Source organism: Vicinamibacterales bacterium (assembly GCA_041659285.1).
Classification (GTDB): domain Bacteria; phylum Acidobacteriota; class Vicinamibacteria; order Vicinamibacterales; family UBA2999; genus 12-FULL-67-14b.
The window spans coordinates 115344-173014 of sequence record JBAZYO010000011.1 but is presented as its reverse complement, the minus strand read 5'-3'; the positions used below and the strand labels follow the sequence as shown (position 1 = coordinate 173014).

44 protein-coding genes, 1 tRNA gene and 1 pseudogene (2 of these 46 cut by a window edge) are annotated in these 57671 nt (G+C 64.0%); 28 read left to right on the top strand and 18 right to left on the bottom strand.

All coding sequences use genetic code 11. The features are described 5' to 3' along the window. The 7 genes from WC815_17695 to WC815_17665 all read left to right on the top strand — a co-directional run. Window positions 1-2941: the 3' portion of an Ig-like domain-containing protein gene (locus tag WC815_17695; GenBank protein ID MFA5910617.1), read on the top strand. The gene continues 1877 nt to the left of window position 1, outside the view; the window shows 2941 of its 4818 coding nt (coding positions 1878-4818); its start codon lies beyond the left edge, outside the window; the stop codon is at window positions 2939-2941. Then, complete coding sequence (locus WC815_17690; protein ID MFA5910616.1) at window positions 2938-5616, top strand: hypothetical protein; 2679 nt, start codon at window positions 2938-2940, stop codon at window positions 5614-5616. Before WC815_17695 ends, WC815_17690 begins: the two co-directional genes overlap by 4 nt. Before the next feature lie 102 nt (window positions 5617-5718). Continuing rightward, window positions 5719-6276, top strand: a complete 558-nt coding sequence (locus tag WC815_17685) for a hypothetical protein (GenBank protein ID MFA5910615.1) — start codon at window positions 5719-5721, stop codon at window positions 6274-6276. Next, window positions 6273-6875, top strand: a complete 603-nt coding sequence (locus tag WC815_17680) for an SCO family protein (protein ID MFA5910614.1) — start codon at window positions 6273-6275, stop codon at window positions 6873-6875. Before WC815_17685 ends, WC815_17680 begins: the two co-directional genes overlap by 4 nt. A 45-nt stretch (window positions 6876-6920) precedes the next feature. Continuing rightward, window positions 6921-8570 carry a hypothetical protein gene (locus WC815_17675; protein ID MFA5910613.1) on the top strand — a complete coding sequence of 550 codons (1650 nt, stop codon included), beginning with the start codon at window positions 6921-6923 and terminating at the stop codon, window positions 8568-8570. After that, window positions 8549-9526, top strand: coding sequence for a hypothetical protein (locus tag WC815_17670; GenBank protein MFA5910612.1), 978 nt, complete (start codon window positions 8549-8551; stop codon window positions 9524-9526). Before WC815_17675 ends, WC815_17670 begins: the two co-directional genes overlap by 22 nt. A 277-nt stretch (window positions 9527-9803) precedes the next feature. Beyond that, window positions 9804-15002, top strand: coding sequence for an HYR domain-containing protein (locus tag WC815_17665; GenBank protein MFA5910611.1), 5199 nt, complete (start codon window positions 9804-9806; stop codon window positions 15000-15002). 79 nt (window positions 15003-15081) lie between these two features. Here WC815_17665 and WC815_17660 read toward each other — a convergent pair whose 3' ends face one another. The 4 genes from WC815_17660 to WC815_17645 form a co-directional block, all read right to left on the bottom strand. After that, the gene (locus WC815_17660) at window positions 15082-15762 is read right to left on the bottom strand and encodes a sigma-70 family RNA polymerase sigma factor (GenBank protein MFA5910610.1); all 681 of its coding nucleotides are present in this window, start codon (window positions 15760-15762) and stop codon (window positions 15082-15084) included. A 161-nt stretch (window positions 15763-15923) separates the two neighbouring features. Continuing rightward, a complete protein-coding gene (locus WC815_17655; protein MFA5910609.1) occupies window positions 15924-18479 on the bottom strand; it encodes an ATP-binding protein in 2556 nt (851 codons plus the stop codon). 11 nt (window positions 18480-18490) lie between these two features. After that, window positions 18491-19021: a hypothetical protein gene (locus tag WC815_17650; protein MFA5910608.1), complete on the bottom strand. Its 531-nt coding sequence runs from the start codon at window positions 19019-19021 to the stop codon at window positions 18491-18493. A gap of 12 nt (window positions 19022-19033) precedes the next feature. Then, the gene (locus WC815_17645) at window positions 19034-20191 is read right to left on the bottom strand and encodes a hypothetical protein (GenBank protein MFA5910607.1); all 1158 of its coding nucleotides are present in this window, start codon (window positions 20189-20191) and stop codon (window positions 19034-19036) included. Between the two features lie 201 nt (window positions 20192-20392). Here WC815_17645 and WC815_17640 point away from each other — a divergent pair, with 201 nt between their 5' ends. The 5 genes from WC815_17640 (at window position 20393) to WC815_17620 (ending at window position 24030) form a co-directional block, all read left to right on the top strand. Continuing rightward, window positions 20393-20923 (top strand): hypothetical protein, encoded by a 531-nt coding sequence (locus WC815_17640; GenBank protein MFA5910606.1) that lies wholly within the window; start codon window positions 20393-20395, stop codon window positions 20921-20923. A 91-nt stretch (window positions 20924-21014) separates the two neighbouring features. Further along, on the top strand, window positions 21015-21476 hold the full coding sequence (gene tadA, locus WC815_17635) for a tRNA adenosine(34) deaminase TadA (GenBank protein MFA5910605.1): 462 nt from the start codon (window positions 21015-21017) through the stop codon (window positions 21474-21476). Further along, the gene (locus WC815_17630; protein ID MFA5910604.1) at window positions 21473-22384 is read left to right on the top strand and encodes a hypothetical protein; all 912 of its coding nucleotides are present in this window, start codon (window positions 21473-21475) and stop codon (window positions 22382-22384) included. The genes tadA and WC815_17630 overlap by 4 nt, the downstream gene beginning before the upstream one ends. A 149-nt stretch (window positions 22385-22533) precedes the next feature. Beyond that, window positions 22534-23100: a hypothetical protein gene (locus WC815_17625; GenBank protein MFA5910603.1), complete on the top strand. Its 567-nt coding sequence runs from the start codon at window positions 22534-22536 to the stop codon at window positions 23098-23100. Window positions 23101-23130: 30 nt separating this feature from the next. Further along, window positions 23131-24030 (top strand): metallophosphoesterase, encoded by a 900-nt coding sequence (locus WC815_17620; protein MFA5910602.1) that lies wholly within the window; start codon window positions 23131-23133, stop codon window positions 24028-24030. Here the strand turns inward: WC815_17620 and WC815_17615 are convergent. After that, window positions 24027-25817 carry an AI-2E family transporter gene (locus WC815_17615; protein ID MFA5910601.1) on the bottom strand — a complete coding sequence of 597 codons (1791 nt, stop codon included), beginning with the start codon at window positions 25815-25817 and terminating at the stop codon, window positions 24027-24029. The two genes, WC815_17620 and WC815_17615, sit on opposite strands and share 4 nt — an antisense overlap. Window positions 25818-25915: 98 nt before the next feature. Between WC815_17615 and WC815_17610 the strand changes: the two genes are divergently transcribed. The 11 genes from WC815_17610 (at window position 25916) to WC815_17560 (ending at window position 39894) form a co-directional block, all read left to right on the top strand. Then, window positions 25916-26815 carry a YihY/virulence factor BrkB family protein gene (locus WC815_17610; protein MFA5910600.1) on the top strand — a complete coding sequence of 300 codons (900 nt, stop codon included), beginning with the start codon at window positions 25916-25918 and terminating at the stop codon, window positions 26813-26815. 4 nt (window positions 26816-26819) lie between these two features. Further along, on the top strand, window positions 26820-27533 hold the full coding sequence (locus tag WC815_17605) for a polysaccharide deacetylase family protein (protein ID MFA5910599.1): 714 nt from the start codon (window positions 26820-26822) through the stop codon (window positions 27531-27533). A 202-nt stretch (window positions 27534-27735) separates the two neighbouring features. Next, window positions 27736-27824, top strand: a tRNA-Ser gene (locus tag WC815_17600). 305 nt (window positions 27825-28129) lie between these two features. Beyond that, window positions 28130-29992, top strand: coding sequence for a hypothetical protein (locus WC815_17595; GenBank protein ID MFA5910598.1), 1863 nt, complete (start codon window positions 28130-28132; stop codon window positions 29990-29992). After that, window positions 29989-31104, top strand: coding sequence for a hypothetical protein (locus WC815_17590; protein MFA5910597.1), 1116 nt, complete (start codon window positions 29989-29991; stop codon window positions 31102-31104). The genes WC815_17595 and WC815_17590 overlap by 4 nt, the downstream gene beginning before the upstream one ends. Then, window positions 31101-33032, top strand: a complete 1932-nt coding sequence (locus WC815_17585) for a hypothetical protein (protein ID MFA5910596.1) — start codon at window positions 31101-31103, stop codon at window positions 33030-33032. The genes WC815_17590 and WC815_17585 overlap by 4 nt, the downstream gene beginning before the upstream one ends. A gap of 380 nt (window positions 33033-33412) precedes the next feature. Further along, complete coding sequence (locus WC815_17580; protein MFA5910595.1) at window positions 33413-34147, top strand: hypothetical protein; 735 nt, start codon at window positions 33413-33415, stop codon at window positions 34145-34147. Then, the gene (locus tag WC815_17575) at window positions 34137-35258 is read left to right on the top strand and encodes a carbohydrate kinase family protein (GenBank protein ID MFA5910594.1); all 1122 of its coding nucleotides are present in this window, start codon (window positions 34137-34139) and stop codon (window positions 35256-35258) included. Before WC815_17580 ends, WC815_17575 begins: the two co-directional genes overlap by 11 nt. Before the next feature lie 574 nt (window positions 35259-35832). Beyond that, the gene (locus WC815_17570; protein MFA5910593.1) at window positions 35833-36465 is read left to right on the top strand and encodes a multiubiquitin domain-containing protein; all 633 of its coding nucleotides are present in this window, start codon (window positions 35833-35835) and stop codon (window positions 36463-36465) included. Window positions 36466-36474: 9 nt separating this feature from the next. Continuing rightward, a complete protein-coding gene (locus WC815_17565) occupies window positions 36475-37794 on the top strand; it encodes a ThiF family adenylyltransferase (protein MFA5910592.1) in 1320 nt (439 codons plus the stop codon). Between the two features lie 18 nt (window positions 37795-37812). Continuing rightward, the gene (locus WC815_17560; protein MFA5910591.1) at window positions 37813-39894 is read left to right on the top strand and encodes a hypothetical protein; all 2082 of its coding nucleotides are present in this window, start codon (window positions 37813-37815) and stop codon (window positions 39892-39894) included. Between the two features lie 127 nt (window positions 39895-40021). On the opposite strand, the gene WC815_17555 is transcribed toward WC815_17560, so the two are convergent. From WC815_17555 to WC815_17535, 5 genes are all read right to left on the bottom strand, one after another. Next, the gene (locus WC815_17555) at window positions 40022-40498 is read right to left on the bottom strand and encodes a sigma-70 family RNA polymerase sigma factor (GenBank protein MFA5910590.1); all 477 of its coding nucleotides are present in this window, start codon (window positions 40496-40498) and stop codon (window positions 40022-40024) included. Window positions 40499-41107: 609 nt separating this feature from the next. Further along, the gene (locus WC815_17550) at window positions 41108-41488 is read right to left on the bottom strand and encodes a hypothetical protein (protein ID MFA5910589.1); all 381 of its coding nucleotides are present in this window, start codon (window positions 41486-41488) and stop codon (window positions 41108-41110) included. Between the two features lie 238 nt (window positions 41489-41726). Continuing rightward, window positions 41727-42833: a DUF932 domain-containing protein gene (locus WC815_17545; protein MFA5910588.1), complete on the bottom strand. Its 1107-nt coding sequence runs from the start codon at window positions 42831-42833 to the stop codon at window positions 41727-41729. Between the two features lie 125 nt (window positions 42834-42958). Further along, window positions 42959-43999 carry a hypothetical protein gene (locus tag WC815_17540; protein ID MFA5910587.1) on the bottom strand — a complete coding sequence of 347 codons (1041 nt, stop codon included), beginning with the start codon at window positions 43997-43999 and terminating at the stop codon, window positions 42959-42961. A 161-nt stretch (window positions 44000-44160) separates the two neighbouring features. Then, window positions 44161-44481: a hypothetical protein gene (locus WC815_17535; GenBank protein MFA5910586.1), complete on the bottom strand. Its 321-nt coding sequence runs from the start codon at window positions 44479-44481 to the stop codon at window positions 44161-44163. A 510-nt stretch (window positions 44482-44991) separates the two neighbouring features. Between WC815_17535 and WC815_17530 the strand changes: the two genes are divergently transcribed. Together WC815_17530 and WC815_17525 are read left to right on the top strand one after the other, a co-directional pair. Continuing rightward, complete coding sequence (locus tag WC815_17530) at window positions 44992-45762, top strand: class I SAM-dependent methyltransferase (GenBank protein ID MFA5910585.1); 771 nt, start codon at window positions 44992-44994, stop codon at window positions 45760-45762. Window positions 45763-45910: 148 nt separating this feature from the next. Beyond that, window positions 45911-46672, top strand: a complete 762-nt coding sequence (locus WC815_17525; GenBank protein ID MFA5910584.1) for a hypothetical protein — start codon at window positions 45911-45913, stop codon at window positions 46670-46672. 296 nt (window positions 46673-46968) lie between these two features. Here the strand turns inward: WC815_17525 and WC815_17520 are convergent. Then, window positions 46969-47094: pseudogene (locus WC815_17520) on the bottom strand (IS1595 family transposase). Window positions 47095-47632: 538 nt separating this feature from the next. On the opposite strand from WC815_17520, the gene WC815_17515 reads away from it, so the two are divergent. The 3 genes from WC815_17515 to WC815_17505 all read left to right on the top strand — a co-directional run bounded on the left by WC815_17515 (window position 47633) and on the right by WC815_17505 (window position 51722). Next, window positions 47633-47893, top strand: a complete 261-nt coding sequence (locus WC815_17515) for a hypothetical protein (protein MFA5910583.1) — start codon at window positions 47633-47635, stop codon at window positions 47891-47893. Further along, window positions 47890-48108 (top strand): hypothetical protein, encoded by a 219-nt coding sequence (locus tag WC815_17510; protein ID MFA5910582.1) that lies wholly within the window; start codon window positions 47890-47892, stop codon window positions 48106-48108. Before WC815_17515 ends, WC815_17510 begins: the two co-directional genes overlap by 4 nt. A gap of 1049 nt (window positions 48109-49157) precedes the next feature. After that, window positions 49158-51722 carry an ADOP family duplicated permease gene (locus WC815_17505; protein ID MFA5910581.1) on the top strand — a complete coding sequence of 855 codons (2565 nt, stop codon included), beginning with the start codon at window positions 49158-49160 and terminating at the stop codon, window positions 51720-51722. Window positions 51723-51741: 19 nt separating this feature from the next. On the opposite strand, the gene WC815_17500 is transcribed toward WC815_17505, so the two are convergent. From WC815_17500 to WC815_17470, 7 genes are all read right to left on the bottom strand, one after another. Continuing rightward, window positions 51742-52719: an ATPase, T2SS/T4P/T4SS family gene (locus tag WC815_17500; GenBank protein ID MFA5910580.1), complete on the bottom strand. Its 978-nt coding sequence runs from the start codon at window positions 52717-52719 to the stop codon at window positions 51742-51744. Beyond that, a complete protein-coding gene (locus WC815_17495) occupies window positions 52716-53171 on the bottom strand; it encodes a TraM recognition domain-containing protein (GenBank protein ID MFA5910579.1) in 456 nt (151 codons plus the stop codon). Before WC815_17495 ends, WC815_17500 begins: the two co-directional genes overlap by 4 nt. After that, the gene (locus WC815_17490) at window positions 53168-54718 is read right to left on the bottom strand and encodes a hypothetical protein (GenBank protein MFA5910578.1); all 1551 of its coding nucleotides are present in this window, start codon (window positions 54716-54718) and stop codon (window positions 53168-53170) included. Before WC815_17490 ends, WC815_17495 begins: the two co-directional genes overlap by 4 nt. Window positions 54719-54729: 11 nt before the next feature. Continuing rightward, entirely contained in the window at window positions 54730-55014 is a 285-nt protein-coding gene (locus WC815_17485) for a hypothetical protein (GenBank protein MFA5910577.1), read from the bottom strand. A gap of 456 nt (window positions 55015-55470) precedes the next feature. Continuing rightward, window positions 55471-56463: a hypothetical protein gene (locus WC815_17480; GenBank protein MFA5910576.1), complete on the bottom strand. Its 993-nt coding sequence runs from the start codon at window positions 56461-56463 to the stop codon at window positions 55471-55473. Between the two features lie 909 nt (window positions 56464-57372). After that, entirely contained in the window at window positions 57373-57660 is a 288-nt protein-coding gene (locus WC815_17475; protein MFA5910575.1) for a hypothetical protein, read from the bottom strand. Next, window positions 57657-57671: the end of a VirB8/TrbF family protein gene (locus tag WC815_17470; GenBank protein MFA5910574.1), read on the bottom strand. Its footprint extends 687 nt past the window's final position; only the last 15 of its 702 coding nucleotides appear in the window; its start codon lies off the right edge, out of view; its stop codon occupies window positions 57657-57659. Before WC815_17470 ends, WC815_17475 begins: the two co-directional genes overlap by 4 nt.

Here is a 57671-nt window from a genome sequence, read left to right as displayed (position 1 = left end):
GTCGAAGCGCTACTTCGTGTCGGTGTTGCCGAAGGTCGGCTCGTACAACAATGGCGGCGCCTCGGTGGCGGTTGGGCAGTCGGCGGTGACGGTCAGGGTCAACAGCGGGCCGACGCCGACCGCGCAGATTCGCGTCCGCGTGTTCCGGGACAACGCTCCGCTCAACGGCATGTGGGACACCAATGAAGAGCCCCTCGAGGGCTTCTCCGTCACGATCGAGGACGCGGGCGGGCGGTACGGCATGTCGGCGGCGCAGCAGTTGATGGACGCGTTCGGCAACCAGATTGGAACGACCTATCAACCCTGCCCGGTTGCCGGCACGTGCACGGCCCCCGAGGTCCTCTCTTACGGGCGCGGCTACCTGCTGTCCGACGCCGAGGGCTGGGCGCTGATCCAGAACCTCGCGCCCGGCAAGTACGGGGTGAAGGTGGTGTCGCCGGGGGGCACATCGTGGCAGCAGACGGCCACCATCGAGGGCACGCGCGTCATCGACGCGTGGGTGAAGGCCAACGAGCCGACCTACTTCGCCGAATTCGGGCCGCCCGGACCGCACGCCGACATCGGTTTCACGGAGCGGGTCAACACGCTTGGCGCCGGCGGCAACACCATCAGCGGCCAGGTGACCAACCTGCACCACTCCCGGCCGCCGAACTTCCAGATGTTCAGCGGCGCGACCTTCAACTTCACCCAGCCGTGGGTCGCGCTCAACACCGGTGCGACCGGCGGGACGCTTCTCTACGCGCAGCCGACCGACCCCGAAGGCATCTTCACGATTTCGGGCGTCGCGCCTGGCACCTATCAGCTCGTGATCTTCGACAGCGCGCTCAATTTGATCATTGCCACCAAGGTGATCAACGTGACGACCAGCCTCGCGCTTGGCGAAGTGCCCGTTCAGCAGTGGTACACGCGGCTCTATCACTACGTGTTCACCGACTCGAACGGGAACGGTTTCCGCGACGACGGTGAAGCCGGCATCCCCGAGCAGGCCATCAACCTCCGGTTCCGCGACGGCACGATGTATCAGTCGATGCCGACGGACGGAACCGGCTTCGTGCCGTTCGAGCAGGTGTTCCCGTTCTTCAGCTGGCTGGTCGCCGAGGTGGATTTCACGCGGTTCAAGGCGACCGGCGTGACCGCCGTGGTGGACGCAGGCGGCGATCCGATCAACGGCGCGTGGCCCGGTCAGATCGGGGCTGATCTCGATCCGCAAGTGCTGGTGCCCCAGCCGCAGACGGAAAACGGCGGCGCCTCGTACCGGACCGAGACCGGTCCAGTGCTCCTCGAGGCCTTCCAGGGCTTCATTGGCCAGAGCAGCGTGTTGATGTGGGGCAAGGCCCCGTACGCGTCCCCGGACGAGGTCGCTCCCGACGTGAACGTCTTCCCGTTTGACGACTTCCCGGGCCTGGGCGACACGGACCACGGCAAGCTCGGTGCGTTCGATGGCGACCAGTTCAACGGCGGCATCAGCGGCATCGTGCACTACTCCGTCACGCGGGCGGAGAACGACCCGCGCTGGGGCGGGGCCGAGGTGTGGGAGCCCGGCATTGCCGACGTCACGGTGCAGCTCTGGGACGCGACGCGGACGAAGCTGCTCAACGAGGTGACCACCGACAGCTGGGACGCGAGCCAGCCCACCGGTTGCCAGGGCGCGGTCTACAACTTCCTCGGCACCGACAAGGATTGCTTCGACGGCCTGCGTAACTTCAATCAGGTGCGGCCCGGCGTCTTCGACGGCGGCTACGCGTTCATGTCGCAGTTCGAGCCGATCAACCCGGCCTCGTTGACGGCGAACTGGCTGACTCCGGTTGCCGAGCGCGGCTTGGGGTTCCGCGAAGTGCCAATCCCCGCCGGCAAGTACGTCGTGCGGGTGGTGCCGCCTCGCGGCTACAAGATCGTGAAGGAAGAAGACAAGAACGTCGACTTCGGCGACGAGTACATCCCGCAGGAGTTCTACCTGGGTGGCTATCCGCTGGGCGCCGGTGGCGCCGGCTCGGCACCGCCCAAGGCAGGGGTTGACTACGAGCCGCTGGCCGTGCCGTTCTGCGTCGGCTCGCTGCATGAAGTGCCCGCGGAGCTCGCGCTGTATCCCGATGTTCCCGGGGCGTATGCCGGCGACCAGCGGCCGCTGTGCGATCAGAAGCTCGTGACGCTGCGCAACGGGCACAACCCGGGGGCGAACTTCTTCCTCTTCACCGAGGCGCCGATCGCCGGGCACATCATCGGCTTCGTCCTGGACGACACGGCGAATGAGTTCGACCCGAACGCGCCGACGTTCGGCGAGAAGTACGCGCCGCCGTTCCTGCCGATCTCGATCCGCGACTGGACCGGGCGTGAGATCACGTCCACCTACACGGACGCGTATGGTGTGTATAACGTGCTCGTGCCGAGCACGTTCACGGCCAACCAGCCGATCCCGAGCGGCATGTCGCCGAGCATGCTGACGGCGTGCATCAATTCGTCAACCACGGTGAACGCGGCCGGCGAGACGGTGCCGAACCCGGATCACATGAAGCAGTACACGCAGTTCTGCTACACGTTCAACTACATGCCGGGCGCGACCACCTATCTGGACACGCCGGTGCTGCCGACCGGCGCCTTCACCGGCGTCGGCCAGTTCCCGGTGGACGCGGAGCTGCCGTCGGGGACGCCGGTCATCGCGAAGGTCACCAACGTCGCCGACCTGGCGACCGGTGCGACGAGCTCGGCCGCGCAGATCGGCCCGTACATCGTCGACCGGACGACGGCCGGCTCGCCAAACCTCCTGCCCGGGACGCGAACGATTGAGGTCACATCCGGAGGGATGCACTCGGTGCCGAACCCGGCCTACGACGGTTTCGAGGGCGCCGAGCCGGTGACGATCCTGCGTGACTACACGTTTGGCGCGGCGTTGAACCGCATTACCGTGGGCTTGGCGCGACTACGATCCCGACGGCGAATGTGACGGTCGCGCCTGGTGGAAGCTCAGGCGGGTTGATCACCGCCCTGCGAGTGGTGATTCCCGGTGGGGCAGTGACGGACCAGTTGATCGTCGAGCGCTGCGCGACTGGCGTCTTGCCGTGCACCGATGTGCGCAGGTCCGTGCTGGGCATCACGCTGACGGTGGCGACGCCCGCGCTGCACAGCTCCCGGCCGCCGATTGTGAAGCCGGCGAATCAGAGCATCCAGGCCACGATCGACGCGGCGACGGCCGGAGACCTGGTGCTGGTGCCGCCGGGTAGCTACGAAGAGTCGATCGTCATGAAGAAGCCGGTCCGGCTCCAGGGTTGGGGCGCCATGTCCACGGTGGTCAACACGGTCGTCGCTCCAGCCGAGAAGCTCCAGGCGTGGCGGCAATACGTGGTCGGCCTGTTCAATGGTCCGGGTGGCACCGACTACCTCCTCCCCGGGCAGACCACGATTCTCGGCGCACCACCGCTCAGCACCGAAGGCCTTGCGGCCGCGATCGGTGGCGAGGCGGCGGGCGTGATGGTGTTCGGCCGGCCATTGCCAATCACCACCAACGGCAGCGGCGCGTGCCTGCAGCCGACGCCGTCCACGCTGGCGAACGAAGCGTATTGCCTGCAGAACGAAGGCGCGGTCCTGCGCGCGAACGCGCGCATCGACGGCCTGACGCTCACCGGGGCGATGAACGCCGCGGGCATCATGGTCAACGGCAACGCGCGCTCGATGGACATCGGCAACAACCGCATCGTCAACAACTCGGGTGACCTCGGTGGCGGCATCCGGGTGGGGCAGCCCGGGGCGGTGACGCCGCTGGCCGACGATAACGCCCTCAACACGAACATCACGATTCACAACAACGTGGTCGGCCAGAACGCCGGCCTGGCGGCCGCCGGCGGCGGCGGCATCGTGATTGGCACCGGCGCGAACGGCTACCAGGTGACGAACAACTTCATCGCCGGGAACTTCACGACTGGGCAGGGTGCCGGCGTCTCGCACATCGGGCGCAGCCCCGGCGGCGTGATCGACAGCAACTCGATCGTCTTCAACGAAGGGTTCAACCAGGGGCTGGGCCGTTCGGGCGGCGGCATCTTCATCGGCGGCCGCGCGCCGGGGTTGAACGAGTTGACGCCGGGCTCGGGCAACGTTCGCATCAGCAACAACCTGATCCAGGGCAACCTGATCGCCAGCGGTGACGGTGGCGGCGTGGCGCTGGACGGTGTCAACGGCGGCGGACCAGATGTGGGCGCCGTGTCGCGATCGCGCGTGGCGCTGTATAACAACATCATCGCCAACAACGTCGCCGGGCTCGCCGGCGGTGGCGTGTCGCTGCACGACGCATCGTTCGTGGAGATGATCCACAACACGATCGTCCGCAACGACAGCTTCGCCACGGCCGGGGGTGCGTTCGTCCTGGGCGGCGGCGACACCTCCGAGCCGCAGCCGGCGGGTATCGTCTCGCGCGGCAACTCGTACGGGACCCTCAACGGATCGACGTTCTCGAACCCGACGATCCTCAACTCGATCGTCCGGCAGAACCGGTCCTTCTACTTCGGCCCGGTGTCGGGTGGCGTGCAGGTTCCTGGCGATCCGGCTCCGGCCCCGATCACCTATGGACTGATTGTCAGCTCGACAGGCACCGGCAGGGCCGCGTGCACCATCGACACCTTCGGGTTCATGTGCTGGGACTTCGGCGTGCTTGGCGCGGCCGGAACACTGACGTCGCGGGCCACCGTTGTGACGAGCACGGCCGCGTCCCCCGGCACGGGCAACACGCAAGCGGCGCCGGCCTTCGTGTCGTCTTACGTGAACGGGGGGCGGAACCCGTCCATCGTCAGCCCGGAGCAGACGTCGATCCTGGTGCCCCTGGCGTTCGACGAGGGCGGCACCTTCGTCCGGCCGATGTTCGGTCCGCTGACGCTGCAGAATCCGGCGTCGGGTCTGACGCTCTTCGGCAACTACCACGTGACGGCTGGCGTGAACGGCGCCAACGTGCCGCTCACCGGACTTGGCGTCAACGTCAATCGGTCGACGCTGCTGTTCGATCTCGACCATCAGTCGCGGCCGAGCCTCGGCGCGCCGGCCACGCAGCTCACCACGCCGCATCGCGGCGCGGATCAGAAGACGGCCCTCGCGGCGCAGAGGAACCCACTGCCCCTTGGGAACGGGTTTACGATGGCCGGCGGCGCGGCGGTCGCGAGTGGATCGACATTGGGCCTGACCTCGCAAGGGTCGGCGTTCGATCAGGCGAACTTCCACTACATGAACGGGTCGCAGGTCACGACGACCAATGCCACGACGGTGACGGCGATGGCGGTATATGTCGGGCCGGTTGGCGGCGCCGGCACCTACCAGGTCGCGGTCTATACCGATGCGGCAGGCCAGCCGGGCACTCTCGTGGCGTCATCGGCGACGGGCACCCTGATCGGAGACGCCTGGAACACGATTTCAATCAGTGCTTCCCTGGCTGCGAACACGACCTACTGGCTGATGTACAACACGGATGCCGCCAGTAGTACGCAGAACAACATGGCGTATGACCCGGCGCCGGCCGGGACCAGCGCCTACGCCGCCCAGCTCTTTGGGACCTGGCCGGCCACGTTCCCGACGATAGGGGCCCCGAATACAGGCCTGCAACCCATGCGGTTCTCCCTGTTCGCGGCGGTTACGCCGTAGCTGACGATACGTTCGGGTAGGCCGGTCCTCCGGGCCGGCCTACCCGCGATCCCACCGCCTCGGGTGTATCAACCGGCTGCCGCAGATACCCCTCTTATTCACATGTCTCGCACGGCACTGCCGTTCCTCTCGAAAGTCGCGGTTGTTTCCGGCCTGGTTGCGGCGCTCATGTGCGCCTCGGTTTGGGCCGGTTCCGCCCAGGAGCATCAGGGCGGAAGGCGGCCCGCCAGGCGATCGGGCCATACGGCCCCACCGGCCGAACGGGCGGGCCCGCTCCTGGTGGCCGACGGCGATGCCATCGCGCGCCGGTGGGGGATTCGGATCGATACCATGCGGGTGACCGCGGCGGGCTACATGCTTGACTTCCGTTACACGGTCGTCGACGCCCGCAAGGCGAAGCCGCTCTTCGAGCGCAAGACCAAGCCGGTGCTGCGCGACGAAGCGACGGGCGCGGAGATGGCCGTGCCGGTGCCGCCCAAAACGGGCGCGCTGCGCAACTCGAACACTCCGCACGCCGGTCGCAGCTACTTCATGTTCTTTGCGAATCCGGGGCGGTTCATCAAGCCGGGGCGCCTGGTGACGGTTACGATTGGCGCGTTCAGCGTCGGCGGCATCCGCGTGGAAAGCGGCTCGGTTCCAGGCGGCGGAGCGACGCCGTGAGGCCCGCCGCATTCGTCCTGGCGAGCGTCATCTTCGGGTGCGGCGCGATTCGGGCACAACAACCCGCCAGCCGCACCGGGCACGAGGGCCATTCGGCCCCGCCGGCCGCCGCCATGGCGCGGTTGATGACCCCCGCGCCGGTCATTGGCGACATCCCGTTGATCGATCGCGCCAATCGCGCGACCTCCTTGCGCGCGGCTGTTGACACCGACGACCCGGTCTTCCTCAACTTCATCTTCACGACCTGCACGACGGTCTGTCCGGTCATGAGCGCAGGCTTCGCGCAGTTGCATGACCAGCTCGGTGCGGACCGCGGCCGGGTGCGACTGGTGTCGATCTCGATCGATCCCGAGGTCGACACCGTGGTCACGCTGCGCGCCTATGCCGAGCGGTATCACGCCGGCGAGTCGTGGCGGTTCTTCACGGGCTCGCCGGACAGCATCACCGCCGCGCAGCGGGTATTCAGCGCCTATCGGGGCGACAAGACCAATCACGCGCCGGCGACATATTTCCGGCGCGGGCGGGCCGCGCCCTGGCAAGTGGTCAGCGGCCTGTCGAGTGCCGAGACGCTGCTGACGCTGGTCCGCGGCCCCTCCTGATCCATCCAGGTCCGGCAAGAGGGATCGAAGGTGATTGGAGTGTCCATGCGTGGCCCGGCATTCGACTGGCGGCGAGGTGGCGCGGTCGCGATCGGAGTGGCCTGGGCGATGCTGGCCCTGCCTGCCGCGCGGCAGTTGCCATCGACCGACGCCGGCGAGCGCTTCTATCGTGCCGGCCTGGACGCGGGAGGCGCCGCGGTGACAGCCGTGGTGCAGGGGGACATTCGCGTGCGCAGCAGCGAGATGCCCTGTGTCAATTGCCACCGCCGCAGCGGCTTTGGCACGTCGGAAGGACCCGTGACGACACCACCGGTGGTTGGGTCGGCGCTCTTCGCCCCCCTCACGCGGGGGAGCGCGCAAATGGGGACCGTGACCACTACAGGCCCGGGGACCAGGCCTGCTTACACCGCACAGAGCCTGCTGCGCGCGGTGCGCGACGGCGTGGATCCGGCGGGCCGCACCCTGTCGGCGACCATGCCCCGATACGCACTGAGTGGCGAGACCGGCGCGGCGCTGACGGCATACCTGGGATCGCTGGCGGCCGACCCGCCTGCGGGCGTCACCGCGGACACGGTGCACCTGGCCACCATCACGACCCCTGGAGTGAGTGCTGCCCGGCGCGCGTCGATGCTCGAAGTTCTCGAGACCTACGTTCGGCACAAGAATGCGAATACGCGCAACGAGACGGGCCGGCGCGAACGCGGCCCTTGGGACATGGCGCGCCATGTCGGCAAGTACCGCAACTGGGTGCTGCACGCGTGGACGTTGCAAGGGCCACCGGGCGCGTGGCCGGCGCAATTGTCCGATCTGTACCGAGAGCAGCCCGTGTTCGCCGTGGTCAGCGGCCTTGGGGACGAAGACTGGACGCCGGTGCATGAGTTTGCGGAACGGGTCAGGTTGCCGGTGATTCTGCCGCAGCTGACGTTGCCGCCGGCGGAGGCGTCGGGCGAGGGGTTCTACTCGCTGTACTTCTCGAAGGGGCTACGGCTCGAGGCGGAGCTTCTCGCGCACCAACTGCAGGGGAAGACGCCGGCGGCGCGCGTGCTGCAGGTGTCGCGCTGTGGAACCACCGGGCATTCCGCGGCGTTGGCCCTGCAGAAGCGTTCACCGTCCGTTGATTCCGCATGCGTCGATGCTGGCACGGCGTTCACGGGCGACTGGTGGGCGGGAACGCTCGCGGGCCGGCCTGACGTGGTCGTGCTGTGGCTCGGCCCCAAGGATCTGGGCGCGGTGGCCGATGGCGCGCTTCCAGGGGCCGTCGGCACGGTGTTCGTGTCGTCGACGCTGCTGGGTGAGGTCACCGGTGTGGTGCCCCCGTCGATCGCGGCGCGGACCCTCGTGCTTCACCCATTCGTGCTACCCGGCGAGTTCGATCGACATGCGTTCCGCGCGCTGGCTTGGATGAAAGCGAACGGCCTGGCGCCGGCGGACCGCGGGGTGGCGACCAACGCGCTGTTTGCGGCGTCCCTGGTCAACGACGCGCTGTCACATCCGCGCGCGACGGAGTCGCGCGAGTACTTTATCGAGCGCATCGAGCACATGGCGGCGCGGTCGCCGCATCGTTCGACGTATCCCACGATTGCGTTTGGTCCTCAGCGCCGGTTCGCCTCCGCCGGCGGCTACGTGCTCAAGGCACCGCCGGCATCCGGCGGGCACTTTGGAAAGGTCACAGAATGGTTCGTCCCCTCGCCCTAACCGGCCGCCGGCGGCGCGTCGCCCTGGCGGCAGTGCTGACCGGAATCCTGCTTGGCGGACCACGATCCACCGCTCAGGCGCCAGCGGCAGATCCGGCCCGCCTGCTCAACATGTTGCTCGACCGCGCGGCGACGACCGCGTCGGGAACGTACGCGGTAACCACGTCCGCGGTCACGCTCGAGAGTTCCGCGCTGCCGATTGTCGTGCAGGCCGATGTGATGCGCGGCGCCGAGCAGACGATCCGCACCGCAATCGTCCTGGGCGGCACGATGGCGCAGCCGTACGTGGCGGGCGTGCGCGTGCTGGCGCCGGCCACGGCGCCGGGGACGCCGCCCAGGGTCGCAGGTGATGCCATTGGTACGGGGCCGGCCGGGGCGATGCGGCTGGTCCGTGAGTTCACCTTGCCGCCGGGACAGTACGAGGTCCATGCGGCGGTGGGGCAGGCGGGGGGTGGCGGCGCCATTGTCACCCTGCACAAGTTCCAGCTGAGTGTTCCCGACATCTGGCGGGGACCGCTGGCGGTGACGCCCGTCGTGCTGGGCGATGCCGTCGCCGCGGTGCCGCGGGCATCCGGCACGCGGCCGTTCGAGTTCGAGCCGACGGCGCTGACGCCGGCGGCGAGCGATCGATTCGCGCAAAGCGGGAGCGTGCACGCGGCATTCAGAATCTACAACTGGACGCCGGACGACAGTGTCAAGCCCGACGTCGCGGTGGAATACGTGTTCTACCAGCGGAGCGAACGAGGCCCGCGATTCTTCAACAAGATGAAGCCGCAGCGGTTGCATGCCGACACGGTGGGGGCCGCGTTCGCTCCGGCGGACGGGGCGGTCACGGCCGGCATGACCGTGCCGCTCATGTCGTTTCCGTTTGGTGAGTTCGAGTTGATTGTGCGTGTCACCGACAACCGCAACAAGCAGTCGGCCGAGCGGCGAGTCGAATTCTCAGTAGTGCCGTAATCGTCCGGAGGGCCGGCTCGGCCAAATGCCTAGGGGACCTGCAAATGTGTGCGCGCACCTGTACCGCCTTGCCGGCCGCTCCACCCTAGTCTGCTGAGAGGACACTCCCGCGCACGGCTGGCTCACCCCTCGGGCCGGTGGGCGGGGGGCGTCGCGCCGACGTCGCGTGCCGTCGGTTGGGTTTGTTGTGTGTTCCGCAAAATCGGCGGTCTTCCCAATGATAAAAATCGCGCGTCAACGAGCGTCAATTAGGGCCAAGCAGCTGTCGCGGGGCGCGGTGGCCGCGCTGTGTGTCTACGCGCTCTCGGCGGCCATTGGTCTTGGCGGCCAGGTCGTGGGTCCTCCGGCCCCGGTGCTGTTCGAGCCAGCTCTCCCCAACGATATGGGCCAACCGGATCCGAAAGACATCGAGCGCGCGGACTTCAACCGCGACGGCTGGCCAGACGTTGCGGTCCTCACGGGCGGCGAAGGGCGACAGCTCCAGTTCCTCGACAGTACCGCCGCGGGGGCGTTGCTCAAGGATGCCCCCACAATGGGCGTGCCGTTCGGGTCCGGGTTCGCCAGCGGCCACTTCAACAACGATGGTCTGCTCGATCTGGCGGTAACACAGATCGCCATGACAACCGCGGACTCCAACCCGCTTTGCGCCGGCCCCGGCCCCATTCCCGGCACCTTGATCTATCTCGGGACCACGGCGGCGTCGCGATTTACGTTCCACAGCTGCTTGCCTGGTGTCGGGCGGACGACGGCGCTCCGGGATGTCGTGACGGGTGACTTCAACGGCGACACGTTCGTGGACCTGGCGGTCGTCGGCGACCCTGGTTACCGCGCCTTGAAGTTCTACCCGGGCTTTGGCGACGGCACCTTCGGGCCTCCCGTGCAGGCGGTCAACGGCACTGGCGTCGCCTATAGCGCGAGCAATCCGGCGCCTGATGTGTTCGGCCCCATGACAGTGCGCGACGTCGATCGCGACGGCGACCTGGACGTCGTCGTGCGCGCCGCCACCGGTGTCGGCACGTTTCTCAATTTCAACGGGTTGGGCCAGTTCCGGTACTTCAGCACGCACGTGCCGACCGGTGGCGGGGCAATCCTCGCGTTTGCCGTGGGTGACATGAACGGCGACGGGGTCACCGACATTGCCGGCGCCACGGGCACCAGTGTCTTCGCGGCAACCGGGGCAGGCGCGGTGGGCGTCAACCCGACCTATACCCTCAGCGGCACCGCGGCGATGCCGGCGGGCGCGGTCTACAGCCAGCTCGCCGATTTCAACAAGGACGGCGCCCTGGACTTCGCCGTGGTCCGTGACGGCTTGACCGCTCCGGACGATGTCTACGTGTTCGCCGGTACTGGCAACGGCACGTTCGCCGCGACGCCCACCATCGCGTCGATCGGCCTGGTCAGCCCTGCGGCCAACCCGCGGCAGGCCGTCGCCGGCGACTGGAATCGTGACAACTGGCTGGACCTGGCGGTCACGAACAGCGTCCCGGATGACCCGCAGGTATGGGCACTGCTGCAAGTGCCGGGCGTGGCCGACGAGATCCCGCCAACCGTGGCCATCACGTCGCCAACTGCCGGGGGGCCACCTTTGACGGGTGTGGCGCCATTGACGGCCGACGCCAGCGACGGCGCCGGGGCCGTGGCCCGGGTCGAGTTTCACTACACGACCGTTGGTCCGTCTCCGGTCACGAGATTGATTGGGGAAGATGCGGACGCGCCGTATCAAGTGGCGTGGAACACCGTGCCGGTTCCGAACGACGGCTACACCCTGACGGCGAAGGCATTCGATACAGCGGGCAATTCCGCCACTTCGCCCGGTGTGGCCGTGACCATCGCCAATCCGGATACGACGCCGCCGGTGGTGAGCCTCACCGCGTCCACCGACCAGAGCTGGCTGGCCATACCGACGCCCGGGCAAGTGGGCCTGAGCGCGACGGCGACCGATCTCAACGTTGTGACCAACGTCGACTTCTACGCGCAGCCGCAGGGCGGCGCGTGGACGCTGATTGGCAGCGATTCGACGCCGCCGTTCAGCGGCACCTGGAATACCGGTGAAGACGCCAATGGGAACGGCGTCCAGGATCCCGGTGAGGACGTCAACGGCAACGGACAGCTGGACGTCGTCATCGCGCCGGCCGGCACTTACCAACTCGTGGCCCACGCGTACGATGCGGCGAACAACGTCGGCGTGTCGCCGCCCGTGATGGTTAACGTCAACCGGCGGCCCCGGGCGGATGCGGGCCCCGATCGAACGTTGCTGCCTGTCGAAGGCAATGTGACGTTGACGGGCACGGGCACCGACCCGGATGTTGACGACCCGCTGTCGTACCAGTGGTTCGAGGGTGGCGTGGCGTTTGGTCCGCCTGCCCCGACGGCCACGTTGTCGGTAATCCTGCCTGAGGGCGCGTGGGGGCTGTTGCTGCGTGTCACCGACAGCTACGGCGCGGTGGGCGAGGATCTCGTGCTCATCACGATCGACCCGCCGCCTGATACCACGCCACCGGTCATCGCCATCGTCCAGCCCGGGACGCCGACCAGTCAGCGAAGCGGTTCGGCCGCGTTCACCACGGATGATGCGACGACGGTGACGTGCGCGCTTGACGGCGGCCCGGCTGGCGCGTGCACGAGCCCGTATTTTTGGACGAATCTCGTTGATGGCTCCCACCTGCTGACGGTGACCGGGGTCGATGCGGTCGGCAACAGCGGCAACGCGTCGGTGTCGTGGGTCGTTGACGGCACTGCGCCGGTGGTCACGGTGCCGGCAAGCTTGAGCCTGGCGGCGACCAGTGCGGCGGGCGCGGTGGCGGCCTTCAGCGCGTCGGCGCTCGACGCGATTGACGGCGCGATCGCGCTCGTCAGCTGCACGCCGCTGTCGGGCAGTACGTTTGTGATTGGCACGACCGCTGTGACCTGCACGGCAGCCGATGCCGCGGGCAATACCGGCAGCGCCAGCTTCACGGTGACGGTGAGTGACACGGTGGCCCCGGTGGTCACGGTGCCGGCGAACCTCAATGTGGCGGCGACCAGCCCCGCGGGCGCAGTGGCCGACTTCAGCGCCACGGCGACGGACGCCATTGACGGTGCCCTCGCACTGGTCAGCTGCGCGCCGGCGTCCGGCAGCACGTTTGCGATCGGCACGACGACGGTGACGTGCTCGGCGACGGATGCGCACGGCAACATCGGTAGCGCCAGCTTCACGGTGACGGTGAGCGACACCGTGGCGCCGGTGGTCACGGTGCCGGCGAACCTCAATGTGGCGGCGACCAGCCCCGCGGGCGCGGTGGCGGACTTCACCGCCACGGCGGTGGATGCGATCGACGGTGCCCTTGCGCTCGTGAGCTGCGCGCCGGCGTCCGGCAGCACGTTTGCGATCGGCACGACCTCGGTGACGTGCTCCGCGACGGATGCCCACGGCAACATCGGCAGCGCCAGCTTCACGGTGACGGTGAGCGATACCGTGGCGCCGGTGGTCACGGTGCCGGCGAACCTGACCCTGGCGGCGACGAGCGGCGCGGGCGCGGTGGCGGACTTCATCGCCACGGCGGCGGACGCCATTGACGGTCCGATCGCGCTGGTGAGCTGCGCGCCGGCCTCCGGCAGCACCTTTGCGATCGGGACGACCTCGGTGACGTGCTCCGCGACGGATGCCCACGGCAACATCGGCAGCGCCAGCTTCACGGTGACGGTGAGCGACACCGTGGCCCCGGTCGTCACGGTGCCGGCCAACCTCAACGTGGCGGCGACCAGCCCCGCGGGCGCGGTCGTGGACTTCACCGCCACGGCGGTGGACGCGATTGACGGTCCGATCGCGCTGGTGAGCTGCGCGCCGGCGTCCGGCAGCACCTTTGCGGTCGGCACGACGACGGTGACGTGCTCGGCGACGGATGCGCACAGCAACACCGGCAGCGCCAGCTTCACGGTGACGGTGAGCGACACCGTGGCCCCGGTCGTCACGGTGCCGGCCAACCTCAACGTGGCGGCGACCAGCCCCGCGGGCGCGGTGGCGGACTTCACCGCCACGGCGGTGGATGCGATCGATGGTCCGATCGCGCTGGTGAGCTGCACCCCCGCCTCCGGCAGCACCTTTGCGATCGGGACGACGACGGTGACGTGCTCGGCGACGGATGCCCACGGCAACATCGGCAGCGCGAGTTTCACGGTGACGGTGAGCGACACGGTGGCCCCGGTCGTCACGGTGCCGGCAAACCTGACCCTGGCGGCGACCAGCCCCGCGGGCGCGGTGGCGGACTTCACCGCCACGGCGGCGGACGCCATTGACGGTCCGATCGCGCTGGTGAGCTGCGCGCCGGCGTCCGGCAGCACCTTTGCGATCGGGACGACGACGGTGACGTGCTCGGCGACCGACGCCCACGGCAACATCGGCAGCGCGAGTTTCACGGTGACGGTCAGTGATACGGCCGCCCCGGTGCTGACGCTCCCGGCCAACATGTCGATCACGGCGACGAGCGCGGCTGGCGCCATCGCCACCTTCAGCGCGACCGCGTTGGATGCCATCGACGGCTTGGTGCTGGTGGTCTGCACACCCGCCTCTGGTTCGACCTTCTCGTTCGGCACGACGCCGGTGTCGTGCGCCGCAAGCGACGCGGCGGGCAACGATGCCACGGACACCTTCACCGTGACGGTGAGGGACACCGCTCCACCGGTCCTGACGCTGCCGGCGAACTTGTCCGTCCTCGCCGCCGGTCCCGACGGCGCCATCGTCGCCTTCACCGCAACCGCGCTGGACGCGGTTGACGGTGCGGTGCCGGTCACCTGCGCCCCGGCCTCGGGCTCGACCTTCTCGATCGGCACGACGCCGGTGTCGTGCACGGCAAGTGACGCCGCGGGCAACACTGCGACGGACGGCTTCACCGTGACGGTCACCACCACGATGGTGCGCCCGACCATCCTGGATCCGCAGCCGCCGGAGGAGATTCCGGTCCAGGAACTCTTCCTGTATCAATCCGCCGCCGGCGGGTCATTGCCAATGGTGTGGTCGCTCGAAAGCGCGCCGGAAGGCATGACCATCGATCCGGGCACGGGACTCGTATCGTGGACGCCGGACGTGGCGCAACTTGGCCGGCACAACTTCGCCGTGCGGGTCACCAACGCCGCAGGGACCGACCGGCACGCCTATTCGGTCCGGGTCCTGGATCAACAGGCGCCCACGGCACCGCTGGTCACGGCGACGTTCGAGGATGATTCCGGGCGCGGCAAGAAGGACCGGGACCGGGTGACGCTGGCGTGGACGCCCGCCACGGACAACGTCCGCGTGGCGTACTACCGGGTCTACGAGTATGAGACTTACGGCAACGGCAAGAAGGCCCGGTGGCACGAGGTTGACGACAAGGTGCGCGGCCTCACCAAGACGATGCGCGACCTGAAGGCGGGGACTCACGGGTTCGCGGTGACGGCCGTGGATCAATCAGGCAACGAGTCGCCCAGGAGCCAGACCGTGGTCGTGACGATCCCGCGATGAGGGAGTGAGACACATGGCGCATCCCGAATGACGGGATGCGCCACTTGCCGGTCGTGACCGGTTCTATTGTGGGAAGGGCTTAACGGGCGTCGGCTTCGTTCAGGATCCGTTCGAGCTTCCGCAATCCCCGCGCCCTGAGGAACGACACCGACCCGGGGGCGACGCCCAGGCGTTGCGCCACCTTCTGATACGGCAGCGGCGGCTCCTCGAAGAACAGCAGTTCGATGACGGCGCGGTACCGCTGGGGAAGCTGCGCCACGGCGTGCCGGACAAGCCGGCCGCGCTCCGCGTCCTGGAACTCCGTGGACGGCTGTGTCACGACGACCACCTCCGGGTCGGCCCCGTCGTCTTCCCGCGTGGCACGGATGATGTGGCGGCGTTTCCAGTGGTAAGCCCTCCGGGTCGCCACGGTCGAGATCCAGGCACGCAGGCTCTCGTGATTACGCAAGCGGGGCAGCTCCAGGAACAGGTCGATGCAGACCATCTGGAACACGTCGGCGGCCTCGTGCGCGGGCGCCCCATACTTGCGCGGAAACGACCAGATCAGGTTCTTGTACCGTGCAATGAGCAGGTCCCAGGCGCGCTGGTTGCCGTCGAGGCAGGCCTGGACGAGCCGCGCGTCGCTCCACTCGGCCGACGGCGGGGTCAGGGCGACCAGCGGCAGGGGAGGGACGGCCCGCGGTAGCTCAGGTGGCGGGACGAAGCAAACGGGACTAATGACTGCGAGGCCTGCGAAGGGGGCAGACGCGACGCGTGGCATTGAGGACCTCCAGGAAAAGCGAAAAGCAAATGCGTTGCTCGCGAATGCTGGAGGTTAGAGCTGTCGAGGTGGGCTATCAACCGCAGAAAGAGGCTGCCGGGTTCTCGAATCAACAACTTACGGGCTTTTGTCGGGCCCAGGCGCCGTCTCTTATTTCAGGCTTAAGTCCGGGTCGTCGTCGCTACCAGGGGCCGAAAAATCGAGGCGAGCGTTTCCAGGCGGATCGGCTTGGACAGGTAGCGATCCATGCCGGCGCGGAGGCACCGTGCTTCCTCCCCGAGCGTCACATTCGCGGTCAGCGCGATGATCAGCGGACGCTTGCCCGATGACTGAGCCCGGATGCGCCTGGCCGCTTCGAGACCATCGAGGCCGGGCATTTGCACATCCATCAGGATGACGTCGTACGGGTGTGCGAGTGCGCGTTCAACCGCTTCGCCGCCTCCGGCGACTTCGTCCGCGGTCAGGCCGAGTTCGTTGAGCATGAGCTGCATCACCCGCCGGTTAGGTTCATTGTCTTCGGCCAGCAGGATGGCGAGCGAGGCTGCGGGGAAGGGTGTAATCCCGGTCGGCGGCCGCACGGGCATGGCCCCGCCGCGAATGTCGTGGATCGCCGAGACGAGCGCCTCGTGCAGCCGGCTCGCGCTGATGGGCTTGCGCACCCGGTAGTCATGCGCGGTTCCCGCGTCTACCTCGGCTCGCGGACGCGCGACGACGACACACGGCACCCTCTCCATGCTCCACGCCGACAGGCACTGCCGCGCCAGTGCACAGCACTGCTCGCCATCGGCATCCACGATCACGGCGTCGATCCCGTGCGGCGGTTTGGTTGCGGGCGAATGAGGACCCAGGACGCCGGCGACCTCGACTCCCCAGCTCGCCAACAGCGCCCGCACCTGCTGCCCGATGATGCCGGGGCCGGTTGCCAGCAGGACCCTTGTTCCTGGCAATGATCCCTGGAAGGCGTCGGGCGAGGTGCCGGGCGCCGGAGCGGCCCGGAAGTCGAACTGGAAGGTGGTGCCTTTACCCTCGAGGCTCGTGACGTTCAGGGATCCGCCGAGCAGTTCGCTCAGCCGCTTCGAGATGGCCAGGCCGAGCCCGGTCCCGCCGTGCTGGCGCGTAATCTGGCTGAAGCGCTGGAAGAGCTTCGCGTGCAGGTGCTCCGGAATGCCAGGGCCGGTGTCTCGCACGCTGATGCTGATCGCCCGCGACCCTTTGGCCAATTGTCTCGCGCTCGCCTGCACCACCACTTCGCCGGCCTCGGTGAACTTCACCGCGTTCGACAGGAGGTTGAGCAGCACCTGCCGGACGCGGTCTTCGTCGGCCCTCACCGCCGCCGTCGCGCTCTCGTCGATCAGGTATCCGATCTCCAGGCCCTTCCGGGCCGCCGCCTGGGCGACCGGGTCGATTGCATCCTCGATGCAATCGCGAATACGGAAGTCCACCGGCGACAGATCCATGAGCCCGCGCTCGATCCGCGAGTAGTCCAGCACATCGCTGACCAGCCCCAGCAGCGCGGTCGCGCTGCTGCGCAGCATGTGCACGAGGTCGCGCTGCGAGGCGGGCGAGGGCGAGTTCTGGAGCAGGTGGGCAATTCCGGTCACGCCGGTCAGGGGCGTGCGAAGCTCGTGGCTCATGGTCGTCAGGAAGTCGCTTTCCGCGCGCGCGGAGACCTCGGCCACTTCCTTGGCGGCGCGCAGTTCCTGTTCGGATCGGTAGCGCGCGGTAAGGTCCGAAATGTGGATGGTCCAGATGCGCGCGTTGTCCGCGGTGTGCGACACCGCGGCGATCTCGACCGGGAACTCGGTGCCGCCGGCGCGCACGCCGTAGGTCTCGAACCGCGCCACCGTGCGCCGGCTCACGAACGGCCGCGCCAGGACCGCCGCCAGTTCGCCGCGCCGGCTCGGCGGGAGCACCACCGTCTCCAGATGGAGGCCCAGGGCGTCGTGGCGGCTGAAGCCGAACACGCGCTCGGCGGCGTCGTTGACCTCCATGATGCGGCCGGCGGCGTCGGTGCTGATGATGGGATCGGGGACGGCCTGCAGGATGCTGCCCTTGTGAGCCTCGCTGTGCAGCCGCGACTCGAGGGCGGCGCGGCGGTTGACGAGATAGAGGCCGACCGCGGCCCCAAGCAGCGCGCTCGACACCAGGATGATCACGCGGATCACCGACGCCCGCGCCCGCGCCTTGGCGGCCAGCACCTGCGCCTCGGCATCGGATGCGAAGCTGGCCTTCAGCCCGCCGATGGCCTGGCGCACGTCGTTGAAGCGCGCCAGCCCTTCCTGCTCGTCGAGCGCCACGCCCTCGCCGTAACTCCCTTCCAGGATCAGGCCGATCACCTCGTCGCGGACCACCAGGTAGCGCATCCAGGCGCTGTCGACGGTGGCGACGACCTGCAGGACAGGCGGCTGGTCACCGAGCCTGGCGCGGTCGTTCAGCAACGCGCGGACGCGGGCATCGGCGGCCCGCGACTGCTCGGCGTAGTCCAACTGGCGGTTGGCGTCGGAGGTATGAAGGGCGTAGAGCAGGATGCGGCGGACCTCCTGCATCTGGAACTGGAGGTCGTTGATCAGGTTGAGGCCACTCGACAGCCGGTCGTGCAGGTGGCTGGCATCATCGGCGGACTGGCGGAGATCGCGCGCGACGATGACGCCGAAGGCGAGCACCGTGATGGCGACCCCGGCCAGCAGGCCGAGCTCCTGGTGCCGAATGCGCGACATCAGGTTGCGCATTATTCGACCGGCGGCGGGCGGCTGGCGCCCGCGCCGCGCAGGCGTAACGGATACCGGAGATCGGAGGGCGCCAGGCCCTCGATCCGGAGGACCTTGGTCGAGTTGTTGTTCACCTGGTCGGACGGGGCGTAGCCGATCGAGCCGGGCGCGTTGAAGATGAACCGCAGCATCGCCGCGGTGTCGCGGATGGTCCGCGGTCCCAGGCCGATGGCTCCACGAAATGTCTGGAGCAGGATGTGCCGATCGTACTCCGCCTCGGAAATGCCGCAGATCCGCCGGATGACTTCAGCCCGCCCCGGCTGACCCTTTTCGCCGAGCACCACCGTGATCTTGCGGCCGTGTGGCCAGTTCTGGGTTTCCATCATGAAAATGCGCCGCAGGTCGGAGATCGACAGGTTGTTCACGGGATTGGACAGGTGCACGACCAGCGCGATGGCGCCGGTGGGAGGCTCCGGCCGCTGGGCCGGCGGCGGTCCCGCCTGTGGGATCACCGCCAGCAAGACGAGGGCGGCGAGGAGGGGTTTGATCACCACAATGGTCCGCTAGAAGACGAACACCAGTTGGACGCCGAGGCCATTGACGTCGTGCCGGGCGCCGCGCCTGGCGCGTTCGTACTGCGCTTTCAGGCCCACCCATTCCGACGGATCGACGCGCAGCCCGACGACGTGCGCGGCAGACGATTCGGTGGCGCCAATCACCGGCGTCGCCGCGTCCACGTCGAGGCGATCGTACCGGTAATAAGGCCGCCAATTCCCCCACGCCTTCGAGGCCTGCACGTAGCCGCCGTCGTTGCGATGCCCGGTGCCGCCGGCGCGGTGGTGCAACACCAGCCATTCCGCGAGCACCTCGACCGAAGCCGTCCGGTAGGTGGCGTAGGTCGCGAAGATGCGGTGCGCGACCTCCTGGAGGGAGGCGTCGGTAATGGTGTCCCGGTAAAAGGAGGCGCCGGCCTCCAGCCCGCGCCAGCGGTCCGGCCGGTACGACAGCGCGACGTTGGTGGACTTCTCGGGGTTGGGGTCGTGCTGCGCCGCGGGGTCGGCCCCATAGTCCTCGTCCCACCGGCGGCCGTTCCCGACCTCGACCAGGTAATTCAGTGAGGATTTCGACTTGGGCACGAGGCCGCGAACGGTGACGCCGACTTCGTGGACCGGGAGCACGCCGCCCTCGTCCTCAAAGGCGAAGACCCGCGGCCGGCCGATCGGGGTCTCGAAGAACGAGCCGTGATGGAAGGCGGTGTTATAGAAGCCGATGCCGGTGTGATACCGGCCGGCCGACACGATCAGGTAATCGTTGTGGCGATAGGTGAGCTGGAGCCGTTCGAGGTCGGTGATGACCTGCGTGTTGATACTGCCCTCCAGCACGATCTCGGTGAGCACGCTGAAGCGATCGCTGAGCGTGGAGGTCACGAAGAAATCGAGCTGGCCGAGCGAGAACGCATTCGCCTTGGCCGGCTCGTCGGTGCGGCCCCAATGCACGGAACCGAAGGCGCGTACGACGAGGCTGCTGAGCGCGGCGGGCGCCGGGTCCTGGTCCTGATCCTGATCCTGATCCTGATCCTGTTGGGGGGGCGCCTCAAACGTCTGGGCCGAGAGGCGAGCCGGCGCGGCCAGGGCGAGTGCAAGGGTCAGCCACACCGCCACGCGGCAGGCCCGCGGTGGGGGGGGGACGAACGACGCCGTGGCAGCCGCGGCGATGTGCATAGGGTATTGGGATCGCAATGGTGAAGGGGCCGGCCGCGCCCGTCAAGAGTCCATCGCCCTGCGGGTTTTTCCCGCGGGCCCCGGGATTCTTCCCCCACGCTCGCGGGCGGATCCGCGGAAATCGGCCTGTTTTCTTGCGTCCGGTCGCGGCACGCGTCTCGCTTATGAGTCCCCCAAAGCGGAGGGCTTATGCACTCAAGATTGCTCGCATTCATCGGACTCGCCGGGTTGTTGATGGCATCGCCGGTCGTTCTGGCCGCCGACGCCGGTTGTTGCGGAGAGAAGGCAGCGTGTTGCGAGAAGGCGGCAGACCACGCCGGTTGCGACATGCCGTGTTGCGCGAACCAGTTGGCCAAGACCGAGGCCAATGCCGTGGACATCTTCTTTGCCATGCAGCAACCGGCAGCGGCGCCAGTGGCGGCCACGCCGGCCCGGCAGGCGACCGTCGTATGGTTCATGCAGGCGACCAAGGTGGGAGACCAGATCCTGCAGGGGCGGTATGTGATCGAGCACGACAACGACCGCATGGCGCGCGGCGAACCCTGCACGCACATCTACGCCTACAACGACCTGAAGAACCCGGTGGTGGCGTTCCACTGCACGCACCTCGAGCGCGAGGCGAGCACGGACAACACCGTGTTGCTCCACAGCACGGGTGATGGCTACAAGAAGTTCGTGGAGTTCCAGTTCGCCGGCGAGACCGCCGCGCACGGCTTCCCGACGGTGCGGTAGTTCTTCCGCTGTCGCAAGAGGCAGGGAGATTAGGAGAATGGTTTTCGAATAGTTTTCTCCTGATCTCCTGATCTCTTGTTTAATTGAGCGCATGGACCATGCTGGCTTCATGCGCCTCGCGCTCGACCAGGCTGCGGTCGCGCGAGACCTCAACGAAGTCCCGATCGGCGCCGTCGTCGTTCTTGACGGCGCGGTGGCCGGCGCCGGCTACAACCAACCCATTACCTCCACCGACCCCACGGCCCATGCCGAGGTCGTCGCGCTGCGCGCGGCGGCGGCCCGCGTCGGCAACTATCGCCTGACGGGCGCCACCCTTTACGTGACGGTCGAGCCGTGCCTGATGTGCGTGGGCGCCATGGTCCACGCGCGCGTCGGCACCGTGGTCTACGGGGCCACCGAGCCCAAGTCCGGTGCCATCGTATCGATGATCAGCGCCCACCAACTGGCGGGCCTCAATCACCGGCTCGAGGCGGTCGGCGGCGTGCTCGAGGTTGAGTGCCGCGAGATGATCCAGGAATTCTTCAAGGCGCGACGGGGTCAGACACCCGCTTGATCGCGCGCCTGCGTGTTGCCCTGCTTCTGATCGCCTCCGCCGCGGCGAACGCCGCCGCGCAGGCGCCGCCGGCGTTGGTGATCCTGGCGCCGCCGGACCTCGCCGCCGCCCGCAGCCGGCTGGAGTCGTTCGATCGGCTCCCGCTGGCCGGCATCGTTCGCACGGTCGGCCTTGATGACGCGGGCCCGCCCATCCAGGTGGTGCTCGCCGGCGAAGACAGCGAGGCGGCGCGCGAGGCCACCGCGTGGACGGCCGGCTACGCCCTCAGCAACGCCGGGCTCATCGTCTTGTTTCCGTCGCGGTCGCCGGTGTATCCGCACGACACGCTCGAGGATGTGCTGCGCCACGAAGTTGCGCACGTCCTGATCGGCCGCGCCGCCGGCGGGCGGCCGGTGCCGCGCTGGTTCCACGAAGGGCTGGCGGTCGCGGTCGAGCGCCCGTGGGGACTCGAGGATCGATCGCGACTCGCGTGGGAGTTGCTCGCGGGCCCGCGACTCACCGTGCGCGAGATCGACGGCCTGTTCAACGGCGGCCAGACCGCGCAGTCGCGCGCCTACTCGCTGTCTGCCGCCGTGGTCCGCGACATCATTCGCGAGCACGGCGGCGCCGCGCCCGCGGGCATCCTCCGCCTGGTCGGCGACGACGTGCCGTTCAACGACGCCGTGGTGAGCATCGCCGGGCGGCCGCTTGGGGCGATTGAGGATGGGTTCTGGGATCGCCAGCGCGTGTGGACGGTGTGGGTGCCGCTCTTCACGTCGGGCGATGCGTTCTGGCTGCTGATGATCGGCGTGGCGGCCCTGGCGGTGTGGCGCCGCCGCCGGCACGGCGCGGCGATCAGGCGGCGGTGGGAACAGGAAGAGCGCGAAGCGGCTGAGCGGGACAGCGTGCCTCCGGACGGGTCCGCCTGAACCCTTCATCGTAATTGTCCACCTCGAGCTCGTCCGTAGAGGGCTCAACGGCGCGAGTTCTGCATTGAGAACTCCCGGTCAAAGGCTCACGCATGAGTTCCGCGGCCAAGGGGGTTCATATGTCGCACACGTGGCGGCGTCCAGTGAGTGTGATCGCGATGACGCTGGTCATGGGCGGGCTGGCGGTCCTGCCGGTGGCCGCGGGGCGTCAAGCACAGCAACCATCGAATGCCGACGCCCAGGCAATCGCGGACTTCATGACGCGCGTGAACGCGTATGTCGCCATCCACCTGGTGGCCGAGCGAGCCGCGCCGAAGCTGCCGGAGGAAGCGACGCCGAAGCAAATCGACCAGACGCAGCGCTCCATGGCCGCGCAAATTCTCGCCGCCAGAGCGGGCGCCAAGCGTGGCGACATCTTCACGCCGGAGATGACCGCGTTCGTCCAGCGTCTCATGGCCCGCGTGTTTTCAGGACCGGAAGGCTGGCAGCTCCGCAGTTCGATCATGGATGACAACGTCAAGTTCATACCCTTGACGGCCAACCAGCGTTATCCGGATGGGGTGCCGCTCACGAGCATGCCGCCGGACGTGCTCAGGGCCCTGCCGGAGCTCCCCGAGGAGATGGAGTATCGCTTCATCGGCACCCAGCTCATCCTGTTCGACCAGCATGCCCACATCATCCCGGACTTCGTCCCGGATGCGTTGCCTCGGAAGTGACCCATGAAGACCTGCCGACTCCTTGCATCGTTGTCTGTTGTTCTTCTGCTGGCGGCGTGCACGACGGGTGTCGCGGGGCCGTCCGGCCCGGCGACGGTCGTGTCGCCACTGACCAAGGCGGAGCCGCCCATGCCGCTGCCAAATCGGGAGGGGTCCCTCAAGTTCGCGGTGTTCGGCGATTCCGGCACCGGCTTGCAGGCGCAGTACGAGCTCGCCTCACAAATGGCGAAGACTCACGAGACGTTTCCGTTCGAGCTGGTGTTGATGGCCGGCGACAACCTGATTGGGCCGGAACGGCCACAAGACTATCTGGAGAAGTTCGAGAAGCCGTACAGACTGCTGCTCGACGCCCACGTGTTGTTCTTCGCGGCGCTCGGCAATCATGACGACCGCAACCAGCGCTTCTACAAGCAATTCAACATGGAAGGCAAGAAGTACTACTCGTTCAAGGCGCCGAAGCAGCACGTCCGGTTCTTCGTGCTCGAGACCACGTATCCGGACCCCACCCAGATTGCGTGGATCGAGAAAGAGCTGAAGGAGGCAGGTGACGACTGGAAGGTCATGGTCGTTCATCATCCGCTGTACTCCTCCGGCGGACGGCACGGCTCCGATGTGCAGCTGCGCAAGGCCCTCGAGCCGCTGTTTGTCCAGTACAGCGTCAGCGTGGTGTTCGCTGGTCACGATCATTTCTATGAGCGGATCAAGCCCCAGATGGGCATCGCGCATTTCGTCCTCGGCTCGGGCGGGAGGCTCGCTTCGGGCGACATCGACGCGCGGTCGCCGCTGACGGCCAGGGGATTCGACACGGACCAGTCCTTCCTGGTCGGGGAGGTCTTCGAGGATCAGATGCACTTCAACGCCGTGTCCAGGACCGGCCGCACCGTTGATTCGGGAGTGATCCTGCGGCGGCAGCCGCCGGCGTCCCACTAGGCAGGAGGCGGGATCCGCGGAATCTCGACGAGTCCGCCGAGGTAGTCGCGGGTCTCCGCCAGCGTCGACGACACCAGCGTCGCGCCGGCCTCGCGCAGCAACTGCGAGCTCTCGTCGGCCAGCAGCGGCGGGCTCCAGCGTCCCACCAGGATGCGCACGTCGGGCAGGGCCGCGTGGAGCCGCTTGACCAGGTAGCGTGTCTTGGACGAAGGGCTGGGTGGCAGATCGGCGATGCAGACGACGGAGACCCCTTGTTCTCGAGCCAGCGACACCAGTTCCGAGGCCAGCACGCGCGTCTTGGTCATCTCGATGACGATCGGTAAATCGGCCAGCACGTGGCCGAGCATCACCAGCGCCAGTTCGTCGGCCACGCCGTTGGCCGCATAGCCCAGCACGCGCAGCGGCTCGCGGGGCCCGCGCAGTGCTGTTGCTTCGATCGGTGCGGATGGCTCCGGCCGCAGGCGCCGCATCGACTCGGCCGCGTCCGCCAGCAGTTCTCGCGTCGCCTCGATGACCGCCGTTTCTTCCTCCTCCGACAGCCGGCGCTCCAGGCGGTCGCGCTCGGCGTAGTTGAGCGCGGGCAGCAGCAAGGCGTCGTAGACGGAGCCCCATGGCTCGGCCTTGATGTGCCGATCGATGAGGTCGGCGGCCTCACCCGGATCGCGGGCCAGCAGGCGCTGGTAGTAGCTGAACTCCGGGGCCAGCGCCGGCGTGTCGGCCATCAGGGTCCCGACGGATTCAAGGCCAGGCACATGCTTGCCGAGGACGACAACGATCACGGTCAGCGGTGTCGCCATCAGCAGGCCGAGCGGCCCCCACAGCCACGTCCAGAAGGCCACCGAGATGAGCAGCGCCACCTGCGAGACGCCGGCGGCCCCCGCATACAGCACGGTTTCGACCACCAGGTTCGTGAACAGTTCGAGCACGATGAACATGCCCAACACGGAGAGCGGACCGGTCCAGCCCGGGAGGGCGGCCAGGCTGACCAGGGTCGGCGCCCCGGCGCCGAGCACAGGACCGACGTACGGGATGTAGCGGAGTGCCGCACCCAGCACGCCCCACACCAGCGGGTAGGGCACGCCGAGGAAGTAGAGGCCGAGCCCGGCAATGACACCGTAGACCAGGCTGGCCAGCGACTGCATCAGCAGTTGCCGGCTGACGCGGCTTCCGGCCTCATCAAACGCCTTGGTCGTGACTGTCAGGCGGCCCTGGCCGAACAGGCCGATCAGCCGGTCGCGCAGATCGCGGCGTTCGAGCAGCATGAAGATCACGAGCACCACCACGAGTCCGGCGGTTCCCAACGGGCCGACGACCGGACCGAGCCAGGCGAAGCCAGGGAACATCAGCCGCTCGGCGGCGACCTCGACTTGCTGCAGGGCCCTGCCCCGGGGCGCGTCGGATTTCCCGAGGTCGGTCTTGATGTCCTCGATCGTCTCCTGCAGCTTTTCAACCGTGCCGCCCTTACCGGCGCCGCGCACGTCGGCGATCTTCGCCAGGATGTTGACGCGGTAGCCGGGCAGCTCCTGGGCCAGGTTCTCCATCTGTTGCGCGAGGCCCCAGCCGGCGAGACCAAGAAGGACGAACACCAGTGTCACCACCGTGAGCACGGCCGGGACGCGGCCCAGCCAACGCTCGAGCCAGGTGACTGGAGGCGCCAGGACGAATGAGATCAGGATGGCCAGCGCGATCGGCACGAGCACCGTCTGCGCCCAGTAGAGGACGACAATGACGAGCACGCCGACGGCGAACGTCAACCACGGCTTCAGGCTGTTCTGCGTTTCATCCACGGTGCGCCACCACAGCGAGTGTAGTGTGCATGGCCCAGGCGCCGGCGTTCAGAATTGGACAGTCAGGGTTACAGTGGTTTGGCGGCAGCGTGGGAAGCATGTCGAGCAGCGTAACGGCGTTTCTGCGAATGTTCGGGTCCGCCGGCAGGGCGTGGTGGGACGATGACGCGCCGCGCCTCGGCGCATCTTTGGCCTATTACACGTTGTTTGCGATCGCGCCGATCCTGCTCGTGGCCACCGCCGTTGCGGGCATGGCGTTCGGCGCGGAGGCGGTCCGCGGCGAGATTGTCGGCCAGCTCGACCAGCTGGTCGGACGCGAGGGCGCGCTGGCCGTGCAGAGTCTGCTCGAAGGCGCCAGCCAGCGGCGCGCGGGCATCGTCGCGACCGTGCTTGGCGGCATCGCCTTCGTGGTCGCCGCCACCGGCGCGTTCCTCGAGTTGCAGGTGGCGCTGAACACGATCTGGCGGGTGAAGCCGAATCCGGGCGTCCACTTCAAGGCGTTCCTGATGGACCGGGTGCGCTCGTTCGGCCTGGTCGTGGCGATCGGCTTCCTGCTGCTGGTGTCGCTCGCGGTGACGGCGGCGTTGGCCGCGCTCAACGCGTGGCTCTCCAGTCTCTCGCCCGACCTGCCGGTGGTGTGGAGCACCATCAGCATGCTGGTGTCGCTGGTGGTGACCACCGGGCTGTTCGCCCTCCTGTTTCGCTTCCTGCCGGACGTGAAGCTGCGCTGGCGCGATGTCACCACCGGCGCGCTGGTGACGGCCGTGTTGTTCACGATCGGCCAGCAGGTCATCGGCCTGTATCTCGGGCAGGGCAGCATGGCGTCGAGTTTCGGCGCCGCGGGTTCGATGATGATCCTGCTGCTATGGGTCTACTACTCGTGCCAGATTCTCCTGTTCGGCGCCGAGTTCACCCGCGTCTACTCCACGCGGCATGGTGCCGGGCCCCAGCCGGAATCGTTTGCGGTCAAGGATCCGGCCGCGGTCAAGGTGACCTGAAACCATGTTCGCATTCATTGCGATCGCCGCGGCGGTGCTGGCGCTGGCTCACATGGCCCCGTTTCCGTTTGTCCTCGAAGCCTTCAGTCCGTCCCGCTCGTTGTGGCACGTGGACAGCCGGCCGGGTGAGGGTCCGTCCCTGTACCTGACCTTTGACGATGGGCCGAATGCGGAGTGGACGCCGCCGCTGCTGGACGCGCTGCGCGACACCAATGCCAGGGCGACGTTCTTCCTGATCGACGATCACATCACTCCTGCGACCGAGGCGCTGGTCCGGCGGATTGCCGATGAGGGACATGCGATTGGCCTGCACAGCGGCACGCGGCGGCTGATGCTCGAGCCGCCGGATGATCTGGCGCGGCTGCTGGGGAACGCTGCCGCCCGGATTGCCGCGATCACCGGGCGCGAGCCGTGCCGGCTGTTCCGGCCGCATGCCGGCTGGCGCGGCGGCCAGATGTACGCGGGCCTCGATCGCGCCGGCTACCGCCTGACCGGGTGGAGCTGGGGGATGTGGGACTTCGACTGGTGGCGCCGCCGGCAGGGCGACCGCGTTGCGGCGCGGCTGGCGCGGAAGGCGTCGGACGGGGACATCGTGGTGATTCACGATGGCCATCACAAGGACCCGCGGGTGGATCGCCGTCACGCGGCCGAAGCGGTCCGCCGGCTGGTGCCGGAGCTTCGCGGGCGCGGCTTCGAGTTCAGGCCGCTCTGCGAGTAGCGCGAATGCCGCGTCCGGCTTCCGCCTTCGCGCGAAGCGCTTCGGCGAGACTCACCGTAGCCTCGGCGAAGGTGGTTAGCCGGTCCGGGCGCTTTAGCCGATGTGGTGTCCGGCTTCAGCCGGACCAGCAGAAGGGGATGACCTGCCGGGGGCAGTCCTGTATAATCGGTGATTCCGGCGACAGTCGCGGTCCCACCCTAGCGGAGAGGTACCGAAGTGGTCGTAACGGGCGCGCCTCGAAAGCGTGTTGTCCGAAAGGGCACGTGGGTTCGAATCCCACCCTCTCCGCCACAAATAAATACTTCTAAATCAGATATTTAGAGTGTGCATTGGGCAAGGTGTCATCCAGTTTTATGCCAGAGTGGACACTAGCCTAAGATCTTCTGGGCCTGCTGCGTGTCGCACGCCGCTAGCGCCCGAATCCGAGAAGTGACCTCGCCTGTCATGAAATCCCGCTATGCTCAGACTTGCGCTTACCGGCCTTTTGGGACGAACCGTAATCACAGAACTGCGCTGGCATTAGCGTCAGGCGGAGGCCATTGGGTAGACCTTTCGCAGAAGAACTGGAAGAGCTTCCGGCCACGTATCAGTGGGCGATGAAGGCGGAGATCCGCCCACTCGCGAAAGCGATCGGGGGATGCCTGGGGCTGCCACTTATCGCGGTCGGTTCCGGTGGCTCTCTAACCGTGGCCGAATTTGCTGCACAACTGCATCGCGACATCTGCGCGGTTCCTGCGTTTGCGGACACGCCCTTGAATGCTGTCGAGCGGCCAGTCAATCCATCGCGCCATGCGGTGCTCATGACCAGTGCTGCTGGACGGAACCCAGACGTGATCGGCAGCTTTCATAGGATCGCGAGCCGCGAGCCACGTCGCTTGGTCGTACTGTGTCTAAGCGCTGGGTCCCCGCTCGCAACTCGAGCAGCGGCCTTCCCGTTCGTGGACTTTGTCGAGATGGTCCCGCCGACCGCCCGCGATGGCTTTCTTGCGACAAATTCTCTGATCGGATCGGCCGTCCTCCTATTGAGAGCGTATGCAGAGGCTGCTGGCCTGAAGTTTCCGGTTCCGCGCACTTGGCGCGCGTTGGTAGGGGAGACACCCGCACAAGTTCGCGCGAGCTTGATGCCCGCCACCGGTCAGCGGACGATGATTGTATTGCACGGTCCCGATACTCGAGCGGCGGCTGTTGATGTCGAGTCGAAGATGACCGAGGCTGCGCTTGGGAACGTCTGGACGGCGGACTTTCGTCACTTCGCGCACGGCCGTCACCATTGGCTTGCCAAGCGCGGCAGCGAATCCTCCGTTATTGCTTTTTGCTCCGATGGGGACCGAGAGCTGGCCGACAAGACGTTGGCGCTCCTGCCCCGGGACGTGTCTGTCGTCCGCCAGGACATCCCGTATAGGGGCGCACTTGCTGCACTCGCCGCGCTGAGTCGAGTCATGTATCTGGCTGGGGCTGTCGGCAGTACCGTGGGCATCGATCCTGGGCGACCAGGGGTTCCTGTTTTTGGTCGCCGTATCTATCGCCTCAATGCATTCCCGACTCGCCGTTCCATTTGGGGTGAAGAAGCCGCGATAAGGCGCAAAACCGAGACAGACCCACTTGCTCTGCCTAGCAATCAACAAGTGGCATGGAGAGCTGCGTATCGGCACTTTATTGAAGATCTCGAGGCGGCTGTATTTCGTGCTGTTGTCCTTGACTACGATGGCACCCTTTGTAGCGCCAAGGGGCGGTTTGAACGCTTGTCCAGGCCCGTCGCCTCGCAGCTGATTCGCTTACTGGAGGCCGATCTAAAAATCGGGATAGCAACGGGGCGGGGTAAATCGGTGCGACTGCGACTCCAGGAAGCATTGCCTCGAGAACTCTGGAAGCTTGTAACCGTCGGCTACTACAACGGTGCCGATGTTTTCGGCCTTGACGATGACTCGCAACCTAACGGCTTAAATTCTCCGGGTGAGTCGCTCCGAGAGATCGCCAGCAGCATTCGCTCGAATCGGATGCTGGCGCGGCTGACTCGGGTCGAGTTTCGCGCGAAACAGATCACGCTTGAGCCTTTGCGGCCTCAAGATGCCGAGCAAGCGTGGGCTCTCGTAGAGCAAGTGGTGACCACCTCCTCGTCGGGAGCCTCGCTACTACGCTCCGGCCACTCAATGGACGTAATCGCGCTGGGCGTGGACAAACGGAATGTTGTGAACCATATCCGAGACGGAATCGGTGCAGATGCGGCAGTGCTTTGCATCGGAGACCGCGGACGCTACCCCGGGAATGACTATCAACTGCTGGCGCTACCTCACGCGCTAAGCGTGGACGAGTGTTCGCCCAAAGTCGAGAGCGGTTGGAATCTAGCGCCAATCGGACACCGAGGGCCGGAGGCATGCGTCTCTTACCTTGGGGCTCTCTCGGCCTCGAAAGGCCGTGCCCGTTTCTTTGCGAAAAACGTACGACGAGGTAAGCCTTGAAGGACTTACTCGCTGAGCGGCTACTGGCGAAAGTCCTCGGCTGGACGTCTGAACAGGTCGCTGTTGAGCGCCCGATAGTTCAGGCCTTAGCGGCCTACAAGTACGACGAGTATCAGCAATTTTCTGCAGGGAGCCGCTTCATAGAAAGCTTGGCTTTGTGGCTTGACCAGTTCCAATCAGCCCATGAACGTCGCGATGCCTACGAATTCGTAAAGACGAAACTAGTCTTCTGCTCATCTGCCGAACTCCGCCACCTTGTTGAGATGGCATACCCCGATCACATTCGGCCGATTCTTCTCGACGCGGCCGGAGGGAGCGATCGGCGATTCAGGCCGAGCTCAACTGCTTCCACCGACGAGTTTCGGATACGCCAACGCCAGTGTCTCTTCCTCGGCCTCAGTGATGGCGCTCGCATCGACTCTTTCAGGCGGGCAAACCCTGCCTTAAATCACGAGCAGATCTGGCAAACCCACGAACTCTCGCAGCCACGCGTGGATAAGCTTCTCTCTAAGCTGAGTGAACATCTCGAAGATATCTTGGGCCGTCCTCCGGAGGCTCACGAGCGCCGCTTTCGGACGTTAGTACTTCTCGACGACTTCTCAGCAAGCGGGACGAGCTATTTCTCGCTGCCGGCCGACGCGCCCACCGGCGGAAAGATCTTCAGCTTTTTCGACGACGTGTGCGGAGAAAAGCCTGCAGCGAGACTTATCGATCCGAATGATGTCGAGGTCATCACCGTGCTTTACATGGCAACGGAGCAGGCGATCAATCATCTCCAGAAGGCCTCGCAGGCGACTTGGGGTGCGAGGGGTATTCAATTCCGAATCGAGGTTGTGCAACCTCTTCCAAATGAGATGAAGCTGGCTCTAGGCCAAGGGGCACCGATCAATTCATTAATTGAACATCCGAACTACTACGATCCCGCGCTGATGGATTCCCACCTTTCGAAGGGTGGCACCTCCGATGTGCGTTTCGGATACGCCGATTGTGGGCTCCCCCTCGTCTTGCATCACAACACCCCTAATAATTCGATTTCGCTCTTGTTCGCCTACGAGACTCTCAAGTTTCGCGGTCTGTTCCCTCGGATTCAACGACACCGCGAAATGTCATGAGAGACACCCGAAACCCGTTCAAGCTCCGCCGAGCCGAGAATATCGACACGGACACTACGTTCCTGTCGCTCTTTGAGCCAGGCATACTAGATGTAATTGCCGAGAGTGGTCTACCTGAGACCGTGCAACTTATTCGGAGTGCAGCCGGCGGTGGTAAGACGTCTCTTCTACGTCTGTTTACGCCCAGCGTCCTCCGTCGGCTCTATACCAGACGGTTTGAGGATCAGGACCTCTTCAATAGACTTCAAGCCCTCGGCGTAATCGACGAAGGTGGGCCCAAGCTCCTCGGTGTCAGTCTGCTCTGCGGCCGTAACTACGCCGGCCTGGAAGACTTGCGACTCGATCCGGCGGTACGCATTCGACTCTTCTTAAGCCTGTTGAATGCGAGGATTATTCTCGCTGTCCTTCGCAGTGCACTCGTGCTCAAGGATCTTGAGTACCCGGGTGATTTGGGCCGCCTGACCATACTGCAACCACCCGAAGACTCACAGCACGGGCCACCGGAGTTGAGCTATCCGTGCTCAGGCGTAGTTCTATACGACTGGGCGCGTGGGGTGGAAAAGACAATCTGCGGGGCCCTTGATAGCTTTGGTCCACTCCGTGTCGGCTCGCTACCTGGAGTCGACTCACTGTTTTCGCTGTCCATTCTACAAACGCAGAATCTCACTCTGAATGAACTGCCGGTCGCTGACCGTATCGTAATCATGATGGACGATATACACATGCTTACGTCGGGCCAGCGAGCGCTTCTCGTTCAGCGTGTTGTCGAGGCGCGGAGTAAGACCGGGATTTGGATTGCCGAGCGGTTTGAGGCACTGAGCACGCAGGAATTGCTTGCGTCAGGCTCGACGAAAGGGCGAGACCGCCACGCTCCGATTGAGCTGGAGTGGTACTGGCGGGGGCGCCATGAGCGTTTCGAGAAGCACGTGATGCGAGTCGCAGACCGGCGTGTTCGCGCTTCGATCGAGACGGAGCTTGATGCTTTTCGTTCCTGTCTTGAAGACTCAATCGACACCTCTGAGTACGCAGAGCTCTTCGAGCGAGCAATACGGGTTGTCAGGGATCGAGTCAATGGACGAGGACAGCAGGTCGGACAATTCCGAGATTGGATCGCGGCTCGAGATGAGATGGGCGGAACACCGAGGGACCGCGCAATTGCCTGGAGAGCGCTTGAGATACTGATTGAACGGCGCCTTCGCAAACCCCAGAAGGGTCTATTCGACGACGAGGTCTCAATACCGTCTGAGGAGCTGACAAAAGAAGCAGACTCGTCGGTCAAGAACGCTGCGGAGCTGTTTCTCGCTCGAGAGTTTGATCTTCCTTACTACTTCGGAGCAGACCGCATCGCACGACTCGCATCGTTGAACATCGAGCAGTTCCTCGGATTGTCCGGAGGGGTGTTTGAAGAGGTCATCGCCGCAGAATTAATCAGGACCGGGTCGACTGTCATTTCAGCACGTAGGCAGCATGCGTTAATGAAGAGGGTGGCGCTCTCGTTTTGGGCTGACATCCCCAACAAGGTTCGACATGGTCGTGAAGTAAGGACATTTTTGGAGTCGGTCGGCAGGTACGCTGAGTGGTACACCTATCGATCTTCGGCACCAAATGATCCCGGCGTAGGCGGTACGGCGATCCGCATGAGTGAACGCCAGGCCTTGATGAACAAAGACGGTCTTCTGCGACGCCCCGAGCGACAGCGTTTCGCCGATCTGCTAGCTTCCGCCTTAGCTCACAACTATCTAGTCGCTGACTTGGACTACAACTGTAAAGGCGACACCTGGATGGTCCTCAACCTCAATCGCTTGCTGTGCGTCCATTTCAACCTCCCACTGGGCTATGGGCTGTACAAAGAGCGCCCTCTAGATGAGCTGTGCCGTTGGGTCGACGAGCCATTTGTCGCGCCAAAACAGGAGGAGCTGCCCTCGTGATTGCCAGTTTACCGGCCCGATGGGAGCAGTATCTGCTGCTTCGCGCAGGTCGCGTTCGTGAGTTCTGGGAGCAGCATCTCGCATCGTCTCGCGATGTATTGGTGATAATAGGGCGCGGCTTTGATCCCCGAATGTGTATGGGGCTCGAGGTACTATTGGCGGCCGGCGGAGTGGGGCAACGCGATGTGCTTGGTCTCGACTTCCGGGAGGGGCCGCGTTCACCATCCCTAAATCACGGGCCTTTGGTGGAACAAAATTGGACGTCCGTAGTTGAATCTGTCGGCTCGCGAGGAGCCGTCTCTATTCGCCCCGTTGAGTTCTGGTCTAGCGAGGGAAGGCGGATTAGCTCTCAAAGCGCACGCGATCTGTTTGATTCAGACGTGCCATTTCAGCCCTACACGGACGTGATTGTTGACATCTCGTCCATGCCGCGCAGTGTCTACTTCCCCTTAATTGCTCGAATACTGTATCTGATCGATCATCCAACCGAGGCGCGAAAGACACCGTTGAATTTGCACGTCCTGGTGGCTGAGGACCCAGCACTCGATGCCAGCATTCAGGAAGAGGGGATTGACGAGAAGGCCGAGTTTATGGCTTCCTTCAGCGGCGGCTTTGACGAAGAGGCCGTTCAGACCCCGAAAGTCTGGCTTCCCATGCTCGGCGAAAGGCGCCAAACACAATTCGATCGCATTCATGATCGCGTCAAACCCGATGAAATCTGCCCTGTGCTGCCTTCGCCATCGCGCGACCCTAGGCGGGCCGATGACATAGTCATTGAGTATCATGAACGGCTCTTCGATCAGCATCGGCTCGACGGCCGAGCGTTCATCTATGCGTCAGAGCAGAATCCGTTCGAAGTGTATCGACAACTTCGACGGGCCTTGCAACGATACGAAGAGGTATTCGGATTGCTTGGCGGGTGCCGCGTGGCGATATCCCCGTTATCGAGCAAATTGATGTCTCTTGGAGCACTACTGGTCGCTTACGAGTTAAAAGAACGCGGGCATGGAGTCGGAATTGCCCACATAGAAAGCCAAGGGTACGCCTTGACAGAAGTCACGCCAGAGGCTCAGCTCTTTGGGTTGTGGCTAGCGGGAGAATGTGATGGGAACTAAGGTCGTCAAGAGGAGCACGCCAACACAAGCGCCCGTCGCTGTTGGCATGGGATTGGTTGCCCTCGACATTGTTTTCACCGCCGACGATGATACTCCGCCACGTTCTTATGCTGGCGGCACCTGCGGCAATGTGTTGACGATTCTAAGCTATCTCGGATGGAGTTCCATTCCCGTAAGCCGACTGCGCAATGACAAAGCCAGCAAACGTCTGCTGGAAGACCTTCATCAATGGGGTGTGTCGACGAAGTTTGTGAGCCAGACACCAGATGGAAGCACACCGGTCATTGTTCAAAGGATCAAGCGCTCTTCAAATGGTGTGCCTCGTCACTCCTTCTCTTGGCGTTGCCCATCGTGCGGAGCGTACCTGCCTGGATACAAGCCGGTTCTGGCGGCACAGATTGAAGCGGCTGCACTCAGCGTTCCAAAGGGGGAGGTCTTCTTTTTTGATCGAGTATCTCGTGCGACACTCCTGATGGCTGCGATCTCGCGGAAGCGAGGTGCCGTTGTCTGTTTTGAGCCGGCAAGCGTAGGTGATCCGGCGCTGTTCAAAGAGGCGTGGGCCGTGTCGCACGTTGTCAAATACTCGCATGAACGACTCAGCGAGATGGCAGAGTTGGGGTTGGGACATGCAAAGTACGGCAATGTCCTGCTAGAGATCGAGACTATTGGGGCCGAAGGTCTTCGTTACCGTAGTTGGCTGCCCGCGGCGGCAACAAAGAGCTGGGTAAGCGTGGAGCCATTTTCAGTGCCTGACGTTAAGGATACGTCAGGAGCTGGTGATTGGTTCACTGCAGGGGTTTTGAATTCACTGGCTCGCAAGGGGGCGGCCGGGCTTGCAAAATCAACTCGAATCCAACTTCGCACTGCCGTTGAGAATGGCCAGGCCCTTGCGGCGTGGAACTGTCGTTTTGAAGGGGCCCGTAGGGGCATGTATGAAGTATCGCGCTCGGAACTGGAAAGCGCCGTCAAGCAAATTCTCGGTCGGTCTGCGGGGGCGGTTGTTGAAGCCAGCGAAAGCTCCGGAAAGGCGCACGAAGATGTCGCGGAATTGTGTCATTCATGCGTTGAGCAAACCTCGGCTGTTAAGAAGCAAGGGCGTGGTCAGCCATAGGAATGCGGAGCGAACTAATCGCGATCGCGATCTGCGAATTGATCCGATTCGGTGTAAGGTTTCACTGCTCTTCTTGAGTCATCCTTCGTTCGAATGCGGCGGGGCTACTGCAGTCAGCGGGCGGGCGGATGCCGCCGCTGCTGGTTATAGAACACTTCGATGTAATCGAACAACTCCGCTGCCGTTCATACGCACGGGGTAGTGACGCGCTTTACGGACCGCCTGGACCCGAAGCCGCGTTCTCGCGCTCCTGGGCTTCGCATGTGGCCGGCAGGACCGCCGCAGCATGAACCGTCCGCCGCTGCCTGCCAAAGGTATCGGCAATTGCCCAATAAATCGTCGGTGTTATGCCGGACGAGACCCGCATTCCTGTCGCCCCGGCAGGTCACCGGTGCGAACCACCGGTGAACCCGTAAGCTCCCCTGTCAAGTTAACAGTCGTCCCTTCTGCCCCGGCGAACCGGCCGCCGTCCTGATGGCCTTGTGGTCTAGTTGTGCTCTTCCTGAGTCCAGAGAGGGCACAACGCGGCTACAGATTGCGCGCGCCCAAATCCCTACTCTTGTGAATGTGGCGGGTGACCGCCGACTGGACATCAAACAGGGAGACGAGCGACATGGAAAACCACCGCGCAATTCACGTGTTCATCAACAAGACGAAGTACGAACTCGACGATCCGGTCCAGACCGGGGCGAGCCTCAAGCGGCTCGCGAACATCAAGCTCGAGGACGTGCTGTTCCTCCAGGCGCATGGCGATGACAAGGTCATTGCGAACGACGCCAAGGTCACGCTGAAGAACGGCGACCATCTGCACAGCCAGCCGCCGGCTGACTACGGGTTCGACACGCAGCAGCTGCAGACGGCAGGCGTCGAACTTTCCCGCGCGACCATCCACTCCCAGGGGGGTGGATGGTCGTTCCTTGTCATCTCCGGCTACGCCCTGCCCGAGGGGTTTCAGCCGGGGGCCGTGGACTTGCTCATCAAGATTCCACCCGGGTTTCCGGATGCTCAGCCGGACATGTTCTGGGTTTCTCCCTCCGTCAAGACGGCCAACGGCAGCTTGCCGCGGGCAACTTGCATGGAGTCGTTGCTTGGCAAGGAATGGCAGCGGTTCTCGTGGCATTTGGCTGCCGGGGCGTGGAAGCCGGGCGTGAGTAATCTCAGGGACTTCATGCGCTGCATCAGCGGCCGTTTTCTGCGGATGGATTAGGTGAGCGCCATGAGATTGAGAGTCCTGGAATCGCAATGGAGTCCCTTCGCGGAGGCCCTATGTGCCCGCGAAGACGTCGAGACGGCCGGCATCATCCTGGCCGAAAGGGTTGCCGCCGATGTTCTGATTGCGCGGGAACTCGCCTTGGTCCCGGACGAGGGCTACGCCATCAGGCAGGTGGACCGCATCCGCATTGACCCGATCGCGTTCAATCGGCTTGTCCGACCGGCACGCGAGCGTGGCCTCTCGATCTTTACAATCCACACCCACCCGGGCACGCAAGAGCCATGGTTCTCGCAGGCCGACGACATCGGTGACGGCGTCTTGATGCCCTCCCTATTCGCCCAGACTGAAGGCCCACACGGATCCCTCGTGGTGGCAGGCGATACTCGAATGCCAGTCGCCCGCGCCTGGCGGCAACCCGGCGCGAGTAGTGGCATCGACATACAGATCGTTGGCAAGGTGCTCAGGGTTATGCCCGGCGAGCGGCCGGCCGATTCGCGTGAATGGTTCGCCCGCCAGCGGCTCGCCCTCGGCGAGCACGGGCAGCAGATTCTACGCCGGTTGCACGTCGGTGTCTGTGGCGCCGGTGGGACGGGCTCCGTGACGTTCGCGCAGCTCGTTCATCTCGGCGTGGGCGAAATCACCGTGATCGACGGCGACATGGTCGAAGCTTCAAACGTCAGCAGGATTCTCGGTGCTAGGACACCGGACATCGGCGTCAGCTGGAAGGTCGACGTTCTCGCACGCTACGCTGAAACGGTCGGGTTCGGTACCAAGGTCAACGCCATCCGGGGGCGTTTCGGGGTAGATGTTCCCGGAAGCGCGCTCGAAGCCTGCGATGCGATCTTCTCGTGCGTCGACAGACACGCACCGCGCGCTTTGCTCAACCGGCTGTCTTATCAGAAGGCCATTCTGCTGTTCGACATGGGCAGCGCCTTTCGGGTCAGCAGCGAGGGAAACATCGTAAGCAGCGGCGGCCGCGTCGTGGTCTCCGGTCCCGGCCGGCCATGCCTTGCGTGTTGGGGACACATCGATCCCAACCGAATTCGCATCGAGTCTCTTCCACCCGAGGAGCGCGAGCGCGAAGCGGCTGAGGGCTACATCGCAGGCGCTGACGTTCCGCAGCCGAGCGTCATCGCATTCAATACCCAGGTCGCCGGTATGGCCGTTGTCGAGTTCCTGCGAACGGTGACGCAGTTTGCCGGCGCATGCGACCCGCCGCTGCGGCTAGGCGTGGATTTCGAGGCGGGCACAGTCCGCCGAAACGGGCTAGCAGGGGAGAGGGTTTGTTCCATTTGCTCTGTTCTTGCCAATTCTGAACAGTAGAGCTACGGTCAGGCTGATATGCAGATCAAGCGCGCGAATACTGACGCCAGCGTCATCGAACAGGTGTCCTTGCCTCTGTGGCGGACCCTATTTGATGCGGTCGGCTGGCCGGATTCGCTTAGATCGAAGGGTACCGGGCAACTCACTTATGACGACGTCCACCAAGCCCTCGATGGGGATCTGAACGAGGAATTGCTTCTTGCACTAGAGACCTTGCAAAACCTGGGAACGCGCGAAGGCCGGGAGAGCATCGCCACGGTGATGAGCGATCGCCACATGCCCCTCGATGCCCTCCCGCACGACCTAGGCGCACCAGAGTACGCCCTCCACCTGTTTCTAAAGCAACGGGAGGGCGGAGCTTTCGCCGACGTATTTGCGAAGGCGCAGATTCAAGTGCAAGAAGGCGAACTGCGCGCTTACAACGACTTTGCTGCACGCGAACCCCGACGCGCGACCGATGTGCCGGCGAAACGTCAAGACCTGGAGCGTGAGCTCTTGGATTACTGCAAGGTCCAGGACTTCGGCGAGCACGTTCAGGTACGAGCCTCCCGCGACGACGACGACGGCACCGTTCGGTTCCAAATCATGAGGAGTCATTCCACCAAGACGCCGTTGGCCGTTATCCACGGCTTGCCGGGACGCGCTCCCATCAAATACCGACCCGTGCATTCGGATCTCCTACGCTACGAAGAAAGCCTTGGCCGCCTTCGCATCACTGTGCGCGCGGCGTCGATGGTTGAGGTTTACCGGCGGCTCGCCGGCCGTGTCCTGTTCGGCGACGACAACTTCTTTGATGGCGCACCTGTTTGCAGCCTTCAGGTCCTTCTGGACGATGGCCGCGCCGCCCTTAATCGCCATCAGGTGTACGGCGTCGGCAAGGTTTGGATGACGGACTGCATCTGGGAGCGCGGCGATGGACAACGCCTCACCATCCACGCCTCCGATTGTTTTGACGCGATTACGGGACTAAACCTCAATTTGGCCGAGGGGGAGCTGCTTCAGGCCAAGCTCAAAATGCACGTTGCTGGCAGGAGCGCCCGCCCGCTCATCGTCGAGATTCGCACACCCAGCAGGATCAAGGTGAGCCAGCCGCAGCACGAGGTCCTCGCCAATGAGGTCCTCGAAGCCGTTGGAATTAGGAATGCGCGCTTCGCCGCGAATGACGAAAATCTGTGGTCGTTCTTCCCGTGGCGACAGCCGTCCGCCGCTTGGCGCGGGGTCTTCGGAAAGGCGACGGACGCTCTGGTGACTGCCGGCGCGCTAAAGACTATTCAATTGGATGCCATCGCTGCCTCCGGACATCCGGGAGCGGGCCGAGTTCTGCAGGCGGAGCCCGTGTCGCGCGGCGACTTCCTGGGCGTGAGCGCCATGGCTGAAATTCCGTCCCGCACTCTCAGCGCCACCGACCTTGACGGTTTCGAGCTAGACACAGAGGCCTTCCAGGCTTATTTGCGCGGCGCGTTGGGACTTTCCGGGAACGTGACCAAGCCATCGATCGACGGTCTGCTCGACCTCGGCGTCTTGGACCTCGGCGGATACGATGTCCGCCTCACATACGCCCTTCGTCAGCCTCCGTCGAACGCGGCCGCCGTCGTGAAGGAGCGAACCCCCGCAGGAACACTCTCCACCGTGTTGATGCCGACGGGAAGCGACGAGTTGGCTGGTCTGCCGTGCCTGATTCTCGATCAACCTGTCCCGGCCAAGAATACCCTCGTCCGCGCGCTCGCAACAAAGCTGAATTTGACCGACAAGCTGCCTGCCGTTGTCACCGCGCCAGAGTCCGCGATTCTGGTCGTCGATAGAGCCAGAGGAGTGGTCTGGTTCCAGGGAATTGAGGTCGTCGAGCTAAAGAAGGACACCCACCAGTTTCGGTTTGTCGTACTGCTCGCAGCGAACCAGTACAGCGTGGTGTCGCAAGACGAGATCGCGAAACAGATTAACGAATTCCGCGATGACCCTGGCCAGGTTGCGCGTACCGCAAAGCGCAAGGCCTGCCAGGCGATTCGAGACGCCGTGAAGAATGCTGGAGGCACTTGCGCCGATCCGTTCAAGGCCGAGGGCGGAGGCTATCGACTCACGGTACGCGCGCACCTGGTATGACCGAGGCGCCGCCACCGAAGCTAGACGCCAAAGGGCCGTTCCCCGGTTCCAAACCCGAGTTCCAATCCGCTTGAACTTGCTCAGAGCAGGCTGCCCGCGTTCATTCCGAGCTTTACCGCGGTATGGGTTAGGCCGTTGGTTGGTCGACTGAGGATGGTCCGCCGCCCAACAATTTCCTGAGTCGATCCTTTGCTCTACAGAACACGGTGTCAACGCCTGCGACGGTTCGTCCTAACCGCATGGAGATCTCTTGGCTGGAGAATCCCGCATGCTTCCAGACGCAGATGAGGCGCTCCTCTGTTGAGAGCTTGCTGAGAACCTCGCGCAGCAGGATGCGATGCTCTATCTGTTGAGGTGTGGAATGGCGAGCTGGTGCCGCAGTTAGCAGGGCCTCGCCAAGCTCTGGTTCGACCGTCTTCTGAACAAGGCGAACGGAGCCGCGGCGCATGAATGAAGTTGCGACGCTTCGCACCGTTACCCACGCGTAGCCATAAAGATTCGCAAGTGGCCCCGCGCGCTCCTGCCTGGCTGCGATCCGGCGGCCGGCCTCCTCCAATACTTCGACGAGAGCCACGTCGTCCTTCAGCGCGGGAAACTGGCGCACGGCTCGTGCCGCTAACCGAGTCAGTGCCGCCTGGATTGTGGTTTCGAGAAGCTCCCCATTTCTACCTAGCAGTATCAATCGACGCGCATCATTCATTTCACCCGCCGTGGGTCCATCGACTGGGGAGTCGTCGGAACCTTCGTAAGACCACGTTTTGCAATGCAACGGCCAAGCGCGACTCGCAGAATGCCGAACGATTCTCGATCGACCGATACGGCGGCGTCACCGGCGTCGGGTATTGGCTACCCGCCGAGAGTGTGTAGCCGCTACTCGTTCGGTAGCGACTACCCGCGATCGACATCGCGACCTTTCGAGAGTCAGTCACCGCGCCCGGCTAGTCCCGACGCCAGCGCCGGCTTCTGCCCGCGCCTTGCCCAACGCGCGGCGGTATACCCGCTCGGCGACCGACTGCGGGACCCGCAGCACTCGATACCGTCGGCGGCCTGGCTGCTGTCTAACCCATTCGGTCACGCCAGGCTCATGCTGAACAATCTGCCGAACGAACTCGCTGGATAGATTCCACATGGTTGCCAGCTCGGCGACCGTATAGTGGCGCTCCGCAAAAGGCTCGTCGATTCCAACTGATGCGGTGTCCATGGGCGGTTCCCCTTAGGACGTCGCGATGCGAGTTGAACCCGCCTTCTGTGGGCGCTGGAGGCGTCGCCAGAGCCATTCCTGCAGCGTGTTGAATCCGACCAGCACCGGATCGGCCGGCGTCAGTCGATGCGCCTGGGCCCTGCAGCTTGCCTTCTGCCACGACAGCTCGGCTGTGTCGATGAGGATTAGCCGCGCCGGCGTTCTGGCCTTGCTGGCATGCAGGGGAGTCGAATCCAGCGCAAATGCGACCACGTTGATCAGTGGTCCCTCGTAGAGGGTCAGCGTTGAGGGTGCGTCAAGGCTTGCCGGCGCTGTTGTTACAAATGCGTGATACAGCCGCGTCTGCCGACCAATCGTGACTTGGATACTGGGAACCGAAGATGTATCGGACATGGCGATAACCTGCGAAGGTGATCGGAGTCCGATGCCGGGCAGGTGCGCCGGGACATCGCATAATTGCTCCAATGGCTCGACGAGTCGTCCGTCAAGGCCGAAGCCTGACGAGGTCAGGTCGAAGCGAAGCGAAGAGCCTTGACGGCGAGGAGGCGAGCCACACAATCTGAAGTGCGATGGCCCGTCAACCGCGAAAAGGTCCGTGCGGGCACTTGGCCCGCACGGTGAAGTGCCACGGTTATTGAACCGTAGCCAGCAAACTGCCAGCAGCACGGTCCAGGACAAAGCGACCGTCCTGCCACGGTGTGCGCTGACTGAGCCTGGTGAGACCCTGGACGTAGCCCCACACTGAGCGGGGGTTGGTCTCGGTCGCCTCGGCGATGTCATACGCTTCAGCAGCGTGCTTCTGCGGCAAATCGAGCCGCTGGGTCACGCTCTGAATAACCTGCTCACGGGTAGCGGCGATCTCTGAGGTCGCCGCCTTCACGATCACCGCCGTATCGGCATCGGTGTCTGCATCCAACGCCGCCCGAACACCCTGAAGGGAGTCGGACCAGGCATCCTGTATCGACGCGCCGATATGGCGACGCCGAAAGCTCGCGACATGTTGGAAGCCCCAGATGATGTGGTTTCCGCAGACCGCACGGAATAGGAACACATCAAGGGTGAGGGCTGCGGCGCCGACATCGCTGTTGCGAAGGATCAACCCACGGAACAGCCCCGAGTGAGAGGCGTCCGTTGGATCGTCGATGTCGCGATTGCCATCCACCAGAAACAGGAACATGTCTCGATCCCCCAGGTATGCGCCGGTCGGCACGCGCTCCGCGCCGAAGACACCGCCCTTGTAGCCGAGCGGCAGGTGCCAGGCAGGATGCGTGGACGTCAGGTCGAGCATCCGTCTGGCGAGCTCGTCGTGGTGGACGCGTGCGTATCGAGGCGATGTCATCGCCCTCACGGTCCAAGGTGCGACACGATCGGCAAACAGCTGGTGCTGCAGCCGCGGTTGTCGCTGTAACCCATGATTGATGGCCGCTGCGGCGATCGTCGCGGGTAGGGTGCGGAGATACTTCGGCGGCGCGCCGGCGATGGTGGCGAGCTGCTCGAAGCTCCAGTGCGTCAAGGCCGCCGGCTCGGCGCATCCGCTCCTCAGAGCGAGACGTTCGTCAGGTCCAGCCTGTAACGCCAACTCACGGGTCTCAACACGATGCTCCTCAGTCCTGAGCCGGCGATTGTGCGCGGCTTCGTAGAGGGCACGAACCGAATCGAATCGTTCGTCGGGCGGCCGAGCGGCCCACTCTTTGTGAGCGGTGAGCGCGTTGACAGCCGATACACCAATAGCGTGCATACAGTTACTCCTTTGAATGTGGCCGATGTGGCGACAGTGGTGAGTAGCTCCGCATCGGGCGATGCGGAGGAGTGGCCGGAATGGCCACGGCGAGAGATCAGACGCGAAGCTCAGTGCGCGGCGGCTTACCTGCCCGGCACGGCGAACTCGCGACGAAGGTTGAACGGACCCACCCGCCTCGTTACCAGGGCACCGAAGATCACCAGCTCGTAAGGGCGCTCGTACCGCCGCGAAGACAACCGGTGCTCGCGCAGTTTGACCGTGGCATCTGGCAGCGCAGACTGCAAGTGCTTGATGACCGCCCACTGGCCGGCAGTCGCGCCGCTCGCGTCCGCGGACTTAACCATCAGGTCGGCTGGCGCAACAATCACGTTCGGGTCGCCGAGGGCGTCCCGTAGATGGGTTTGGAGTCTCTCCGATCCGTCCATCTCGTATCGGGGCAATTCCGCGACGGCCTGAAATGCCTCGTCCGTCATCGCCGCGATTACTTCGTCCAGCGGCAACACTCCGGCCGCCGACCGCGCCTGCTGTTCGGCGCTGCCCCTGAGCGCGATCCATTCGCGAGCGGCTTCGGTCTTCTGCTCGTGGAGCGCCAGTTGGTCGGCGCGCTGGGTCAGGTTGCGCTGGCGACGAGCGGCCACGTCCGCACGGAATCGCCGATGGGCCTCGGCGGGAACTTCGCGCGCTGGTCCGACATCGGACGTGACATCAAACATCACTCGGCCATTCGGTGTAGCCAGGAAGCACCGGGAGGGACTCGGAGCAGGGTGAACCATCGCCCGCTGTTCTGGGCTGGACAGGAACTCGCGCGCGGCTTGGGAACGGCGATCCTGGTCGGCTTCTCGCCGCTGCGAGCGCCAAGTATTCCGCTGAGCCTGGAACAGCCGCTCGAGCTCGTGATTCCGCGCCGCATCCCGAAACAGATCTTCGACAGTCGGCGGCGCGTCGTAGGTCGGAAACGCGTCATGCCGAACGACGCGCTCGTTGGCGCCGAGTTCGAATCGCGGTCGCAGTTTCAATCGCGCGACGCCCGTCGTATCGACGTTGACCAGGTGCAACCTGGACATGGGGACTGGAGTCGTGAACTGCTGGCGCCCGCGGCCATCACCACCGGAGAGCAGTGAGGCCTTGCGACCCGCTTCGGAGAGGTCATAGGTGACCGTCACGCTAAGCGTCTGGGCCGCGTCGGCTGGACGCAGGTGCGGGTGCGGTCTCTCGGCAGTGGCGCGAACGGCGGTATCCATAAGCAAGTCCTGTCGGTTACGGAATGAAGTCGGCTCAAGCGGCCGGGCCCTGAGGCCCGACCGCCAGAGACGTATTGAACGCGTCAGGCAGGCTGCTCGACGCGGCTGTACGCGTCGAGGATGCACTGCCGAATCGCGTCCTGCACACCGGCCTCGCCATTTGCGGGGCGCAACAGTGAGAAGCTGCGGCGTTCTCCGTTCACGGAGTACGTCCGAGCTGGGAACGTCACGTTCTTCCCTCCGGTTGGACGTTCCCAAACCGCGAAGCCGAGAAGACGCAGACCGTTGAACGGGCCGCTACCGGCTTCGAAGATCACCTCCGCATCAGCCAGCTTCCCCTTGGGACTGCCGGATTCGTTACGGAGAATCTTCACAGACACCACTTCGCCATTGCCTTTGGACATGATGGGCCTCCTGAAAAACGCTACGGGCCTGAACCGGTAGCGTTGGCTACGTTCGCGTGTGTCGGTATGACGCACGGAACAAGGGCGGGACGCACGAGCCGATGAGGCGCGAGCGTGAACGATGAATCGCGGCAACTTGGAGCCGTCGCCTATACCGTCTGAACGCGCGATTCTATTGAAACCTTACAGGTCGGTCAGTGGGCACGCCCCCAGGAAGGGAGGTTAGAATCCGCTGACCAATGGTCCTGTTCCGACGAAGCAACCTACCAAGCTGGACAACGCACGATGTCCCTGTTGCGATGTGCTCCTCGCTCCGGCCAGCTGCGGTTGAAGCACGTCAGGGCTGCACGCTCAAAGGGTCGATGGAACCTTATAGTCAGCGCCCGGTTGGATGATGGATGTTTATCGATAGCTCTGTGAGGGACCTCAAGGTCACTCACACCTTCTTCCGGAGCGAGCACTCGTCAGTCGCGAGGCGCCGAGCGCTGCATTGGCTTAGACTGTCGAACGATGGACGGGAACGTCGATTTCTCCGCTAATGCAGGACTCTACGACCGGCGCCATGGTGGGCGCTTGCCTCAGGACGTGGTCGAGGCCCTCTGCATGGCCTCCGGGTTGGCTGAATACAGCCGAGTCCTCGAAATAGGCGCCGGCACCGGCCGGGTGTCGATTCCCATGGCGGAAGGACGATTCAGGATGACCGCTCTTGACACATCGGCTGAGATGCTGCGCACCCTCAGAACTAAGGCGGCTCCTGGCCTGTTGTCAGTCGTCTGTGCCGACGCTGGTGCCGCGCCTTTCAGAGGCCAGATCTTCGATGCGGTCATCATCGCGAGGGTTGTCTACCTGATTCCAAATTGGCGGACGATGCTTAGTGAGGCGAGGCGAGTGCTCAAAGCACAAGGCCCCATATTGTACGAATGGGGAAACGGCACCGGCCGTGAGATGTGGGCTCGAGTTCGTGACAAGGCGAGGGAGATCTTCGAGCAGGCCGGTGTCGGTACGCCGTTTCATCCAGGTGCCCGCTTTGATGAGGATGTGGATCGCTGGCTGCAGCGCTCCGGTCTGCGGTGCGTGGCAGAGATTGCCGGCGAAGCGCTGCCTCCCATCAGCCCGTCACAGTTCGTCACGCAGATCGCCACCGGGGAGTGCTCGTATATGTGGCGGGTGCCAGCGCACTTGCGCGCGGCATGCCTGCATGAGCTCAAGACTTGGGTTCAAGACCAGTTCGCTGACGATCTGGTCGAGAACACCTTCAGTTCGTGGAAGATTTATCGCTAGCCTATGTTCCCCAGAGGGCGGCCACTGAAGATATTCAGTTGTTGACTACTCGTTTCGTTCGACTGGGCGCAATCAGAAGCACAAGACCCGTTTCAAAGAAACTGCGCGTCAAGGCTAACCTTGCTCAACCGACGGAGAACCAATAGGCATGACGATTCCGAGACGCGGTAGCCAGCACTGGCCGCAGATTGCGATTAACCGCCATCCCAATCTCGTCCAGACGGCTCTTCAACGTTCTGGGGCTATTGAGCGACATCTGGCCGTTACGTGGCATTCACCCCTCAAAGGTGACGGCTTTAAAGAGTATAGGGACCAGCCTGCCCTGACACTGGCAGGTCTGCGGTATCTATCGGGTCGTGCCTTGAAGGACTTTTGGCCAGCTCGAGGACCAGTATGGGACGCCATCGGCACGGCGTCAGATGGCACTCCCATCTTCGTCGAGGCCAAAGCGCACATCCCTGAGGCAGCTTCGTCGGGGTCGCGCGCCACTCCGGAGTCGATGCTGCTGATTCAACGAAGCCTCGCGGAAGCGAGACGCGCCTATGCGCCGAGAGCCTCGGCCGATTGGCACGGCGTGTTCTATCAGTACGCGAACCGCCTCGCTCACCACTATTTTCTGAGAAAACTGAATGGTGTTCAGGCTGCACTGGTGTTCCTGTATTTCACGAATGCAACAGAGATGCAGGGCCCCGCATCGGAGCTCGAATGGAAGGGAGCCGTTCGCCTTATTCACTCGGTTCTTGGAATACCCGCTGATTTGAAGGCATTTGGAGTATTTGAGGCCTTCGTCAACGTGAGTGCGCTACGAGATCGGTGCCCTCGTTTGACTGCGACGTTTGCGTGGCCGAGACCGTTCGCCGGCAAATCGCCCGTCCCTTCGGTCGCACGCCAAGTCAGGAGGAAGCAGTAATCCGAGCACGGTTCGAAATCTACATGGCCATGCCGATGCGGAAGATCGCGACCATGTGTCCGGTGGGCAGCGCTGTCGGCGAGGTCGTGGCGGCGTTGGCACTCGACTAGGCGCGGCGACTCCCGCGCGATGAACAAATCCGAGGCTCTCGAGCGCCCGCCTGGGTTTGCTAATTGCGACGTCGACGGCGGCGAACTGAGTCCATGACGCTTCGCATGACTAGATCGCTACGCAAAATGTCCAACTCATGTCGGAGTGCAATCACCGGGTCTGTTCCTTCGCCTGTTGCCATCGTGACGCAAGCGGCGATTCATAAACCACGCGGCACGATAGGTGACGCCGATGATGCGGTGGAGTTGATGCGCGGAGAGCCCCTTCTTTGACGCGCAGATCAATTGGCTAGCTAACAACCACTTCGATACTGGCGCATGCGACGACTCGAAATCGTTCCCGTCGTCGATGAGAACCTCTCAGCAAGCGAGAACGGGCCTTTACTTTTGAATCCAGCCGCCGATTACGCCAGATGGGCAATGCGTACCGCCCTTGCACGAGAAGTCAAAGCTAGCGAGTTGCGCCGCTCGCGGATTCACGCCACGCTGAACCCACGATAGCTTGCAGCCCTTCACACACTTTACGGAGGTGTCAATGCCAGTCTCGGTGGAGGCAGTCGTAACAACAAACTCAAAATCTGGGGAACTGGTTTGTGCGCGGCCGACCGTCCAACCAGCGAGCAGCATGAGACCCGAAACGAGAAGGATTCGCAGTGTCGGTTTCATCCCTAACCCCTTCCTTGAAGGACTGACTCAAGTTCAATTGTGGCTAGTTTGGGAGAGTCGGCTGCGTTTGTCCAGTGGTGGGTGTGGCAAAGGCCGAATTGCCCGGGAATCCTTTGTTTCGTCATATGTTCGCTATAATCCAGAACGGCGACGGCAAATGGCGTACAACAAGGACTGTAGGGTCATGATGACCGACCCAGATGGAGTGAAAAGAAGCGTCCAGGTGACGGCCGAGACGCTATACGAGGCGGCAGCCATTGCCGTCCACGCCTTCAAGAAGGATGGATTCACCAATTTCGTTTCCAACGTGTTTGAAATTGAAGTCCGAGAGCCGGTCGTGACTCACCAGGTCTCAATTGGACAGTTGAAACAGTGGCTGAATGGAAGTGTCCAAGACCCGCGGGAACGAATGAGGCGGGAAAAGCTGAAGGCAATGGTGGGATGACGATGGTGGACAACGCGAATAGGCGGGGCGAACTGCGGAAGCTATGGTTCCAGCAGTTTCCTGATGAGGCGAAGCGGACCGGCAATCAGGTTTTGCAGTTCGCGATGTGGCTTCAAACGAACCGGCCCGACCTGTTGCCGAAGGTTAAGGGCGGCGCCGACCGGTATCAGTCAGTGAAGTCAGACCTGCACGGCTTCTGGACCGACCACCAGTAGCGCCTTAGTCTGATTTCACGAGGACAACTCGACCAGCAAAGGTCGCGGCCGCGCAATCCGTGCCTGTGAAGTCAGCCTCAATCTGCCTGGTTTCGGCGCGTCCGACGCTTCCAAACGTGCCTCGGCACCCGCGTGGCGACGTGAACTCGCCTTGGGAGCTGATCTGAGCCGGTGCGGTGTTCCCGGGTGTGATCGCAGTCGTACCGGTCGTTGTCATGGTCAGCCACGGATGATCTGATCGCACGGACGCGCGGAATGACTGCAGATTTGTCTCCGGTAGCGCCTCAAAGGTCCACTCCATCGCGCCACTGGTTGGAGGGGGCGCCTGCGGATCGCCAGGGTTCACCTGAAGAACCAGCGTCCCGCGCCACGTCCCCGTCAAGAACGATGTGGGAGCTGATGGACCCGTGGGACTCGTTGAACCTCCACCACACGCAGCCAAACCGAGAAGCAAAAGTGGCGCTAGCCAGGCCCTCGCACTCATGAGTCCTCGCTCTCTTGGGGAGGTCTACTATCAGACACCCAATGCGACTCGAGTTCAAACTGATCCGTTGGGCTCAAGATTTCTATTGACCAGAATTCCGAGCCGCGCATAATACATCGATTATCGATGGGAGTGGACTATGGGACGTGTTCCTGACGGACTCCTGCCGGGCACTCTGGACATGCTCATCCTTCGCGTGCTGGCGACGGAACCACTCCATGGGTACGGCATCGCGCAACGCCTAAAGATCATCTCAAGTGACGTCCTCGCCGTTGGAGAGAGCTCTCTGTACCCCGCCTTACGACGACTACTCCTGAATGGTGATGTCGAGGCGGAATGGGCTGTGTCCGATCGCAACAGACGTGCGCGCTATTACACGGTCACGAAGCCAGGCCGGAAGCGACTGGCCGCCGAGCTGGCATCCTATGATCGCATGGATGCTGCGATTCGCAGGGTCCTTGTTCAAGCCTGAGGTTACATGCCCATCTTGCGACGACTAGTGGCACGGCTCCGAAATCGACGGCACGCCGAAGATCTTGCCGAAGAATTACGAACTCATCGGGCGATGGCAGAGGATGACCTTGCGCGGTCTGGCTCGTCTGCCGAAGATGCTCATGTTCAGGCCGGACGCGCACTGGGAAATGAGCTGCATGCGATGGAGGACGCGCGGGCCGTCTGGATTGCGCCGCGCCTCGACCACTATTGGCAAGACATCCGGTTTGCGGTCCGTCAGATCAGGCACGCGCCGACTTTTGCGTTTACCGCGATCGCCATGTCTGGTCTCGGCGTCGGTGTGCTCACCGTAGTATTCAGTTTCGTTAACGCCGTGTGGTTCGTGCCGTTGCCATACCCCGGTGTCGATCGTGTCCTTGCCCTAGCGACGCCAGATGGCGGTTCGGTCGACGGCGTCACCTTTCACGCCGCATTAGAGCGCTCGAAATCGTTTGCGATGGTTTCGGCGCAACGCGGTGGCTCTGGCTGGAATCTGGGCATTGGTGACCACGCCGAGTATGTCCAGAGCCTTCGAGTGTCACAGTCGTTCTTCGAGGTAGTGGGGGTCGCACCTGCGATTGGCCGTGGATTTGTGGCGGTCGAGGATACGACGGGAGGACCAAACGCCGTGGTCGTGAGCCACGACATATGGCGCCGGGCGTTCGGTCAGCGGCGCGATGCCGTCGGACTAGTGGTGACACTCGGCGGAACACCACATGAAGTTATTGGCGTGATGCCCGAAGGCTTCCAGTCAATTCCTCCTGCCGATGTTTGGACGCCCTTGCGTCTATCGAATCAAGACAACTCGGTGAACTATGTGTTGCTGGCCCGCCTTCAGCCGAGCGCTACGCTACATCAGGCAGCCAGTGCGCTAGATCTGGTGAAGGCCGATCTTCTCCTGACTCAGCCTGAACGCGCGCACGCGCGAATTCGCAGCTTGCTATGGCTACCGTTGCACCAACTCATTGGTCGCGAGCCCCTCGTCTTGATGCTCCTGCTTTCTGTAGCTGTCGGAGCGGTAGTCATGGTGGCGTGCGCCAATCTAGCCGGTTTGCAACTTCTGAGAACGATGGCGCGGCGACACGAGATTGCCACACGAATGGCTCTTGGGGGTGGGCGCGGACGGATAATCCAGCAGTTGCTGACGGAGGCGCTAGTGCTCGCAGCGATCGGAGGCGCATCAGGCGTTGCGGTCGCCGTAGTTGGCCTGCCCCTACTCGGTCAATTGACGCCACCCGAGCTTCTCGTTGGGCGAACCCTAAAGGTTGACGCTCGGGTGCTCGCATTTGCCGTCGCCGCCACTGGAGCCATCGCTGTGCTGTTTGGTCTCGCTCCTGCTCTGGCCGCGCAGCGAGTGGACTTGCGCAGCGCACTCTCCGACGGAGCGCGACAAAGTAACTCACGGACCGGAGGATGGTGGCGTCGCGGACTTTTGACCGGCCAGCTAGCAGCCACGATGGCTCTCCTTGTGCTTGCAGGCATTCTGGTGAGCACGATCGCCAGGATGTATCAGGCCGATCTCGGTTTCAATCCTGGGAACGTCACGGTCGGCAAGATGGCGATGCAAGGGAAGTCCTTCGAAAGTCCGGAACAAATGGACCGATTCGTCGAACTTGCCCTCGGTCGGGTGCGTGAGGTGCCAGGCGTGCTGTCGGTCGCATTGGCGAACAATGCTCCGATCGAGCGCGGCCTAAACATGCCCCTTTTGGCGCCGGCTGGTGCGCAGATCGCGGAGACGAGAAGTGTGGACTGGCGTTACGTTACGCCCGAGTACTTCGAACTCTTGCGCATTGCAGTCCGCCAAGGACGCGCGTTCGAAGACAAGGACCGGCCCGGCGCGCCCGGGGTCGCAATCGTAAATGAGACCTTCGCGCGAATCTATTTTGGCGGGGCGAACGTCCTCGGTCGCACGCTCTCCTCGGTGCCGCAAGTGGGGGATGTGCCAAGAGAGATTGTGGGTGTCGTAAACGATGTGAGAACTAGGCCGGGTGCGGGCTGGACTAGAGGCACCAGCGCGCTGGGTGCCGACGCGCCGCCCGTTGTCTACGTCCCTTGGGCCCAAGTGCCATCGCCGGTGATGGCGATATCCAACCGGGCCTTTCCCGTCGCTTGGATGGTCCGCACTGCATCATTCATCCCCGACCTCGACCGAAAAGTCGAGACAGCGGTCCGGGCGACCGACCCGTCGGTCGCATTTGTGCGATTCATGCCAATGACGCAACTCGTCTCAGATGACATCGGCGGGACGCGCGCGATGGCCTACGCGATTGGTGTCTTCGCGATTGCGGCCCTTCTGATTGCGTGTACCGGCGTGTATGGCTTGGTAGCATATGCGGCCAGCCGACGGGTGCGAGAGACGGCGATTCGGGTGGCGCTTGGCGCCACCCGGGCCTCGCTTGTCTACCCCCTGCTGCGAGAAACGGTCGTCTGTGCGACAGTTGGCGTCGTTCTGGGATTGGCGGCCATGGCTGGGATGTCCCGTGTAGTCATCGCTGTCGTCGGCGACGTCTCTCCACTTGACCCGGTGGTAGTTGCGTCAGCGGCTGTCCTGCTTTCGATCGCTTTGGGTCTGGCCAGCGTAAGGCCGGCACTCAGGGCGAGCCGAGCGGATCCCTTGCGGGCCCTGCGGATCGAGTAGCGAACGGAGCTTCACGGGCTCAGGTCAACGCGTGCAGAAAACTAAGCTCAAACTGATCCGTTGCGGTGCAGTAGCCAGAGACCTGCAGCGCTTCCGTAACAATCCGTTGCCCGGCTTGACGGTCGATGTGGACGACCAGGTCGATCGCCAGCGCGATGGCCTCGCGGGTGCTGTGGTGCGGTAAGCCGACGTTCGCCGCGACCACGCAATGGGCCAGGCGCGCGAGGGCTTGCGCGGCGGAGTTTGCGTGGATTGTGCTGATGGCGCCCTGATGGCCGGTATTGAGCGCCTGCAGGAGGTCAAATGCTTCCGCACCACGAACCTCACCGACAAGGATTCGGTCGGGCCTGTGACGCAACGTGGCTCGCAGCAGGTCGGCAATCGTCACCGCCGGCAGCGGCGCTTCCTGTCCGAGTGGTTGCTGCAGGCGACGGGCCTCAAATCGAACCAGGTTCGGCTTGTCGATCAGGATTTCCGAGGTCTCCTCGATCAGCACGATCCGATCGGTTGCCGGGATGGTCGCCGCGAGCGCGTTGAGAAGCGTAGTCTTTCCCGTGCCGGTGCCGCCGGATATCAGGATGTTCTTGCGCGTGCCGACAGCATCCACCAGAGTCTTCGCCAGGGCGCCAGTTAACGTTCCAGATTGGACGAGTTCGTCAAGTGAGTAGTGGTGGGTGAACTTCCGCACCGTGAGTGTCGGTCCATCGACCGAACACGGCGGAAACATTGCTGCTACGCGCGAGCCATCCTCCAGTCGCGCATCGAGCGAGGGTTGCGCCTCCGAGATCTCATCGCCGCAGGCCCTGGCGATGTTCTTAATCGCTACGGTGAGGCTGCGGGAATCCAAATTGCGATCGGCGACCGCCTCGATGGCGCCGTTGCGCTCGACGAAGATCTGCCGGCCGCCACGGTTCACCATTACCTCCGTAACCGTCGGATCCCGCAGAAGATCCTCGATCGGCCGGAGAAATGGCAGTATCCGGTCCAAGCTGCTCACAGGACGCCTCGTTCGAGGTGATCGAAGTAGCTGGTTTGCACGTCCAGGTAGTGCGGTTTCAGATAGCAGAACTGCGGGGGTAAGGGATTGACGCCGTCGTACGGCAGGACGATGGCCTGCGCATTCTGCAACTGGGTGAAGACCCGCGGGGCAAAGATATGTTCGTGGGTTGGTGCATAGCTCTTCGTCGCGGTGATCGAATGCTTGTTCGCGGCGGCCCGACCCGTTAGGAGCGAAATGTGAGCCTCGCGACCGGATTCGGAGAGGCTGTATTGCGCCTTGAGCTTGTCATGCCGCCCGCACAGGTCCGCGGCATTGCGAGCCGTGAACTCATCGCTGGTGGCGAGAAACACTTTGTTGCGGAAGCACTGCAGCAGGGTTCTCCAGCTCTCGTCTCCGGGAAGGACTGACCGCAGTGAGCTGATGCTCTGTGTGGCAACGATCGGAATCAATCTCGCCTGCCTGGAGAGCGCGAAAGTGCGCTCGTCGCCGGTAGGATCGGTCTCCCAACCGTCGCGAAGGCATGGTATTCGTCGCAAACGAACATCAGGTCTCGCCAGGCCTTATCCGGTTGTGAGCTTATCTTCGGTATGCGCTGAAGGACGGCGCGCTGAAAATCCAGTTTCAGCATTACGCCGATGATGCGCGCGAGCCCTGGATTGGCGGCAACAGGAAAGTTCAGAGCCAGCACGCGACCGGCATCGAGGAGCGTATCGATGTGAGGTAAGGGTGTGGGCTCGCCCGGACTCAACGTTCCGGAGTAGGCGCGGCGCGGGGGACAGAAGGCCCGGTGGACCGCGGGGTTGTCGTCGAACAGTGACAGGAAGACCACGATGCCCTCCGTGATTGACGAGCGCAAACGTGTGTCGAGACGACTCCAACCGCCGACGTACCAGCGCTCGACGGCCTCTAGCTGATGCCTCCGATCGGCCCAGCCGGCGCCTTTGGCCTTTCGCACTTCATACGACGCGCCCTTGCTGTCCAGGAACGTCTCGAGCTCGGCGTCGTAAGGGTGCGCCATATGCTCCGCATCGTCCTGGAACCAATGAGCCCAGGAACGCTGCAGATCCAGCAGTTGATACTCAACCGTCGGCACGAGCACTACTTCCGGGACATCCGACAGGGTTACCTTCAGTCGCCGGATGTCGCGGTCGATCTGCGAATCGTCCAGGACATAGCGGTAGACATCCGAGAGGGTGGTGTAGCCGTCGCTCAGACGCCGCAGCAGGATCACGAACTTCAGCAGGTCGGTGTACGCCTGTTGCCAGAACGGCTCCTTCGACTTTCCGAACAAGTTATTCAGCAAGGAAGCAATCGCGTAGGCCACGGCATACGGGTCAAGGTCGTTGTGAAGCGGGTTGTAGCAAGTTCCCGTATCCAGCCCGATTTCAACGTAGTCATCGGCACGACCCGAGTCCGCCAGCATCCTGCGAACCTGTAGACAGAAATCGCCCTTGACCTCCATCACCAAGCCGCCAATTTTCCGCTCGTCGTCCTGGCTGCGCCACCTGACAAGCTGGTCCACGTAGGGATACATGCATGCGGAAGTCTTCCCGGTTCCGATGGCACCGACGATCATCGTTCCCGTGTAGAGCCCGCGTTCCGGAATGGTCAGCCACGTCGGTTCGGCTGCCCGGCCAATGGTGGTGGGATGGTGGGACTCGCCGAGTACCAGCGATGGGGCTGGCCGAGTCTCGGGAGATGGATACGGCGGCAACTCGCGGAACCGTATGCGCGGTTGCTTGCGGTAAAGGACGATCGCCATCAGCGACAAGACAAGGGACGCCAAGTGGAAAGGCGTCGAGAACCACATGACGGCGTATCCGTAGCTGATCACCGTCAAGACATCTGGCCGGCGGCTTGCGATGGCGGCGAGGAACGGCTCGTCAGCATCAATAGGAAACGCGTAGAGCCCTGCCGATCCGACCAGGGCCGCCGTGGTCAGAGCAATCAGGGCCCTCGACTCAAGGAACGGTCGCAGGCTCGCCGTTGCCAGCACTGGATTGATCCTCACGCACCGCCGGCAGCAACGGGAGAGCGACGCCGCCCTCCGGGAGCCCGAGAACCGCGCGCACCAGAAGCGCTTGGAACAAATGTCTCGCTGTGGGTCGCACGCCACTGCAGGTATTCCTTGTCCCTGGCGAGTACGGTGTCGATGACCTGATTGAGGACGTACTCGGTGGACTCACCGATGAAGTGCGCGTAGGCGTACAGAGTCTCGTTGGTTTCTTGATCGAGACGCGTCCGGTGGCGCACCAGTTGCTTCCCGCGAGTGCGTGGCTTGATCAGTGTCATGGGCATCATCCTTCCCGTCGGCGGTGCGACAAAGAGGGCAGAGGCGACTGCCTGAAACAGACCGCCAGTCTGAGTGAACGGCGAGGGCAGGCGCGACCGACGCCGCGACTGCCTCTGGCCACAAATCTCCCGCGGACCTTAGCGACACCGTCTGGGCGTGAGCGACCCCCCTTGGACGGACCGTGGGCCACCAAGCCCACTTCTGAGGGGGGTCGCTCACGCCCAGACTCACCTAAGTGCGGTCTGTTCGGGTCGCGGAGGGCGGCATAGAGCGCCGCCCCATCAGTCAACGACTGCTCAAGCCCAAGTCCGGACCACGCAACGAGTTGGAGGCGTCGCCCGCGATTGTCAACCAGGGGTTTTCGACGCAGGAAGCCAGGATTCCGAGCCTCGCCGAGGGGGGAACATACTCCTCCGATTTGTGTTCCCCTCTGCGTTCCCCCATTTCCGTCCCCGCTATGCGGTGCCGACCAGAGTGCGCAGGTGGAAGTACGGGTGTGGAAGGACATGCGCCTCAACCTTTCCAGAGCCGCGAGTAATGGCGTCCGCGATTACTGGTGACGAGATATCGCTGAGACAGCGGTTACCCTCGGTCAGCCACCGCTGATACAACATGCGAAATCGCGGGGTCCCAAAGGCCCGGCGGGCGCGGAGGAATCGCTCCTGGTCCGCCATCGCGCCGTCCGAGCCGGCGCGCTGCGTCTCGAAGAACCACTGCAGGTCCGCTGCTGCGGAAAGTCGCATCGGGCTCAGCAGTTCTTGCTGAAAGGTCGAGAGATAGGCCTCGCGAGCGTGAGCGAGGTGGGCCGGTATCAGCAGGCGCAGGCGCCATGCCGGCAGTCCTCGAAAGAGCTCCGCATGGCGCTGTAGAAACGTCCGGAAATCCCGCGCATCGGTCCCTTTCACCAGGAAGGTGAACACCCTCAACTGCCCGTCCGACGAGATGCCAATGGGCAGCTTGTCTGGGAAATACCTGGTCGTGGCCATCGGCGGCTCTCCGAAGACCAACCGAGGCAGTTCCTCTCGACGGATGGTCGTCCCGAACATGCGGGTGAAATGTGCCAGCTTGTCTTGTTCGGTGGCCAGCCACTCGAGGTCGCGGCTGCCCAGCACGGCGTCGAGCAACATCAACCGCTCCACGGCCGCTCCAACGGGCACGGGTTTCCGATTGCGATTGTTCCCCTGGCCAATCGCCTCATATAGGGACCGGTGCTGAACGTGGAAAATCCGCGTTCGGCGATAAGGATCGGTCGTGAATGAGGCGTGCTTTCGAGTAAGCAGTGCAGAGAAGAAATCCTGCGTCTTCTGGCCGCGGGCGATGCCACTGAACTCGCAGTACTGGCGCACCATGCACACGCCTGAGTGAAGCAGGACCGTCACCAGGAAGCGAGCCTGCCGGTCGGTGTATCCCTTTGACGCAATCGCGGCGACGCGGTCCTCGAACGTCAATGGAGCATCTCCTCAGCGAGCCGGGACTCGCGGCCTCGGCCGCCTCGACCAGACGAGCCGGCGCCACCAACCCTGGCAGATCCATATCGGTAGCAGGTGAAACCTGCTGATACCTTCGCCGACGCATGACTGCCCCGGTAGTTGGGGGTGACGACCTCTATGTCCTGGTGACCCGTCTCGCCATCCGGACGGTCGTACTCGATACGGAAGTCCGGAAACTTGACGCTGTCGTCGATGACGGGTAGGCCGTGCTCTTCGGCCCACCTGGCAATGGCCTCCCGATCGCGCCTCGGCTGTCCAGTCGCCCCGCGACGCCGGCGATTGGGGTCTTGGAGAAAGCTTTGGTATTCGCGTTTCAGCTCGCGATCCAAGGTGACTCTTTGGATTCGGCACCCGTCCCGGGCCAGCCGCTCAGCGGCATCCAGATACGCCGGAAGCAGCCGGCTGTCGTGAGCCAGTTCGCGCTTCGTCGAACCCACGTAGAACGCCTGCGGCTTTGGCTGGTTGCGGTCGCCACGGCTACTCTCCAAGACGGCCCGCCCATGCTCCGTCAAGGTGACGAGCGTGCATCGCTGACGGCCAACGACGTAAGAGCTGGTCGATAACAAACCGGCTTGACGGAGGGGCTCGACATCCCTCGACAGCAGCTCGCTAGAGCCGGCCTGTCGCTGAAGATCGTCCTCTCTGACGACGCGGAATGCCCCGACCGTGGCGAGGGTCCTAACCTCCGACGCGCGGAGTCTGCAGTTTCCAATGCGCTCACGCCTCAGACCTCTCGGAAGGTTCAGGTCGCGGCTGAAAACCTCTCGCGGATCAACGCCGCGGCGAGCCTCCCGTTCGCGGAGACGTTCGATATCGCGGGCCTCAGATTGGCGTGGCTCTCGATCTCTTGGCATGCGCCGCCCTTTGCTATTCCGCTGGACCTGGAAGCTGCGGCAACGACGAATCGGCGGTGCCCAGTTGGCGATCGAGGTGCAGCAACTTGCTGCCGGAGTCTCGTAGAAAGAGCCATCTGGCAATGTTGTAGTAAATGGCGCAAAGGTTGAAAAACGCCACCAGGCAGGCTGCGCCAATCAACCAGCCATGACGCTGGAAGAGAGTCGCCTTGAATGGCGCCAGGAAGCTCAGTTCGCCGGCCAGCCAGCCGGCCAGCAGGAAGACGGTAACGCCCGCCAAGAACGCGGTGTTCGCAATCATCTTCCTGCCTC

What these genes read in the sequence shown, in the direction of transcription:
- WC815_17515 (MFA5910583.1), top strand. Translation starts at nt 47,633, where the DNA reads ATGATGACCGACCCAGATGGAGTGAAAAGAAGCGTCCAGGTGACGGCC.
- WC815_17675 (MFA5910613.1), top strand. Translation starts at nt 6,921, where the DNA reads ATGCGTGGCCCGGCATTCGACTGGCGGCGAGGTGGCGCGGTCGCGATC.
- WC815_17585 (MFA5910596.1), top strand. Translation starts at nt 31,101, where the DNA reads ATGAGAGACACCCGAAACCCGTTCAAGCTCCGCCGAGCCGAGAATATC.
- WC815_17505 (MFA5910581.1), top strand. Translation starts at nt 49,158, where the DNA reads ATGGCAGAGGATGACCTTGCGCGGTCTGGCTCGTCTGCCGAAGATGCT.
- WC815_17560 (MFA5910591.1), top strand. Translation starts at nt 37,813, where the DNA reads ATGCAGATCAAGCGCGCGAATACTGACGCCAGCGTCATCGAACAGGTG.
- WC815_17685 (MFA5910615.1), top strand. Translation starts at nt 5,719, where the DNA reads ATGTCTCGCACGGCACTGCCGTTCCTCTCGAAAGTCGCGGTTGTTTCC.
- WC815_17510 (MFA5910582.1), top strand. Translation starts at nt 47,890, where the DNA reads ATGACGATGGTGGACAACGCGAATAGGCGGGGCGAACTGCGGAAGCTA.
- tadA (MFA5910605.1), top strand. Translation starts at nt 21,015, where the DNA reads ATGGACCATGCTGGCTTCATGCGCCTCGCGCTCGACCAGGCTGCGGTC.
- WC815_17545 (MFA5910588.1), bottom strand. Translation starts at nt 42,833, where the DNA reads ATGCACGCTATTGGTGTATCGGCTGTCAACGCGCTCACCGCTCACAAA.
- WC815_17605 (MFA5910599.1), top strand. Translation starts at nt 26,820, where the DNA reads ATGTTCGCATTCATTGCGATCGCCGCGGCGGTGCTGGCGCTGGCTCAC.
- WC815_17575 (MFA5910594.1), top strand. Translation starts at nt 34,137, where the DNA reads ATGGGAACTAAGGTCGTCAAGAGGAGCACGCCAACACAAGCGCCCGTC.
- WC815_17525 (MFA5910584.1), top strand. Translation starts at nt 45,911, where the DNA reads ATGACGATTCCGAGACGCGGTAGCCAGCACTGGCCGCAGATTGCGATT.
- WC815_17645 (MFA5910607.1), bottom strand. Translation starts at nt 20,191, where the DNA reads ATGCACATCGCCGCGGCTGCCACGGCGTCGTTCGTCCCCCCCCCACCG.
- WC815_17655 (MFA5910609.1), bottom strand. Translation starts at nt 18,479, where the DNA reads ATGTCGCGCATTCGGCACCAGGAGCTCGGCCTGCTGGCCGGGGTCGCC.
- WC815_17610 (MFA5910600.1), top strand. Translation starts at nt 25,916, where the DNA reads ATGTCGAGCAGCGTAACGGCGTTTCTGCGAATGTTCGGGTCCGCCGGC.
- WC815_17670 (MFA5910612.1), top strand. Translation starts at nt 8,549, where the DNA reads ATGGTTCGTCCCCTCGCCCTAACCGGCCGCCGGCGGCGCGTCGCCCTG.
- WC815_17530 (MFA5910585.1), top strand. Translation starts at nt 44,992, where the DNA reads ATGGACGGGAACGTCGATTTCTCCGCTAATGCAGGACTCTACGACCGG.
- WC815_17550 (MFA5910589.1), bottom strand. Translation starts at nt 41,488, where the DNA reads ATGTCCGATACATCTTCGGTTCCCAGTATCCAAGTCACGATTGGTCGG.
- WC815_17595 (MFA5910598.1), top strand. Translation starts at nt 28,130, where the DNA reads ATGAAGGCGGAGATCCGCCCACTCGCGAAAGCGATCGGGGGATGCCTG.
- WC815_17485 (MFA5910577.1), bottom strand. Translation starts at nt 55,014, where the DNA reads ATGACACTGATCAAGCCACGCACTCGCGGGAAGCAACTGGTGCGCCAC.
- WC815_17535 (MFA5910586.1), bottom strand. Translation starts at nt 44,481, where the DNA reads ATGTCCAAAGGCAATGGCGAAGTGGTGTCTGTGAAGATTCTCCGTAAC.
- WC815_17565 (MFA5910592.1), top strand. Translation starts at nt 36,475, where the DNA reads ATGAGATTGAGAGTCCTGGAATCGCAATGGAGTCCCTTCGCGGAGGCC.
- WC815_17660 (MFA5910610.1), bottom strand. Translation starts at nt 15,762, where the DNA reads ATGCCACGCGTCGCGTCTGCCCCCTTCGCAGGCCTCGCAGTCATTAGT.
- WC815_17475 (MFA5910575.1), bottom strand. Translation starts at nt 57,660, where the DNA reads ATGATTGCGAACACCGCGTTCTTGGCGGGCGTTACCGTCTTCCTGCTG.